Consider the following 57,302-nt stretch of genomic DNA (forward strand, 5'->3'; position numbering starts at 1 on the left):
TAGTCGTCGGGAGCGCCGGCGGCCTCGGCGGCGTCGGCCAGCCGGTCGGCGAACGCGCCCCGGTCGCTGGGCGCGCGGGCGGCCTCGTGCCAGGTGCGGCGCGGACCGGCGGGCAGGGCCTCGGCCAGGGCCGCGTGCGCGGCGTAGCGCAGGGCCAGCGGGATCTCGGTGCGCAGGGTCGAGCGGACCAGCGGCCCGCCGTCGAGCAGGGCGCGGGCCTGGTCGACGGCTGCCAGGTCGAGGTCGGGCATCCGGGCCAGGGTGTCCGCGTCGACCTCGTCGTCCACGACGAGCAGCGCGATCGCGTAGCGGGCCTGCGGGGACAGGTCGTGGAAGCGCGCGCCGAACCGGGCGCGCAGCGAGCTGTCCTCGGGCAGCGCGTCGGGCGGGGGCGCGGTGCCGCCCAACTGCTCCGAGGTGAGCGCGCGGGTCAGCTCGACCAGGGCGAGCGGGTTGCCCAGGGCGAGGTCGGCGACCGCGTCGGCGAGGCCGGGCGGCAGGCCGGGGCGCAGGTCGCGCAGGACGCGGAGGCTGTCGGCGTGGTCGAGCGGGTCGAGGCGGACCCGGGGCAGGCCGGGGATGTCCTCCTCGGTGGCGATGAGCAGGGCCACCGGTTCGTCGGCGATGTCCCGGGCCAGGCCGGTGAGCCACGCGGCGTCGTCGAGCAGGTGGGCGTCGTCCACGCACAGGAGGACTTCGCGCGGGGTGGACGTGCCGGGTGTCGGCTCGGCCTGGGCCGGACCGCCCGGGTCAGGACCGCCGAGCACCGGATCGCCGAGCGCCGGCCCATCGGGGAGCGGCCTGCCGCGGGTCGGGCCGCCGGGGTTCGGACCACCGGGGTTCGGACCGCCGGGGTTCGGACCGCCGGGCGCCGACGCCGCCGAGCGGCCGGCACGGGCGCCGGACCCCCGGGTACCGGACCCCCGGGCACCGGCCTCGCGAGCGGCGAACACCCGGGCCGCGGACTCGCGGGCCGCCGCCAGCAGCGCGCTCTTGCCCGACCCCGGACCGCCGCGCAGCACCAGCGCGCCACCGCGCCCGGCTCGGGCCCGGGTGAGCAGCGCGTCCACCTCGGCGCGCTGCCGATGACGTCCGCGCAGCATGAGGCCAGTTCTACGGGCCTGGGCCGTTTCGCGGAAGGGGTCGGGCCGAAGTTGTCTACCAGCGTTAGTTTTCGTGGCGGACCGGTGGTTGCACCGATGCGGCGTGGTGACGCGGCGGAGCAAGGTCGTCGCTGTCCGCAGTTCCCTGCCGAGCGAGGTGTACACCGACGTGCAACTCCGCAAACTGATCCCGGCGCTCGTCCCCGCCCTGGTCCTGGCGCTCGTCGCCCCCCAGGCGAACGCCGCCGAGACCGAGTACCGCCGCGGTCCGGCGCCCTCGAACTCCAGCATCGAGGCCGTGCGCGGTCCGTTCTCCACCTCCGAGACCTCCGTGTCCTCGCTCGTCGTGAGCGGCTTCGGCGGCGGCACCATCTACTACCCCACGAGCACCGCCGAGGGCACCTACGGCGCGATCGCCGTCTCCCCCGGCTACACCGGCACGCAGTCGAGCATCTCCTGGCTCGGCCCGCGCCTGGCGTCCCAGGGCTTCGTGGTGTTCACCATCGACACCAACACCACGCTCGACCAGCCCGACAGCCGGGCGAGCCAGCTGCTGGCCGCGCTGGACTACCTGACCCAGCGCAGCACGGTGCGCAGCCGGATCGACACCTCCCGGCTGGGCGTCATGGGCCACTCGATGGGCGGCGGCGGCACCCTGCGCGCGGCCGAGCAGCGGCCGGCCCTCCAGGCCGCGATCCCGCTGACCGGGTGGCACACGGACAAGTCCTGGAGCGGCGTGCGCGTGCCGACCCTCGTCGTCGGCGCCGAGAACGACTCGATCGCGCCGGTGTCGTCGCACTCCGAGCCGTTCTACTCGTCCCTGCCCTCGACGCTGGACAAGGCGTACCTGGAGCTGAACGGCGCGAGCCACTTCGCGCCGAACACGTCCAACACCACCATCGCCAAGTACAGCATCGCCTGGCTCAAGCGGTTCATCGACAACGACACCCGCTACGAGCAGTTCCTCTGCCCGGCGCCGGGCCGCAGCACCCTGATCGAGGAGTACCGGGACACCTGCCCGCACTCCACCTGACCGCACCACACCTCACCACCCGCACCACTCCGCACCACCCCGACACCGCACCACCCCGACACCGGAACCGCGCCACCCGAACTCCCGGGGTGGCGCGGTTTCGGCGTGCGCGCCGGTGGTACCCGCCCCCGCGAGGACCGGTCCGGCCGAGAACGAGCATTTCTCGCTTTTTCCGGTGGCCCACCAGGACGACATGCTCGCAAAAATCGGGTACACGACAACATGAAGCGGCCGCCGCACAAGGCTGACTTTTTGTCCGCACCTCGACAGAATCGCCACGCAAGCGTGACCCAGCCCCTCGTCAACGACACCTTCGCGTGAAAAACGCTGGTACGAACGTGGCAATGATTCCACCTTAGCGTGAATACTCTACTCCACCCCCGTTAGAATCACCCGTTGTTACCCGTGTCGTTCACCAGTTGCACTATCAGTGCGCACGGGCCGTCGAAATGACCCTCAAGGGGGTCGCCGCATCGGCCGCTTCCCGTGACGCATTCGGCCTCACTACCGTCAAGCCGGCCCAATGAACCAAATCCGATTGGCGGTGTGCCGGGTGTCTGTGACCGATTCGGACGTCGAGGTCGAGCGGCATCAGCTCAGCCTGAGCAGGGCTGCGGCGCGGAACCTCGCGACGACCACCAAGTCCGTCCCCCAGATGCAGAACATCACCTCGCGGTGGCTGCTCAAGGTGCTGCCCTGGGTGGAGGCGAAGGGTGGCGCGTTCCGGGTCAACCGCAGGCTCAGCTACGCCATCGGCGACGGCCGGCTGACGTTCACCAACATCGGCGCGGACGTCTCGGTCGTCCCCCAGGAGCTGACCGAGCTGCCGCTGCTGCGCGACTACGACGACGTCGAGGCGCTGACCGCGCTCGCCGCGCGCTTCGAGCAGCGGGAGTACCAGCCCGGTGACGTGATCGTCGAGCGCGGTCGCCCCCAGGACACCGTCCACCTCATCGCGCACGGCAGGGTCGACAAGATCGGGCAGGGCGAGTACGGCGCCCAGACCGCGCTCGGCGTGCTGGCGGACGGCGACTACTTCGGCGACCAGGTCCTGGCCGGGCCGCAGGGCGAGTGGGAGTTCACCGTCAAGGCCGTCACGCCGGTCATCGCGCTGGTCCTGCCGTGGGACGTGTTCGAGCGGCTCAACGGCGAGGCCGGCGGCCTGCGGGCGCACATCCAGCACGCGTTCGCGGGCGTCTCCGGCCGGTCCAACCAGCACGGCGAGGCCGAGATCGAGATCGCCTCGGGCCACGACGGCGAGCCGGACCTGCCCGGCACCTACGTCGACTACGAGCTGGCGCCGCGCGAGCTGGAGCTGAGCGTGGCGCAGACCGTGCTGCGGGTCCACAGCCGAGTCGCCGACCTCTACAACCACCCGATGGACCAGGTCGAGCAGCAGTTGCGGCTCACCATCGAGGCGCTGCGCGAGCGCCAGGAGTACGAGATGGTGAACAACCGCGACTTCGGCCTGCTGCACAGCGCCGACCTCAAGCAGCGCATCCACACCCGCAGCGGCCCGCCGACCCCGGACGACCTGGACGAGCTGCTGTCCACGGTGTGGAAGGAGCCGACCGCGTTCCTGGCCCACCCGAGGGTGATCGCGGCGTTCGGCCGGGAGTGCAACAAGCGCGGCGTCTACCCGGACACGATCGACTTCAACGGCCACCACGTCCCCGCGTGGCGCGGTGTCCCCGTCCTGCCGTGCAACAAGATCGCCGTCAGCGAGGCGCGCACCAGCTCGATCCTGCTGCTGCGCGCCGGGGAGCAGAACCAGGGCGTCATCGGCCTGCACCAGACCGGCCTGCCCGACGAGTACCAGCCGGGGCTGAACGTGCGCTTCATGGGCATCAGCGAGAAGGCGATCATCTCCTACCTCGTCAGCGCCTACTACTCCACCGCGATCCTCGTCCCGGACGCCGTCGGCGTGCTGGAGCACGTCCAGATCGGCCGCGAAGACTAGTTCCCCACGACCAGATCGGACACCTGACGTGACCGTGACCGACCCCGGCCTCACCCCTGAGGAGGCCGAGCACCGCCGGCAGAGCCTCGGCCCCGCGGCCGCGCGGAACCTGGCGAGCACGACCAAGTCCACGCCCCAGATGCAGGGCATCTCGCCCCGCTGGCTGCTGCGCAAGCTGCCGTGGGTGACCACCCAGGCGGGCACCTACCGGGTGAACCGCCGCCTCACCTACGCCGTCGGCGACGGCCGGGTGACCTTCATCAGCACCGGCGCCGACATCCGGGTCATCCCGCAGGAGCTGCGGGAGCTGCCCGTGCTGCGCGACCTCCCCGACGACGACGTGCTGGTCGCGCTGGCGGAGCGGTTCGAGCAGCGCCGGTACGAGCCCGGCGACGTGCTGGCCGAGTTCGGCGGCCGGGCCGACGAGGTCTTCCTCATCGCCCACGGCAAGGTCCAGCAGGTCGGCCGCGGCGAGTACGGCGACCAGACCGTGCTGGACACCATGGCCGACGGCGAGCACTTCGGCTCCGACGCGCTGACCGGCGGCGAGGCGACCTGGGAGCACACCTTCCGGGCGGTCACCCCGGTGATCGCGCTGGTGCTGCGCCAGGAGGCGGTCCAGCGGCTCAACGGCCGGGCCGACGTGCTGCGCGAGCACGTCGAGGCGCTGGTCCGCGCCGGCGGCAAGCCGCAGAACAAGCACGGCGAGGCGGACATCGAGATCGCCTCGGGCCACGAGGGCGAGCCCGACCTGCCCGCGACGTTCGTGGACTACGAACTCGCGCCGCGGGAGTACGAGCTGGAGGTGGCCCAGACCGTGCTGCGCGTGCACACCCGCGTGGCGGACCTCTACAACCACCCGATGAACCAGACCGAGCAGCAGTTGCGGTTGACCATCGAGGCGCTGCGCGAGCGCCAGGAGTACGAGATGATCAACAACCGGCGCATCGGCCTGCTCCACAACGCCGAGCTCAAGCAGCGCATCCACACCCGCACCGGGCCGCCGACCCCCGACGACCTGGACGAACTGCTCTCCCGCCGGCGCAAGACCGCGTTCATGCTGGCCCACCCCCGCGCCATCGCGGCGTTCGGGCGCGAGGTCAGCAAGCGGGGCCTCTACCCCGGCACGACCAACGTCGACGGCACGCAGGTGCTCACCTGGCGGGGCGTCCCGCTGTTCCCGTCGAACAAGATCCCGATCAGCGACCGCGGCGCCAGCTCCATCATCGCGATGCGCGTGGGCGAGCAGGACAGCGGCGTGGTCGGCCTGCACCAGCCGGGGCTGCCCGACGAGGTGCAGCCGGGGATCAACGCCCGGTTCATGGGCATCAGCGAGAAGGCGATCGTGTCGTACCTGGTCAGCGCATACTACTCGGTGGCCGTGCTGGTCCCGGACGCGCTGGGCGTGTTGGAGAACGTGGAGATCGGTCGGTCGTAGTCCCGCCGGTTCGACGGGAGCCGGGCCCGCCGCGCCCGGCTGCCGTACCCCCGCCCGCACCGCGGGCGCATCCCCCGAACAGGAGCTGTGGCGATGACCGACCTGGACGTGAGCCCCGCGCACCGGTCCGCGCGCGAGGTGCTGAGCTGGAGCCGTGCCGGGGTCGACCCGGCGTTGCGGGCCGCGGTGGACCGGCTGCCCGAGTCGATGCGGGGGATCGCGGGCTACCACTTCGGGTGGTGGGACGAGCACGGCAGGCCCGCCGGCGCGGACGCGGGCAAGGCCATCCGGCCGGCGCTGGCGCTGCTGGGCGCGCGGGCCGTCGGGGGCTCGGTGGAGCAGGCGCTGCCCGCGGCGGTGGCGGTGGAGCTGGTGCACAACTTCTCGCTGCTGCACGACGACGTGATGGACGGCGACACCACCCGGCGGCACCGGCCCACGGCGTGGAGCGTGTTCGGCGTCAACCCGGCCGTGCTGGCGGGGGACTCGCTGCTCACCCTCTCCCTGGACGTGCTCGCGGGCAGCGGGAACCCGGGCGCGCAGCAGGGCATCCGGGTGCTGTCGACCGCGGTGCAGCAGCTGCTCGACGGGCAGAGCGCGGACCTGGCGTTCGAGGAGCGCGGTGACGTGCGGCTGGCCGAGTGCGTGCGCATGGCCGAGTGCAAGACCGGGTCGCTGCTCGGCGCGGCCTGCGCGCTGGGCGCGCTGTTCGGCGGCGGGCGACCGGACCAGGTGGAGCACCTGCGGTCGTTCGGCGAGCGGATGGGGCTGGCGTTCCAGTTCGTGGACGACCTGCTCGGCATCTGGGGCGACCCCGAGGTGACCGGCAAGCCGGTGTTCTCCGACCTCCAGAACCGCAAGAAGTCGCTGCCGGTGGTGGCGGCGCTGACCTCGGACACGGCCGCCGCGCGGGAGCTGGACGAGCTCTACCACGCGGACCGGCAGCTGACCGGGGCCGACCTGGCGCGCGCGGCCGACCTGATCGAGGTGTCCGGCGCGCGGGCGTGGAGCCAGGGCCGGGCCGACGACCTGCTGGCGCGGGCCCGGGTCCACCTGCGGGCGGCCGAGCCGGTGGAGTCGGCGGCGCGGGAGCTGGACGCCGTGGCGCGCCTGGCCACGCGCCGCGACCGCTGACCCGCTGAACGCCGGGCCCCGTCCCCCGGAGCCCGGACCCCGTCCCCACCGCACCACCCCGCACCCGCACTGCCTCGCCTCGCACCACCCCGCACCGTCCCCACCGCACCGCACCGCCTCGCACCCGCACTGCCTCGCCCCGCACCGTCCCCACCGCACCGCCCCCGCCCCACTCGCGTTCCCTCGCCGAGGAGCCGTGCCCATGGTCCTTCCCGTTGTGCTGCTCGCGTCGCCCCGGTCGTTCTGCGCCGGGGTGGAACGGGCCATCGACATCGTCGACCGGCTGCTCGACCAGCGCGGCGGGCCGATCCACGTGCGCAAGCAGATCGTGCACAACACCCACGTGGTGGCCGACCTGGAGGCGCGTGGCGCGGTCTTCGTCGACGAGCTGGACGAGGTGCCAGACGGCGCGACCGTGGTGTTCTCGGCCCACGGCGTGTCCCCCGCGGTGCGCGAGGAGGCCGCCGGCCGGGGCCTGGAGGTCGTCGACGCGACCTGCCCGCTGGTCACCAAGGTGCACGCGGAGGCCAGGCGGTTCGTCGGTCGCGGCGACACCGTGGTGCTGATCGGGCACGAGGGCCACGAGGAGGTCGAGGGCACGCTCGGCGAGGCGCCCGAGCGGATCGTGCTGGTGGGGAGCGTCGCGGACGTCGAGGCCCTGGACGTGCCCGACCCGGGGCGGGTGTCCTACCTGACCCAGACCACGCTGGCGGTGGACGAGACGGCCGAGGTGCTGGCCGCGCTGCGGGCGAGGTTCCCCGCGCTCAAGGGACCCCCGTCGGCCGACATCTGCTACGCCACCACCAACCGGCAGGAAGCCGTGCGCGAGGTGGCCCACGAGGCCGACCTGGTGCTGGTCGTCGGGTCGGCGAACTCGTCCAACTCGGTGCGGCTGGTGGAGCTGGCCCGCCGGATGGGCACGCCCGCGCACCTCGTCGACGACGCCGCGGACATCCGGCTGGAGTGGCTGGAGGGCGTGCGGGTGGTCGGGCTGAGCGCCGGGGCGTCCGCGCCGCCGCGGCTCGTGGACGAGGTGATCGAGGCGCTGGGCGCGTGGGACGTACAGGTGCGCGAGACCGCCCGCGAGACCATCCAGTTCACGCTGCCGGCCGCGGTGAGGCCGCGGTGACGCTCCTGGAGGCCATCGCCGGGCCCGGTGACGTGCGGGCCTTAGCCCCCTCGCAACTGCCCGAGCTGGCGGCGGAGATCCGCCGGTTCCTGGTCGACCGGGTGGGCCGGTCAGGCGGCCATCTGGGGCCGAACCTGGGCGCGGTGGAGTTGACCATCGCGGTGCACCGGGTGTTCGACTCGCCGCACGACGTGCTGCTGTTCGACACCGGGCACCAGACCTACGTGCACAAGGTCCTCACCGGCCGCGCCGACGCCTTCGACGCGCTGCGCCGCGCCGGCGGGCTGTCCGGCTACCCGTCCGCCGCCGAGTCGCCGCACGACGTCATCGAGAACTCGCACGCCTCCACCGCCCTCTCCTACGCCGACGGGCTGGCCAGGGGGCTGCGGCTGCGCGGCTCGGACCGGCGCGTGGTGGCGGTCGTCGGCGACGGCGCGCTGACCGGCGGCATGGCGTGGGAGGCGCTGAACAACCTCGCGGGCGCCCGGCACCCGGTGGTGGTCGTGCTCAACGACAACGGCCGCTCGTACGCGCCGACCGCGGGCGGCCTGGCCGGGCACCTGGCGGAGCTGCGCGCCGGCCGCGGGCCCGCGCTGTTCGAGGCCCTGGGCCTGCCCTACCTCGGCCCGGTGGACGGGCACGACGCGGTCGCGGTGGAGCGGGCGCTGGTCGAGGCCGTCGCGCTGGGGCGGCCGGTGGTGGTGCACTGCGTGACGCGCAAGGGCGAGGGTCACCCGCCCGCCGAGCGGGACCTGGTCGACCACCAGCACGCGGTGTCGCCGAGCGGGTCGGGCGGCGGGGTCACGTGGACCGACGTGTTCGGCGAGGAGATCGCCCGCATCGGCGAGCAGCGGGACGACGTGGTGTGCGTGACCGCCGCCATGCGCGGCCCGACCGGGCTGGACGGGTTCGCCCGCCGGTTCCCGGAGCGCACCTTCGACGTGGGCATCGCGGAGCAGCACGCGGTCACCTCGGCGGCGGGCCTGGCCCTGGCCGGGATGCACCCGGTGGTCGCGGTCTACGCCACGTTCCTGTCCCGCGCGTTCGACCAGGTGCTGCTGGACGTGGCGCTGCACCGGCTGCCCGTGACGTTCGTGCTCGACCGCGCCGGGGTCACCGGACCGGACGGGCCCAGCCACCACGGCATGTGGGACGCCTCGGTGCTGCCGGTCGTGCCCGGCCTGCGGCTGGCCGCGCCGCGCGACCCGGCCCGGCTGCGGGAGACGCTGCGCGAGGCCGTCGCCGTGGAGGACGGCCCGACCGCCGTCCGCTACCCGAAGGCCGGGGCGTCGGCCGACATCCCGGCGCTGCGCCGGGAGGGCCGCTGCGACGTGCTGCGCCAGGAGCCCGGCGCGGAGTGCCTGATCGTCGCGGTCGGTCCGATGGCCGGGCCGTGCCTGGCCGCGGCCGAGGAGCTGGCCCGGCAGGGCGTGCCGGTCACCGTGGTCGACCCCCGCTGGACCGCGCCGCTGGACCCGGACCTGGTCCGGCTGGCCGCCGGGCACCGGCTCGTGCTGGCGGTGGAGGACACCACCACCCCCGGCGCCCTCGGCGGCCGGCTGGCGCAGGCGTTGGCCCTGGTGGGCGCGCCGACGCGGGTCGGCACCTACGCGTTGCCCGCGGGCTTCCTCCCGCACGGCACGCGCGAGGAGATCCTGCGCGCGCACGGCCTCGACGCGGCTGGCATCGCCACCACCGTCCTCAAACGACTCGGGGAGCACAGTTGACCGCCCTTCAGCTCGCCCCGCCCGCACGGCGGCGCAGGACGTCCCGCAGGCTCGACGTCGGCGGGGTGCCCGTCGGCGGCGACGCGCCGGTGAGCGTGCAGTCGATGACGACCACGCCGACCGCGGACGTGGAGGCCACGCTGCGGCAGATCGCGGAGCTGACCGCCGCCGGGTGCGAGATCGTCCGCGTCGCCGTGCCGTCGCAGGACGACGCGGACGCGCTGCCCGCCATCGCCCGCAAGTCGCCCATCCCGGTGGTCGCCGACATCCACTTCCAACCCCGCTACGTCTTCGCCGCGATCGACGCCGGGTGCGCGGCGGTGCGGGTCAACCCCGGCAACATCCGCAGGTTCGACGACCGGGTCGGGGAGATCGCGCGCGCCGCGGCCGGCGCGGGCGTGCCCATCCGCATCGGCGTGAACGCCGGCTCGCTGGACCAGCGGCTCTACGACAAGCACGGCGGGGCGACGCCCGAGGCGCTGGTGGAGTCGGCGCTGTGGGAGTGCTCCCTGTTCGAGGAGCACGGCTTCACCGACCTCAAGATCTCGGTCAAGCACCACGACCCGCTGGTCGTGATCTCCGCCTACCGGCAGCTGGCCCGCGCCTGCGACTACCCGCTGCACCTGGGCGTCACCGAGGCCGGGCCGCTGGTGCAGGGCACGGTCAAGTCCTCGGTGGCCTTCGGCGTGCTGCTGTCGGAGGGCATCGGCGACACCATCCGGGTCTCGCTGTCGGCGCCGCCGGTCGAGGAGGTCAAGGCGGGCGCGCAGATCCTGGCGTCGCTCGGGCTGCGGCCGCGCAAGCTGGAGATCGTGTCCTGCCCCTCCTGCGGGCGGGCCCAGGTCGACGTGTACCGGCTGGCCGAGCAGGTGACCGCCGCGTTCGAGGGCTTTCCGGAACCGCTGCGGGTCGCGGTGATGGGGTGCGTGGTCAACGGGCCCGGCGAGGCCAGGGAGGCGGACCTCGGCGTGTCGTCGGGCAACGGGAAGGGGCAGATCTTCGTGCGCGGGCGGGTGGTGCGGACCGTGCCCGAGTCCGGCATCGTCGAGGCCCTGCTGGAGGAGGCGCTCAAGCTGGGGGACGAGGGGTAGTGGTTCGGCGCCGGCCCGGCACACCCCCGGTCCGGCCCCGCCTTCCGGCCCCGCCTTCCGGCCGCACCCTCTGGCCGCACCCTTCGGCCCCGCCCTCCAGTCCAGCCCTCCGATCCAGCCCTCCGGCCCCACCCTCCAGTCCGGCCCTCCGATCCGGCCCTCTGATCCGGCCTTTCGGGACGGGTCGCCGGAGGACAGTCGGTGGACGAACCTCAAACCTTCGTCAACAACCGTTGTGGGAGCGCTCCACCGGTGCCTAGCGTCGGGCCCGTGATCGCGAACCCAACCCCCATCGGTTAGTCCTGGTTGTCCCCAACGGCGCCCGGGACCCCTCGTCCCGGGCGAACCAGGGGGAAACACAGGGCGACCGTTCGATGATGGGATGGCTTCCGAGGGGTTCAGACACCCCGCGAGAACGGTCGAACACACACCGTCGCAGCCCTGTCGAATTCTTCCCACATCCTGGGAAGTTAGAGACAGAATGCCTGATCAACCGTAGGGTCGGGTGCCGTCAGCGCCCCTGACCGCAGACGAGTGAAGATCGCTTCCGACCGCTTCGAGGAGCTGGTGTGTCTACCCTCCGGGTACGCCCGTACACCAGAACCGGCGGCCGCACGCATTCCGCGCGGACACTGGCCATCGAGACGATCGTGTCCACGAACGAGCGGATCGACCGGGACGCCCTGACCTCGACCGCCGAGCACCGCGCGATCAGCGACCTGTGCCGCAACCCGCACTCGGTGGCGGAGGTCGCGGCGCGGCTGCGGCTGCCGCTCGGCGTGGCGCGGGTGCTGCTCGCGGACATGTCCGAGCTGAGCCTGATCACCGTGCACCAGGGCGAACCGATCGACGCCGAGGGCAGGCCGTCGATGGACCTCATGGAGCGGGTCCTGGCCGGCCTGCGCGGCATCTGACCCCGCCCCCGCACCGTAGGCGCCCCGCCCCCGCACCGTAGGCGCCCCGCCCCCGCATCGTAGGCGCCCCGCCCCCGCGCTACACCGCGTCCGACCGCTCCCGGACCGCCCGCACCACGGCGGCCATGTCCTCCTTGCCGTACCCCAGCTCCTCGGTGCGGGTGAACAGCTCCAGGCACACGTCCAGCAGCGGCGAGGCGATGGCGGCGGCCCGAGCCGCGTCGGCGATCAGGCGGTTGTTCATCAGCACGTCGGCGATCGCCGCCTGCGCCCCGAAGTCACCGGCCAGCAGCTTGCCGGTCTTGGCCCGGGACACCTTGCTCGACATCGGCCCCGAGTCCAGCACCTCGACCAGCTTGCCGAGGTCCAACTCGTGCCGCTCGGCGAAGTGGAACGACTCGACCAGGCCGGTGGTCATGGTGATCAGGAACAGGTTCACCGCCAGCTTCATCAGCAGCGCCTTCGGCGCCTCGCCGCACTCGACCACGTTCGAGCACATCGGCCCGACGACCTCGCGCACCCGTGCGACGGCCTCGGGCTCACCGGCCAGCACGGCGACCAGCTCGCCCGCCTCGGCCGGACCGCGTGAGCCGGACACCGGCGCCTCGACGTAGTGGCCGCCCGCCGCCCGCACGTCGGCTTCGAGGCCGTGGGAGAAGCCGGGCGACGTGGTGCCCATGTGCACGAGCGTGCGACCGGCCACCTTGCCGGCGAAGCCAGGGCCGCCGCGCTCCAGCACGGCGTCGATCGCGGTCTCGTTCGCCAGCATCACGATGACCAGCTCGGCCCGCCGGAACACCTCCCCCACCTCGTCCACGACCAGCGCGCCGGCCTCGCGCAGCGGCTCGCACCGGTGCGGCGACCGGTTCCACACCACCAGCGGCCGCCCGGCACGCGCCAGGTTGAGGGCCATCGGCTGACCCATGATCCCGAGCCCGACGAAACCGACCTCCACCACGACCTCCCGGTCCACCCCGGCGACGCCCGAGCGCCGCTCCCACCCATCCCACTCCCCCACATCCCCGCCGTCTTGAACGCTGGTGCGCCACAACCGCCGACCTCAACCCTCCCCACCACACGCCTCACGCGCGAGTCGTACGTTCAGACCCCGCGAGTCGTACGTTCAGGACCCCCGAGTTCAGCGTTCAGGGTCCCCCGGTCGGGTCAGGAGGTGGCGGGGGGCGGACCGGGGTTGCGTCGGACTTGGTGTCGCGTTCGCTTGTCGTTGACTGCCAACGGGTTCACGTACCGGGCGGGCACTAAAAGTCACCGTACTGGTGCGTCACGAACGTTGAACTCGGGGGTCGCGAACGTACGACACGGTGGTCCTGAACGTACGACTCGCGCGCGTGTCGAACACTCGCGCCGCGCGAGTCGTACGTTCAGGTCCCGCGAGTCGTACGTTCAGGTCGGGCTGGTCGTACGTTCGGGGAGCCTGGGTTCTGGGTTGGCTGGTGGGGTTGCTAGGTGGTGGGTAGGCGGACGAGGGTGGTGCCGGTCTTGGTGTCGCGGATCGCGAACTCCGCGATCTCGTGCCAGCGCAGGCCCACCGCCGCCTGGAGGTGGGCCGGGTCTCGGTCGGGGGTCGGGGACGAGGCCAGCCAGGAGCCCAGGACCATCGTCTCGCCGGTCTTGGACCTGGCGATCAGCTCGCACCTGGTCGGGCCCTGGGCGCCCTTGACCTCCAGCTCCAGGGACATGCCCCAGCGCTGCGGGGTCGCGACGAGGTCGGCGGACACGCCGGTCGTCGTGTCGGTCCTGGTGAGCCTGCCGGAGGCGTCCGGCGCGTCCTTGGCCACGTTGGTCTGCGCCGGGACCGACGTGGTGGACCCGGCGACCTGGTCGGTCGGCGCGGCGACGTAGACCGACACGACCGCGGTCAGCACGACCAGCAGCACGGCGGCGGCGCCCGCCGCCAGCACCGCGTTCCGGCGCTTGCGCGCGCGGAGGTCCGAGACGTTGTCCAGCATGGCGCGCACCGAGCGGCCGTCGGGCCGCTCCCCCGTTCCGGCGCGCAGCAGGCCGTTGGCGTTCGCCTCGTCGAGCAGGTCGGGCAGCTGGGCGAAATCACGCAGGTCGAGCGCGCACCGCCGGCACTGGGCCAGGTGGTTCTCGAAGGCGTCGACCTCGTCCTCGTCCAACACCCCGAGGACGTACGCCGCCACGTCGATGTGCTCCGTAGGCGATGTCACGCGCGTCAGCCCCGATCCTGCAACGCCCGCCGCAAGGCGCGGAGCGCGTAGTACACCCTGGATTTCACCGTGCCCGGCGGCACCCCGAGCACCGCTGCGGCCTCTCCGACGGTCCGGTCCCTCAAGTACGTTTCGAGAATAGCCTCCCGGTGCTCCTCGGTCAGTCCGTTCATCGCTTCGGCCACAACTATCGCCGCCAGGGTGCGGTCGGCCTCGTCCCGCACCGGGGCTTCGTCCGACGGCGTCAACTCCGACTCCTGCGGTCTGACGCTCCGCTTCCGACGGTCGTCGATGACCAGTCGCCGGGCGACGGTGAACAGCCAGGAGCGCAGCAGGACGGGGTCCCGCTCCAGCTTCTCGGCGTTCCGCCACGCCCGCACGAGCGTCTCCTGGACGATGTCCTCTGCCCACTGCCGGTCGCTGCCGGTCAGTCTCATGGCATGTCCGAGCAGCGCGCTGCCGAACTCCTGGTAGAGCCTGCGGATCAGCTCGTCTTCCGGGCTCACGTCCGGCCAGGTGCGTTCTCTTTGGGGGGAAGTGCTGCGTCTGTGCCGCGCCACGCCGTGCATCCAAGCGCGCCGAGTGCTTCCGCGTCGAGGGTTTGGCCGCAAAAAAAGTGGTTGATTTGTTCGTGAACCGTCACCGCATCGTGTCCGTACTTCCCGGTATCCGCTTCAACGGCCAGGACCCGACCACCCGGTCCTTGCGCCTTGTGGCGGATCCCGCCAGCAGGAGAAAGGACCAATGATGCCCAGTCGACGTACCCGAAAGGCGTTGCCGCTGGTTCCGGCAGCCGCGGCGTTGCTGCTGGTCAGCGCCTGTGGCGCGACCGGCACCGGTACCGCGGGCGGCCAGGGTGGGGCGGCCGGCGCCAACTCCGGCACGACGACTCTCCAGCAGAACCCGGAATTCGGCAAGGAGCCCCACCAGCTGCTGCTGGCGACCGAGTCCAAGCAGGTCGGGTGGTTCGTGGCGGACGCGGGCGGGTTCGCCCTCTACCGCTTCGACAAGGACACCGCGAAACCGTCGAAGTCCACTTGCGACGCGGCGTGCCTGGAGCAGTGGCCGCCGGTGCTGGTCGGGGAGCACACCATGACCTCCGGGGTGGACCCGACGCTGGTCGGTTCGGTGGCCCGGACCGACGGCCGGCGGCAGGTCACGCTCGCCGGGTGGCCCCTCTACCGGTACGCGGGCGACAAGAAGGCCGGCGACCTGACCGGCCAGGGCCGGAACGGCACCTGGTTCGCGGTGACGCCGGAGGGCAAGAAGGCGCAGGCGAACGACGGCGCCACGGCCGGCGACGCGGAGGCAGACGCGGACGCGGGCTCCGGCTCCGGCACGGGGGCCGGTGAGGCCGACGCCGAGCCGGACGCCGACGCCGATACGGGCACGGGCGACGGCTACTGAAGACCACCACGACCACCACCACGGTGACCAGGACGAGAAGACCCATGTCAGCCAAGCGTTTCGCGGCGTTCGCGCTGGCCCTGCACCTGCTGCTCCTGTCCGGTTCGACCGGTGTCGCGCACGCGGACGACCCGGCCGACGCGGGCCCGGTCCAGCAGACCCCGCTCGGCCCGATCACCGCGCTGGACGAGGAGCTGCTGGTCAAGGTGCGGCTGGCGGGCCTGTGGGAGATGCCCATGGGCGAGGAGGCGCAGACCCGCGCCGCCAGCCAGCGGGTCAAGGACGTCGGGCAGCAGCTGGCGAGCGACCACGAGTTCCTCGACGAGCGGGTGGTGCGGCTGGCGTCCCAGATGGGGGTGGAGCTGCCCGCCGAGGCCAACGCCGACCAGCAGTCGTGGATGGCGGAGATGCGCTCGCGCACCGGCGCCGCGTTCGACGACTCGTTCGCCAACCGGCTGCGCGCCGCCCACGGCTCGATCTTCCCGGTCATCGGCACGGTCCGGGCGAACACCCGCAACGAGGCCATCCGGCAGTTCGCCCAGATCTGCAACCAGATCGTGCTCAAGCACATGACGCTGCTGGAGAGCACGAACATGGTCACCGACTCGGGCCTGTCCAAGCCGGTGGCCGCGGGCGCGGTGAACCAGGTGAACCAGGCGGCGTCCGCCGCGGACCCGGTGCGCGCCGCGCAGGTGGTCCCCACGAACAACCCCAGTCCCCTCGTCGTGCTCCTCATCTGCCTGGCAGGCGTGGTGGTGACGATCGGCGTCCTGCGCCTGCTGCGGCCCCGCGGCGACGTCAGGTGAAAGGAGGTGGTGGCCGGACGGACCGACACCACGGCTCGAACCGTTCCGGAGACCTACCGAACCCCTCGACCCGCCCGGCCGCCGTGACCACTCCTGCACGGCGGGCCGGGCGGGTCGCAGCCCCACCGCCTGAGAGTCCTCCCCCGCCATCTCGGAGGTAAGTCCCGTGCTCTCCCAGGTTCCGCTGCTGGTCGCCCAGGCGACCGGCGGCGACCACGACGCCGGTGTGCGCCACGTCGCCCAGATCTCGGCGCGCCTGGCCTACGTGTTCATGTGCGCCACCCTGTGCTGGGGCGTGCTGATCGCGACCGGCTGGGCCAACAAGATCACCGGTAGGCAGGGCCTGCGCAACAGCCACATGGTGCTGGCGACGCTGGCCCTGGCCTTCGCCTCGCTCCACGCGTTCGCGTTCACCCTGCTGCGGCTCGGCGCGTTCTCGTACCTCCGGCTCGTGGTGCCCTTCGCCGACGGCGGTCCGCTTCGGCACGCCCTGGGCATCGCGGCGCTGGAGCTGATGCTGGCCATCGCGTTCACCGCGGGCCTGCGCAAGAAGATCTACTACCGGAAGTGGCTGCGCGGGCACCAGCTGGCCTACGCCGCGGTCGCGCTCGGGGTGGTCCACTCCTGGTTCGGCGCGATCGCCAACGGCACGTTCTCCGTGCTGTGGCTGGCCGGCCTCACCGTCCTCGTCCCGACCGCGACCATCGCCATCGCCCGCTTCCTGCCGCCGGACGTGCTGGTGAAGCTGGGGATGCTGGAGCCGGAGCCCGGGTTCGAGCCCGAGCCCGACGGCGCGGGCGGCAGCGCGCTCGACATCAGCGTGGACAACGAGCGCTGCCACCGCTACGGCATCTGCCAGGCCGAGGCGCCGGGGCTGTTCCAGCTGGTCGACGACGAGCGCCTGCGCTACGAGCGCAGGCCGCCGCCCGAGCAGTTCGCCAAGGCGCGGGCCGCCGCGCGCGCGTGCCCGATGCGCGCGATCGAGCTGCGGGAGCGTGTGCGGTGAAGAACGAGGAACGGGTGGTCATCGCGGGCGGCGGGCTGGCCGGCCTGCGCGCGGGCGAGCGGTTGCGGGAGCTGGGCTTCCGCGGCGAGATCGTGATCGTGAGCGCGGAGCGGCACCTGCCCTACCACCGGCCCGCGCTGTCCAAGGAGGCCATCAACGGCGAGCTGACGGCGTCGGACCTGCGGCTGACCATCAGCCGCGAGCTGAACGCGATCTGGCGGCTGGGCACGTCCGCGACCCACCTGGAGCCCGACCGGCACGTGGTCGGGCTGCCCGGCGGCGAGGAGCTGAAGTACGACGGTCTGGTCATCGCGACCGGGGTCGAGCCGCGGCACCTCGCGGGCGCGCCGCGGCAGGACCCGCGCATCCACGTGCTGCGCACCGTGGACGACGCCGTCGCGATCAAGCGGGCGATCAACTCCACGCAGGGGCTGGTCGTGGTGATCGGCGGCGGCCTGATCGGGTGCGAGATGGCCGCGTCGGTGAAGGCGATGGGCCGTGACGTCGCCATCGTGAGCAGGTCGTCCACGCTGCTGGGCAGCGCGGTCGGCAAGAACATCGCCGAGACGGTCACCGAAGCGCACCGGGTGCGGGGCGTGCGGATGGCGATGGGCGTGAAGATCCGGCACTGGGTGCGCCAGGCGGGCGGGGTGGCGATCCACCTGTCCGACGGGCAGGTGTTCTTCGCCGCGGTCGTGGTGATCGCGGTGGGCGCCTCCCCGTCGATCCACTGGTTGCGCGGGTCGGGTCTGGTGCTGGAGGACGGGGTGCTGTGCGACCCCACGTGCCACGTGGTCGGCGCGACCGACGTCGTGGCCGCGGGTGACGTCGCGCGGTGGCCCAACCTCCGGTTCGGTGGACAACCGCGTCGGGTCGAGCACTGGCTCAACGCGGTGGAGATGGGGCGGGCGGCCGCGGAGAACCTGTTGGCGGGCAGGGAGAACTCGCGGCCGTTCACCCCTGTCCCCCGGTTCTGGACCGAGCAGTACGGGATGCGGATACAGGGGTCGGGCATCCCCGCGCTCGGCAAGGACACCACGACGCTGGCCGGGTCCCAGAAGGACCACCGGACCATCACCGGCTTCGTCCAGGACGGCCGCCTGGTGGGGATGGTCGGCCTGGACGCGCCCACCGCGATGATCAAGCTGTCCACGGAGCTGTGGCGGCAGAACCGGGTGGCCGAGGGCGGGTCGCCGCGCGGCGGTCCGCAGCACCTGGCCCCGCCCGAGCGCCTGGCGGACCGCGGCCGCGAGCCGGAGCGGGCCGCACCGGCGGCGTGGGGCCGACCCCACGAGCCGGGCCGGTCCCACGAGTCGATCCAGCCCTACGAGCCGGCGCGGTTCGACGCGCAGGTCCCCCGGCAGCAGCAGGAGTCGCAGCCGCTGCCGGTCCCCGCGCACGCGCCCGTGGTGCGCACGCGCGGGCACGGCGGCAGGCCGCTGGCCCGCACCGGACCGCGAGCCCGACCCCGCTGAGGGAGCGGGAAGCAGACGACCGGGCCGGACGCCAGCGGGCCGGGGACGACTTGCGCCAGGGACGACTTGGGCCGGGAGGGATCTGGGCCAGGGGCCCGGACCGGTCGACCAGGGCCCGGCCGAATCCCACCCCCGGTTCCCCGGGGTGACACCCGAAGAGGGGGTTTCGCACGCCGACGGCCGGTTCGGACCGGATCGCACCCCGGTGTCCGGACATCTGTTACCTCGATGCCGTGTCGCCGTAACGCCGGCCACCAAGCATTCCCTCCCATGGCGAACCGGAGTGGAGTCACCGTCGTCGGGATCCCGGCCCGCGACGAGGCGCGCACGGTCGGCGCGGTGGCCACGGCCGCCGACGCCGGCCTGCACCTCGCTTTTCCCGGGGGCGCGAACGTGGTGGTGCTGGCCGAGAACGGCAGCACCGACGACACGGTCCGGCGCTTCACCGAGACACCGCTGCGCAGCCGCAAGGTGGTGGCGCGCTCCGGCGGCGAGGGCACCGGCAAGGGCACGAACGTGTTCGCGATCGTGGAGCGGGCGCTCGACCTCGGCGCGGACCGGCTGCTCCTGCTCGACGCGGACGTGCGGTCCACCGAACCCCGGTGGATCTCGGCCCTGGCCGACGCGGTGGACCACGACGAGCCGACGCTCGCCGTGCCCTCCTACCGGCGCAACCGGTTCGAGGCCAACACGACCAACCACCTGGCCAGCCCGCTGCTGGCGGCCGTGTTCGGGGTGCACGTGCAGCAGCCCATCGGTGGCGAGTTCGCGTTCAACCGGGCGTTCCTGGAACGGGCGCGCGCCTGGCCCCGGCCGGACAGCGCGTACCTGTACGGCATCGATGTGTGGCTGACCGCGAACGCGCTGCGCGAGCACCTGCGCGTGGTGGAGGTGCCGCTGGGCCGCAAGCTGCACAACTCGCCGTTCCCGAAGATCCTGCGGTTGCCGCAGCAGGTGCTGGACTCGCTGTTCCACGTCGTGCTGCGGACCGACGCGGTGCGCTCCCCCGGTCCGGCCGCCCCGGCGGCGCGGGCCGCGGTGGACGGCGCGTCGGCGCCGCAGGACCCGGCGGTGGTGTCGCGGGTGGCGGAGTGCGTGGCGCGGTACCTGGAGGCGCACCGGGGCGACGTGCGGCGGCTGTTCCCGTCGGCCGCCGCGGCGGCTCCCGCGCCGTGGGGACTGCGGATGACCGGGGAGCACTGGCCGCACGTGCTGGCCGACGCGCTGGCGGCGGTGGCGGGCGGTCGGTTCGAGGCGGCCCGGGACCACCTGGTGGCGCTGTACGTGAACCGGGTGCTGACCTTCTGGGAGGAGATCGACGGGCTGGGTGACGACGAGATCGACGGGCTGCTGGACCGGCAGGCGGCGGGGACCGTGCGCGCGGTGCGGGACCGGGGGATCGCGCTGGGCGGGCGGACCGGGCCGGGCAGGTTCGACGTGCGCCACTGGGCGGGGTACAACGACGTCTCGCCGGCCTGGAGCGTGCCCGCGTGACGCCCGCCGGGAAGATCCTTCTGTTCACAAACTATTTCTCATGTGTGAAAACTTCGGACATCGAGGACAGATTGACTTAAGTTTTCAACATCCGCCAGGCTCCAGGTCCCCTGCACCTCAACGGTCTGGAGGTCCTCGTGCCCCGACTCCTGTCCTACCTCGCCTCGTTGGCGCTGGTCGCCGCCGTGCTCGTGCTCGGCGGCGGCACGGCGCAAGCCGACGGCTGCTACACGTGGAACCGAACCCTCTCCCAGGGCGCGTCCGGTGAGGACGTCCGGCAGTTGCAGATCCGCCTGGCCGGTTACCCCGGCTCCGGCGCGGTGCTCGGCATCGACGGCCAGTTCGGCCCCGCGACGAGGTCCGCGCTGGTCCGCTTCCAGCAGGCGTACGGCCTGGGGGCGGACGGCGTGGCGGGCAGCGCGACCTACTCGCGCATCTACGCACTCCAGGACGACGACTGCACCCCGGCCAACTTCTCCTACGCCGAGCTGAACAACTGCAACTCCGACTGGTCGGGCGGCCGGGTGTCGGCGGCCACGGCCCGGTTCAACGCGCTGGTGTCGATGTGGAAGCTCCAGGCCATGCGGCACGCGCTCGGCGACCAGTCGATCCGCGTCACCAGCGGCTTCCGCAGCGTGGCGTGCAACAACGCGGCGGGCGGAGCCTCGGACTCCCGGCACCTCTACGGTGACGCGGTGGACCTCGGGGTGAGCCCGCACTCGCTGTGCCGACTGGCGCAGCAGGCCCGCAACCACGGCTTCAACGGCATCCTCGGCCCCGGCTACCCGGGCCACAACGACCACACCCACGTCGACCACCGGGGCAGCCGCTTCTGGTCGGCCCCCTCCTGCGGCATCTGAACCGAGACGCCCGACCGGGGGCCCGTCGCGCACGCGCCGGGCCCCTTCCGGTCGTAAGGGGCCCGGCGGTGGGGTGACCGCCGTCGGCGTCGGGGCGGGAAGGGACCGGAAGTTCCCGGCGCGCCGCCTACCATGGGGGCGTGATCCTCGTAGCCGTCGTGCTCACCCTGCTGGGCGCGGGCACCCTGCTGTGGCGTGACGCCGACCTGCTCGGGCTACCCCCGGTGGTCGCCGGACTCGGCCTGCTCGCGCTGGGCGTGGGCGCCGGCGTGCTGTGGTCCGTCCGCCGCCGCCGCAGGTGGGAGCGCGACGGCGAACCCCGGCCGGTCGGCAACGTCCTCCAGCGCGCCCGCGCCCTGCCCCGCCTCATCCGGGAGCGCAAGGCGTACGGGCTGCCCGGCACCACCCTGGCCACCTGGGCGTTCGCGCTGGTCTACCTCGTCTCGCCGATCGACGTGCTGCCCGAGCTGCTGCCGCTGATCGGCGTCACCGACGACGCGGGCGTGGCGGTGTGGCTGCTCACCAGCGTGTCCACCGTCGCGGGCCAGTACCTCAACTGGGAGCGCTCGGGCCGGCGCGAACCCCGGCCCTGACCCCCGCTCACCGGGTCTCGGTGCCCGGCAGCTCACGGATACCGGTCAGCAGCCCGGTGATCGCGCCCATGATCCGCGCGGTGGCCTCGTCCAGCACGACCTTGGTCGGCTCCAGCCCGTACAGGTCGGACAGGTCGACCTCCGCGCCCGCCACCACCGACACCCGCCGCCACGGGCGGGGCAGGAACCGGCCGGGCGGCAGCAGTTCCCGCGTGCCCCACTGCGCCACCGGCACCACGGGCGTCCGGGTGGTCAGCGCGACCCGCGCCACACCGTTCTTGCCCCGCATCGGCCACCCGTCCGGGTCGGAGGTGAACGTCCCCTCGGGGTAGACGATCACGCACTCCCCCTCCTCCAGGGACGTCCGCGCGGCGTCCAGCGCGTGCCCGGCGCGGGCCGTGCCCCGGTCGACGGGGATGTGCCGCCCGGAGGACATCACCCACCCGAGGACCGGCGCCCGCCACAGGCTCGCCTTCGCGAAGTACCGCGGCACCCGACCGGACACCAGCGCGAACGCGGTCAGCGTCACCGGGTCGGCGAACGACAGGTGGTTGGAGGCGAGCAGCACGGGCCCCCGCCGGGGGATGTTGGTCCGGCCGCCCATCCGCATCCGCACGAACAGCACGACCAGCGGCCACAGCAGGTCGATGGCCACCGAGTACCAGAAACCCCGGCCTCGGCGGGGCAGCCGGGCGGTCATCGCCGCCATCCGGTAGAACGTCACCGGGGGATCTTCGGTCATGGTCGTCGTCCCCGTTCCGGCGACCCGCCGCACCGCGTCACCCGACTCTGATCCGGTTCGACTAATCTCCTCCCCCGTGGCAGGGCTCCCCGCACCGCGCACCGCGGTGGACCGCATCAGCGTGCTGCTCGTCGAGGACGACGAGGGCGATGCCGTGCTGGTCGAAGCCCTCCTGGACGAGGTGGACGCCGACGTCGAGCTGCACCGCGCGCGGACCCTGCGCGAGGCCGAGGTGCTGCTGGCGAAGGTCGACTGCGTGCTGCTCGACCTCGGCCTGCCCGACACCACCGGGCTGGACGGGCTGACCCGGCTGCTCGCGCACCCCGCCCCGGTCGCGATCATCGTCCTCACCGGCCTGAACGACGAGCACCACGGCGCCCGCGCGGTGGCCGCGGGCGCGGAGGACTACCTGGTCAAGGGCCAGGTCGACGGGCTGGGCCTGGCCCGCGGCATCCGCTACGCGGTCGGCCGCAAGCACGCCGAGGAGACCCAGCGGCAGCTGCGCGACGAACAGCTGCTCGCGGCGGAGAAGACGCGCCTGGAGCGCGGTCTGCTGCCCTCGTTCATCCTGCACCCCGACGCGCCCGACGTGAAGTTCCGCTACCGGCCCGGCGGCAGCCGGATGCTGCTGGGCGGCGACTTCTTCGACGCGGTCAGCAGGCCGGACGGCACGCTCCAGGTGATCATCGGCGACGTGTGCGGGCACGGCCCCGACGAGGCGGCGCTGGGCGTGTTCCTGCGCATCGCGTGGCGGGCGCTGGTGCTGGCCGACCAGGACCCGTCGCGGGTGCTGCGCACGCTGCACGAGATTCTGGAGCACGAGCGCCACCAGCCGGGCCTGTTCACCACCGCCTGCATGGTGACCATCTCCCCCGACCGCCGGTGGGCGCGGGTCTACCTGGCCGGCCACCCCGAGCCGATGCTGCTGGTCGGCGACCGCGTGGTGGAGCTGCCCCGGGACCGGGCGGGCCTGCCGCTGGGCGTGCTGCCGGACAGCACGTGGAGCGGCCTGGACGTCCCGCTGCCGCAGGGCTGGTCGATGCTGCTCTACACCGACGGCCTGGTCGAGGGCCGGGTGGTCGGCGACGTCGAGCGGCTCGGCTCGGAACGGCTGATCGAGCTGATCGGGCAGGTCACCGGCGGCGACATCCGCCAGGTGCAGGACCCGGACGTGCTGCTCGACACCCTCATCGCCAGGGTCAAGGAGCTCAACGGCGGGGAACTCGACGACGACATGGCCGTCATGCTGATCTCGGAACAGGACTGATGGACTACCGCACCCGCTGGCCCGCGGCCAGGCTGCTCGTCGCCGCCGTGGCCCTCCTCTTCGTCGTCAGCGCGGTGGCGATCGCCAGCCTGGCGATCGCCCTGTCGACCCTGTCCGACGCCCGCCACACGCTGCTCGACCGGATCGCGCCGGCCCGCGACGCGGTGCTGGGCATCGACACCGCGGTGATCAACCAGGAAACCGGCGTGCGCGGGTACCTGCTCAGCGCGAACCGGGCCTTCCTGGAGCCCTACGAGGCCGGCCTGGCGGACGAGTGGAACGCGGTCGAGGACACCAGGCGGCTGGTCGTGCCGATGCGCCCCGACCTGACCGACGAGATCGACGCCCTGACCCTGCTGTCGGAGCGGTGGCGGTCGGAGTACGCCCGGCCGCTGATCGCCTCGGTCGACTCGTCCGGCAGGCCGGAGGCGCAGCCCGCCGAGTCCCTGCTGGGCAAGGAGCTGTTCGACCAGCTGCGGACGGCCATCAACGGCCTGGTCGGGCAGCTCGACGGTGACGCCGCCGCGGCCCGCACGGACCTGGACGACGTCGCGCGGGACGTGCTGTGGCTGGTCGTCGGCCTGGGCGCGCTGCTGGTGGTGATCATCAGCGGGATCGCGGTGGTGCTGTACCGGATCCTGATCGCGCCGCTGTCCGGCCTCGCGGCCGACGTGCGGCAGGTGTCCACCGGCGACTTCGCCCACGAGGTGCGGGCGGGCGGGCCGCGCGAGGTCGTGATGCTCGGCCAGGACGTGGAGGCCATGCGCTCGCGCATCCTCTCCGACGTCAAGGACCTCCAGCGGTCGAACTCGGAGCTGGAGCAGTTCGCCTACGTCGCCTCGCACGACCTCCAGGAGCCGCTGCGCAAGGTGGCGAGCTTCTGCCAGCTGCTGGAGCGCCGCTACTCCGGTCAGCTCGACGAACGCGGCGAGCAGTACCTGCGGTTCGCGGTGGACGGCGCGAAGCGGATGCAGGTGCTGATCAACGACCTGCTGGCGTTCTCCCGGGTCGGGCGGATCACCCGCGAGCAGACCCTGGTGGACTGCGACCTGCTGGTGGAGCAGGTGGTGGACAGCTACTCCGAGGTCATCGAGCGCACCGGCGCGACGGTGGAGGCGGGCGAGCTGCCGACGGTGCGCGGCGAGGAGTCCCTGCTGGGCGGCGTGTTCGGCAACCTGGTCAGCAACGCGCTCAAGTTCCGCGGCGAGGAGCCGCCGCACGTGTCGATCACCGCCGAGCGGACCGGTGACCTCTGGACGTTCACCGTGAAGGACAACGGCATCGGCATCGACACCGAGTACGCTGAACGCATCTTCGTGATCTTCCAGCGCCTGCACCACAAGGACGACTACCCGGGCACCGGCATCGGCCTGGCGATGTGCCGGAAGATCATCGAGTACCACGGCGGCTCGATCTGGCTGGACACCACCGCGGACACCGGCACCACCTTCAGGTTCACCCTCCCGGCAGTAGAGGACGACGAGCAATGAGCAGCCCGCTGAACGTGATCGACGTACTGCTGGTCGAGGACGACCCGGGTGACGCCCTCATGACGCAGGAGGCGTTCGAGCACCACAAGATCCGCAACCAGCTGCACGTGGTCCGCGACGGCATCGAGGCGCTGGAGTTCCTGCGGCGCGAGGGCCGGTACGCCGACGCGCCCCGGCCGGGCCTGATCCTGCTGGACCTGAACCTGCCGAAGCGGGACGGGCGCGAGGTGCTGGCGGACATCAAGGCCGACGCGTCGCTGCGCACGATCCCGGTGGTGGTGCTGACCACCTCGGAGGCGGAGGAGGACATCCTGCGCAGCTACAACCTGCACGCCAACGCCTACGTCACCAAGCCGGTCGACTTCGACCGGTTCATCGAGGTCGTGCGGCAGATCGACGACTTCTTCGTGACCGTGGTGAAGCTGCCCCGCTAGGGCGCCGGACGGGGGATGGTCATGGGTTCGGCGGTCTCGGCGGACGGCACGCGGATCGGGTTCACCCGGGTGGGCTCGGGTCCGGCGGTGGTGCTGGTGGACGGGGCGTGCGGGTTCCGGGGGTCCGGGCCGATGGCCGGGGTGGCGGGAGCGCTGAGCGGGTCGTTCACCGTGTTCACCTACGACCGGCGCGGGCGCGGCGAGAGCGGCGACACCATGCCCCACGCGATCGGGCGCGAGGTGGAGGACCTGGCGGCGGTGGTGGGCGCGGCCGGCGGGTGGGCCTTCGCCCACGGCTTCTCCTCGGGCGCGGTGCTGGCGCTGCACGCCGCAGCGGCCGGGGTGCCGCTGCGGGCGCTGTCGCTGCTGGAGCCGCCGCTGTCGTTCGAGCCCACCCCGGGGCCGGACGTGCGGCCGGAGATCGAGGCCCTGGTGGCGGCCGGTCGGCGCGGGGACGCGGTGACCCGGTTCCAGGTGGCGTGCGGCGTGCCGGAGGAGTTCGTGGCGTCCGCGCGGCGGTCGCCGGGGTGGCCCGCGCTGGAGGCCCTGGCCCACACCACCGCCTACGACCTGACGATCACCGCCACTCCCCCGGACCTGGCCGCGGTCACCGCGCCGGTGCTGGTGCTGGACAGCGCGAGCAGCGACGACCGGATGCGCTCGTGGGCCGACGGGGTCGCCGGGCGCCTGCCGGCCGCGGTGCGCCGCACGCTGCCCGGCGAGTGGCACGGGGTCGCGCCGGAGGTGCTCGCCCCCGTGCTCGCCGAGCACTTCGCGCGTCAGCCGGCCTCGTAGCCGACCACGCCGTCCCGCTCGGTCGCGCGCACCAGGCCGCGCCTGACCAGCAGGTCCAGGTGGGCCGCGGTCTCCCCGACCGCCAGCACCTGGTTGAACGGGTCCAGCTCGGCGAACGACCGGCCGCGGCGGGTCCAGCCGAGCCGGCCCGCGGTCGCGAAGGCCGTGCCGGTGCCCGCGCGGGCGGCCTCCAGGGTGGCCGCCAGCCGGTCCTCGTGGTGGGCCAGCAGCTCGTCGACCCTGGCGTGGCTGGACCCGGTGACGGGGCCGTGGGCGGGCAGCAGCCGCAGGTCGGGGCAGGACCGGACCAGGCGCAGCGAGTCCAGGTAGTCGCCGAGGGGCAGCGCGGACCGGGCCGCTTCGAAGCCGATGGACGGCGTGATGTGCGGCAGCACGTGGTCGCCCGCGAACAGCAGCTGGGCCTCGGCGTCGACGAACACCACGTGCCCGCGGGTGTGGCCGGGGGTGGGCAGGACGCGCAGCACGCGCTCGTCCAGCTCCAGGTCGCCCTCCTCCAGCCACTCGTCGGGGTCCTCGTAGTCGCGCGCCGCGTCGTCCCCGAGGGCGGACAGCACGGTCCGCCAGTGCTCGGCCAGGTGCGGCGCGCCCCACTCGCGCAGGCTGCGCACCTGGCTGGTCGAGCGGGCGGTGATCCGGGCCAGCGACGGCTGCTCGCCGAGGCCGAGCGCGACCTTCGTGCCGAAGCGCCGGCGCAGGGCGACGGCCATCGTGTAGTGGTCGCGGTGGGCGTGGGTGACCAGGAACCGGCGGACGTCCTCGAAGCCGTGCCCGAGGGCGCCCAGCGCCCGTTCCAGGGCGGCGGAGCCGGCGTCGAGCGACCAGCCGGGGTCGATCAGGACCAGCCCGTCGCCGTCCCGGACCGCGTAGGCGTTGACGGTGTGCAGGCCGTCGCCGGGCAGCGGCAGCGGGATGCGGTGCACGCCGGGCGCGACCTCGAAGGCACCGGGTTGGGTCCAGTCCACCCCGTGATCCTACTTCCCGGTAACTTACTGCCGTCCAGGTGGTGCGGCCGACCCCCGCGCCTGCCGTGCAAGATTGTCCACATGGACGTCTACCTGCTGATCCTCGGCGACCACCTGCCCAACCCGGACTCCGGGCACGCGGTGACCGAGGCTGACCGGCTGCGCGCGATCGTGGAGCAGGCCGTGGTCGCCGAGGAGGCGGGCTTCACCGGGGTGGCGATCGGCGAGCACCACTTCACCCGCTACATCGTCTCGGCGCCGGAACTGCTGCTGGCCACGATCGCGGCGCGCACGTCCACGCTCCGGCTGTCCACCGGGGTGACCCTGCTGGCCCACCACGACCCGGTGCGGGTGGCCGAGGAGCTGGCCACGCTGGACGTGCTGTCGCGGGGCCGGGCGGAGCTGATCGTGGCACGGGGCGTGTCGCAGCGCACCGACGCCGCGTTCGGCGTGCAGGACGACCTGCGGGAGCGGTTCGACGAGAACCTGCGGTTGCTGCTGCGGCTGCTGGAGGAGCCGCACGTGACCTGGGAGGGCAGGTACCGCAGCCCGCTGGTGGACGTGACCACGACCCCGCGGCCGGTGCAGCGGCCCCGGCCGCTGGTGTGGATCGGCAGCGGCTCGGCGGTGTCCGCGGACCTCGCGGTCGAGCTGGACCTGCCGCTGATGCTGCCGAGCACCCTGCGCGACCCGAGCACGCACCGGTCGGTGGTCGAGCGCTACCGGGGTGCCATGTCCGGCGGCGGCCGGGTGGCGCTGCCCAGCCACGTGTTCGTGGCGCCCACCGCCGCCGGGGCGCGGGCGCGGTGGCGGCCGCACCTGACCGCCTACGCGCACTTCGCCGACCGGTGGCGGGGCGACGGCGGCGTGGACGTGGACGCGTTGATGGACGGCGCGGCGGTGTGCGGCGACCCGGCCGAGGTGACCGAGCGGCTCAACGCGCTGACCGGGCTGCTCGGGCTGGACGCCCAGCTGGTGATGATCGACATCGGCGGTTTGCCCCACGGGGCCGTGCTCGACGCGATCCGGCTGTTCGGCGCGGAGGTGCTGCCGAACCTGAAGCGTTGACAGGTTTGGTTCCCGCGCCCGCTGGATAAGGAGGGGTCATCTCGTCGCGGATCCCTGGGTGGAGCGGTGGACATGCTGAGTTCGTACCTGGAGCCCGCGCGCACCGGGTTCCTCACCTTCGTCGGCGTCGGCGCGCTGCTGCTGCTGCCCCTGATCGCGCTGCACTACTGGCGGTTCGGGCGGGTGGAGCCGCGGCGGGCGCTGGTGCTCTACGGCCTGCTGGCCTACGGGCTCGTGGCGCTGGCGCTGATCTTCCTGCCGTTCCCGGACCGGGACTCGGTGTGCCGCGGCGAGACCATGCTGTCCACGACGCCGTTCCAGTGGGTCACCGACATGCGCCACAACATGGCGGCCACCGGCCGGTCGGGCATCCAGGCGATGGTGACCTCGCAGGCGTTCCTCCAGCAGGCGTTCAACGTCGCGCTGTTCGTGCCGCTGGGCGTGGTGCTGCGCAAGGCTTACCGGCGGGGGCCGCTCGCGGTGGTGTGCATCGGCCTGGGCGTCTCGCTGATGGTGGAGGTCGTGCAGTACACCGGGAACCTCGGGTTCTACCCGTGCCCGTACCGGATCGCGGACCTGGACGACCTGATCTCCAACACCGGCGGCGCGCTGCTGGGGTGGATGGTCGCGCCCGCGGCGCTGGTGGTGCCGACCGTGCGGGCCCAGGAGGAGGTCACCGCCCCGCCGGGCACGGTGGGCGTGCCGCGCCGCCTGGGCGGGTTGGTGGCGGACCTGCTGGTGGTGGTGCTGGTGTCCCGGCTGCTGCTGCCCGAGCTGGAGTGGGCGCTGGCGCTGCTGGTGCTGCTGCGGGTGGTGGTGCCCGCGGTGAGCGGCGGCTGGACGTTCGGCGGGTGGCTGATGCGCTACCGCACGCGCCGGCCGGACGGCGAGCGGGCCGGGGCGTGGCGGATCGCGCTGCGCGAGCTGCTGGGCGTGACCGGGCTGTTCGCCTACGCGGTGGTGGTCTCGCCGCGGTCGGACCAGTGGTGGGAGTTCGGGCTCGACCTCGTGGTGATCGCGGTGGTGCTGGTGGGGATCTTCGTGGTGCCGGTGTTCCGGCGCGACCAGCTGGGCTGGCACGAACGGGTGGCGGGGACCCGCACGGTGGTGGTGCGCCCGGAGCACGCGCCGGAGCGGGTCGAGGCCGGGCACCGGTGATCACCGGGCGCGGTCCCGCTCGCTAGGCTCTGCGCCTCGGTGGTCGACCGGAGCGACGAGGAGCCTTGATGCCCGAGCGCGGGGACGCGGTGGAATCGGTGGAGCAGCTCACCGCGGCCTGGCGGGGACTGGTCCTCGACCGGGACCCCGGCGCCGACGTGCGGGACCTCCCGGGGATCGCCGTGCGCTGGGCCGACTGCCGGTTCGCGTTCTGGAACTGCGTCACGCTGACCGAGGTCGGCGCGGGCGCGGAACTCGTCGGCCGGCGCCTGGGCCAGGTGGCGGAGGTCATGCGGGCCAAGCGGCACCCCGGTTTCCTGTGGCTGTTCGAGGACCTGCTGGACGACGGGGCGCGCGCCGCGCTGGACGAGGCGGCCGAGCGGGCGGGTCTCCGGCGCGCCTTCTCCGGCGCCGGGATGGCCGGGGACCTGCTGCCGGTGCCCGACCCGGAGCACCCCGACCTGACCTTCGTCCGCGTGACCACCGACGAGCAGCTGCTGGCCTACGCGGACCTCAACTCGCGCGCCTACGGGTTCGCGCCGGAGGACGGCCGCGACGGGATCGCCGGCTCCGCGCTGTGGAAGACCGGGGTGCACGCCTACCTGGGCCTGCGGGAGGGCGTTCCGGTGACGTGCGCGGCGAGCGTCGAGGTCGCGGGCCGCCTCTTCGTCGCGCTCGTCGCCACCGACCCGGACCACCAGCGCAAGGGCTACGGCGAGGCGGCGACGCGCAAGGCGCTGCACGAGGGCGGCCGGGCCACCGGGCTGACCCGCGCCACCCTGCACGCGACCGCCGCCGGGGCGCCCGTGTACCTGCGGATCGGCTTCACCCCGAACTCGCCGGTGCGCTTCTACGCGCTCGGGGACTGACGCCCGGGGACACCCCGCCGAGGGCGTGGAGGTCCGCGAGGGCGGTGGGGTCGTCCGCGAGCAGGCGCTGGAACTCCTCGCGGCTGACCCGGCCGTCCACGTCGGTGTCGGCCCGCTCGGCGAGCCGGTGCCACAGGGCGCGGTAGTCGTGGCGGATCGCCCTGGCCCGGGGTGAGCCCGGCGGTTCGCCCGCGCCCTGGGCCAGGCGCAGGGCGAAGACGTCGAAGTCGTCCCGGGTGAGGCAGCCGTCGCCGTCGGCGTCGAGCGGGTCGAAGTCCGGCGGGTCGACCTCGCCCGCCACCAGCTCGTCCGCCCAGCCGATGAGCCGGTCGTGGCCCGCCGCCAGGACGTCCGCGTGGGTGGCGCCCTCGTGGCGGTCGAAGCGGACGGGTGTGCCGGTGCCCGCCAGGTCGGCCACGAACCGCTCCACCACGGCCAGGGGCACGATCTCGTCCGCGCCGCCGGCCGACACCAGGACCGGGCGGTCCATCCGCGTGACGGGCACGCGGCAGGCGCGCAGGACCGGGGCGACGCCGGGGCGGGTGGGCAGGTCGGTGACGCCGGCCTCGTCGTTGGTGAGGCGGCCGACGGCGCGGAACATGTCGACCAGGGTCGCGGTCTCGGCCACGTCGAGCAGCCTGCCGCCCGCGTCGGTGAGCAGGGCGCGGGCGTCGAAGCCGGGGTGGGAGGTGCGCAGGCCCGCGAGCAGGAAGGGCAGCAGCACGGACAGCCGCCCCGCGCCGTCGGCGGTGACCAGGTCGACCAGCAGCGGCAGGTGGACCGGCGGGGCGAGGGCGAGGGTGCCGCGGAAGTCGAGCTCCGGGGCGTGGGTCGCGGCGATCAGACCGGTGAACAGGGCCGCGTGGCCGCCCTGGGAGAAGCCGGTGACGAGCCAGGTGCGGCCGACGTCGGGGTGGAGCAGGCGGGCCGCGCGCACGATGTCCACCACGTCGTCGGCCACGGCCTCGCCGTTGAAGTACGGGTGCGGGCCCGGGGTGGCCAGGCCCTCGTAGTCGGTGGCGGCGACCGCGTAGCCGGCGGCGAGCCAGCGGGCCACGTGCTCCCGTTCGAGCCTGGTCAGGCCGGTGGTGGAGGGCGCGCAGTGGTCGGCGAGCCCGGTGGTGCCGTGGGCGTAGCTGACGACCGGCAGGCCGCCGGGCGGTGCGGGGCGGTCCGGCAGGAAGAGCGAGCCGCTGACCGCGCGCCCGGAGCCGTCGTAGCCCAGGCCCTGGTAGACGAGGTGGAACGCCTCGGCGGCGGAGTCGGGCCACAGGGACCGGGGCAGGGTGCGGTGGTCGAGGACCGTGCCCGGTCCCGGTTTCGCGCTGCTCCGCATGTCCCCTCCCCCGACGACGGTAGTGGGCCGTTCCCGTCCGGGGGACGGGGGTCACCCGGACGGTGGCGGGTTCTTCACCCCGATGTCGCGTCGCGGTGGACGTCTGAGTGGTCGTCCGGGTGGGTAGTCCCGCGACGAAGGAGGTTGTCATGGTCCATCCGGAACCACCCGGGCCGCCGCCGATGCCGGTGCCCGAGCCGATCCCCGACCACCCCCGACCGGAGCCCGGTCCGGGCACCGAACCGCCGTTGCCGCCCACGCCCGAACCGCCGACGCCCCGGTGAGAGGGGTCTGGTGGGCCGGACCCGGGTCCGGCCCACCAGACCCCTCCCGGCGATAGGCTGCCGGTGCCGCGCCAGGACGAAGGGGGACCACGTGCCGCAGCACCGCGAACTGCCCGTCAACGGCATCACGATGCACGTCGCCGAGGAGGGCGAGGGACCGCTGGTCCTGCTGCTGCACGGGTTCCCGGAGAGCTGGTACTCCTGGCGCCACCAGTTCGGGCCGCTGGCCGCGGCCGGGTACCGGGTGGTCGCGCCGGACCAGCGCGGCTACGGCGGCACCGACCGGCCCGACGACGTGGACGCCTACACGATCCTGCACCTCGTCGGCGACGTGGTGGGGCTCATCGCGGCGCTGGGCGAGCGCGAAGCCGTGGTCGTCGGGCACGACTGGGGCGCGCCGGTCGCCTGGCACACCGCGCAGATGCGGCCCGACCTCGTGCGCGGCGTGGCCGGCCTGAGCGTCCCGCCGATGCCGCGCGGGTCCGTGCCGCCGCTGGTGGCGGCCCGGCGGCGCTTCGGCGACGACTTCTACCAGCTGTACTTCCAGCAGCCGGGCGTGGCGGACGCCGAGCTGGGCCGCGACCCGCGCGCGGCGTTCCGCCGGACGCTGGTCGGCCTGTCCGGCGACGCCGTGCCGCCGTCCTCGCGCGGCGAGGGCTTCCTCGGCGCCTTCCCCGACCCGGAGGAGCTGCCCGCCTGGCTCACCGAGGCGGACGTCGACGCGTTCGTGGAGCAGTTCGACCGCACCGGCTTCACCGGCGGCCTGAACTGGTACCGCAACATCGACCGCAACTGGGAGCTCACCGCCCCCTGGCAGGACGCCGTGATCACCCCGCCCGCGCTGTTCGTGACCGGTGACCGGGACCTGGTGCGCGGCTTCTCCCCGCCGAACCTCTTCGAGCTGCTGCCCGGGGCGCTGCCGAACCTGCGCGGCGTCCACGACCTGGCCGGGTGCGGGCACTGGACGCAGCAGGAGCGCGCCGACGACGTGAACCGGGCGCTGCTGGAGTTCCTCGACGGCCTGTGAGCGCGACCGCAGGTCACTCCTCCCGTTGGCTACGGCCCAGTAGGTTATAGCCAGTAGGTTATAGGCTGTAGCCTGAAGGGGGTCGGCGTGTTCCAGACCAAGGCCGAGTTCGCCTACCACGAGGTGCGGCGCCGGGTGCTGACCGGCGTGCTGGCGCCGGGGGCGGTGATCAACCAGGGGGCGCTGGCCGAGGAGCTGGGCCTGAGCACCACCCCGCTGCGCGAGGCGCTCAAGCGGCTCGGGGCGGAAGGGCTGGTCGAGCTGGGGGCGCACCGGGACGCCCGGGTCACCGAGCTGCGCGCCGAGGAGGCGCGGGACCTGCTGGAGGTGCGGCGCGCGCTCGACCCGCTGGCGGTGCGGCTGGCGGCGCGGCGACGCACCGACGAGGACGTGCGGGCGATGCGGGAGGCGGCCGTCGACCTGCACGCGCTGCCGTCGAACCCCGCGTACGACGAGCTGCTGGCGCACCGGCGGTTCCACGCCGCGCTGTACCGGGCCTCGCACAACACCCCGCTGGTCGAGGCGCTGGACGGGCTGTGGGACAAGACCGACCGCTACCGCCGCCTGGCGCTGGAGACCGGTCGGGACGACGCCGAGCGCGCGCGGAAGGACCACGAGCACGCGACGCTGCTCGACCTCGTCGTCACCGGCGACGGGAACGCGGCGGCGGCGCTGATGCTCGCGCACGTGGAGACGAGCCTCGGCGCGCTGGCCGCGCGGCGGCTGTCGCGGTGAGGCGCCCGGCGCTGGTCGCGCTGTTCGTGCACTCGGTGCTCACCCAGGTGGTGACGTTCGTGCTGCGGCCCGCGGCGTCCTACCGGGCGCTGGAGCTGGAGGTGCCCGCCTCGTGGCTGGGCGCGCTGTCGGCGTCCTTCGCGCTGGTGCCGCTGGTGCTGGCGCTGCCCGCCGGGCACGTGGTCGACCGGGTCGGGGAACGCCGGGTGCTGCTGGTCGGCAGCGTGCTGATGACCGGCGCGGGCGCGGTGTTCGTGCTGCTCGGCGACTCCCTGGCCGGGCTGCTGGCGGGCAGCGTGCTGCTGGGCACCGCCCACCTGTGCGCCGTGGTCGGCCAGCAGGCGCTGGTGGCGAACGCGGCCGCGCCCGGCGGGCGGCTGGACTCCGCGTTCGGCTACTACACGTTCGCGGCCTCGCTCGGGCAGCTGCTGGGGCCGCTGCTGATCCCGCTGCTGGGCGGCGGCGGGTCGATCCCCGACACCGGGCCGGTCTTCCTCGGCGCGTGCGCGGTGAGCGTGCTGCTGGTCGGCTGCGTGCTGCCGCTGCCCGGCCGGGGCGCGGGGCGCGAGCGGGCCGCCGCGGAGGCGGGCGGGCTGGGGGCGCTGCTGCGCCTGCCCGGCCTGGTGCGGGCGCTGACGACGAGCTGCGTGGTGATCGCCGGGGTGGACATCACCCTGGTCTACCTGCCGGCGCTGGGCGCGGACCGGGACCTGTCCGCCGGGTTGGTGAGCGCGCTGCTGGCGTTGCGCGCGGCGGCGTCAATGGTGTCGCGGCTGCTGCTGGGGCGGTTGAGCGCGGCCCTGGGGCGCAGGCGGCTGCTGGTGGGCAGCATCGCGCTCGCGGCCCTGGGGCTGGCCGCGTGCGCCGCGCCCGTGCCGCCGTGGGCGCTGGTGGTCGCGGTCGTGGTCGCCGGGCTCGGGCTGGGGGTGGGCCAGCCGCTGACCATGTCGTGGCTGGCCGGGTCCGCCCCGCCCGGCGCGCGGGGCCGCGCGATGTCGCTGCGGCTCACCGGGAACCGCGCGGGCCAGGTCGTCATCCCGGCGGCGGTCGGCGCGGTCGCGGCCGGGCTCGGCGCGGCGGGCGTGCTGGGGATGACCGCGGCGGCCCTGGCGTGGACCGGGTTCCTGGCGCGCAAGCTGGCCGTGGACGGGCCCTGAGCGGGGCGAACCCCGACAGGCCGGCCGTCACCGGAGGCGTTCGGCCGCCAGCCGGCCCGAGATCAGCACCGGCGGGATCCCGACACCCGGCGTGGTGCCGCTGCCGGCCAGCACCACGTTGCCGTCGCGGGAGGGCAGGTTCCGGGGCCGGAACGGGCCGGTCTGGGCGAAGATGTGCGCGGCCGAGAACGGGGTCCCCGCCGCCTGCCCCGCGCGGGCCCAGTCGTCCGGCGTGCTCAGCGACAGCCGCGTCACCTCGTCCGGCGAGGAGATCAGCTTGCGGTGCGCCAGCTCGTCCACGAGCCGGTCGGCGTAGTCCCCGCCCAGGTCCGCCCAGTCCAGCGGCCCCGCGTCCAGGTTCGGGCACGGCGCCAGCAGGTAGTGCAGGTGCCGGTCCGCCGGGGCCAGTCCCGGGTCGGTCACCGTGGGCGTGGTGAGCAGCAGGGACGGGTCGGTCATCAGCTCGCCCCGGTCCACGATCTCGTCGAACGTGCGGTCCCAGGCGTCGCCGAAGGAGATCGTGTGGTGCGCGTGCCCCTCGACGCGCGGCCCGCTCAGGTGCACCACCACGGCCGACGGCGACCAGCGCACCGGCACCGGGCGGCGCGGTACCCGGCGCAGCAGCCGGTTCGTCTGCGCGGGGCCGGCGGCCAGCACGACCGCGTCGCAGGGGAACCGCTCGCCGGAGGCGATCACCGCCCGCGCCCGGTCGCCGCGCAGCTCCAGCGACTCCACCTCGCACCCGTAGGCGAACCGGACCCCGGCGTCGGCGGCGGCGTCGGCCATCGCCTGCGGCACCGCCCGCATCCCGCCGCGCGGGAACCACACGCCGGCCACCGTGTCCATGTAGGCGATCACCGCGTACGCCGCCAGGGCGTGCTTCGGCGCGACGCCCGCGTAGAGGGCCTGGAAGGTGAACACCCGCCGCAGGCGCGGGTCGCGCAGGAACCGGCCCACCGCCCGGTCCAGCGACCCGAACCCGCCCAGGCGCGCCAGCGCCACCAGGTCGCGCCCCACCAGGTCCAGCGGGCTGTCGAAGTTCGCGCCGACGAACCGGTCCCGCTCCACCTCGTACAGCCGGGTCAGCCACGCCCGCAGCTCCCGGTACCCGGCGGCCTCCCGCCCGCCCGCGAACTCCCGGACCGCCTGCTCCATCTCCTCGGCCGAGGTGTGCACGTCCAGCGCGCTGCCGTCGGCGAAGCACGCCCGGTAGGCCGGGTGCAGCGGGAGCAGCTCGACCCGGTCGGCCAGCCGCTCCCCCACCGCGCCCAGCGCCTCGTCCACCAGCTCGGGCATGGTCAGCACGGTCGGCCCGGTGTCGACGAGGTGCCCGCCCACGTCCAGCCGCCCCGCCAGCCCACCGGGGTGCGGCAGCCGCTCCAGCACGGTCACCTCGTGCCCCGCGCCCCGCAGGTGCAGCGCGGCGGACAGCCCCGCCAGCCCCGCGCCGACCACCACGACGGAGTCCGTCCTGCCCCGCACGACGCGCACCGTCACCACCGCCGCTCGGTCGCCTTGGCGGCCAGCGCGCCCAGCGCCAGGCGCACCGGCTCGGCCGGCTCCACCAGGTCGACGGTCCGCAGCGCCTGCTCGACCAGCGAGCCGATCCGCTCCTCCACCGCGTCGACGGCGCCCAGGTCGCGCAGCAGTTCACCCACCTCGGTCACGGTCCGGTCGCTGACGCCGTGGCCCTCCAGGCAGTCCCGCAGCAGCCGCGCCGCGTGCGGGCGGTGGGCGGTGCGGGCCAGGCCGAGCGCGAGCGCCATCAGCGCCGTGCGCTTGCCCTCGCGCAGGTCGTCCCCGACGGGTTTGCCGGTGACCTCGGTGTCGCCGAACACGCCCAGCAGGTCGTCGCGCAGCTGGAACGCCACCCCGACGTCGCGGCCGTAGGACCGCAGGGCGTCCACGAGCTCCGGCCGCGCGTCCGCCAGCGCCGCGCCGAGGTGCAGCGGCCGCTCCACGGTGTAGGCGGCGGTCTTGAGCCGGGCCACCCGCAGCGCCTTCTCCAGCGACTCCTCGCGGCGGGCGCCCGCCAGCAGGTCCAGGTGCTGCCCGGCGATCATCTCGGTGCGCATGGCCCGCCACGGCTCCCGGGCGCGGGCCAGCGCGGCGGGGTCGAGGCCGGCGCCGGCCAGCGCGTCGTCGGCCCAGGCCAGGGCCAGGTCGCCGACCAGGACGGCCACGCTGTCGCCGTAGTGGCGGGAGTCGCCCGCCCAGCGGCCCCGGTGGTGGCGGGCGGCGAACGCGGTGTGCACGGTCGGCCTGCCCCGCCGGGTGGCCGAGCGGTCCATCACGTCGTCGTGCACCAGCGCGCAACCCTGGAGCAGCTCCAGGGCGACCAGCGCCCGCACGGTGGCGTCGGCCGCCGGGCCCTCCACCGGGCCGCCCGCCGCGCGCCAGCCCCACCAGGCGAACGTCGGCCGCACCCGCTTGCCGCCGGCCAGCACCAGGTCGGCCAGCGCGCCGCCCACCTCGGGCGCGGTGTCGGGCGCGTGCGCGAGGAACTCCTCCAGCTCCTGGTGCAGCCGGGGCACGAGCCCGTCGTCGAGCACCGACGCCTCGACTCGGGGCGCTCTGGAAATCAGCGTCATCGTGCCTCCCGCTGCTCGTGGTGGCACGAGCTAAACAGCGCCGGCCTGGGTCCGCACGACAGATCAACCCGTCGTGCGGAGCGACACGCCGGGTTCTAGCGTGGTGCAGCGAAACCTGCGGAAGGACTCCCTGCCCCCATGTCGGTCGACCGCGAACTCGACGCCGCCGCCATCACCGACCCGGTGCTGCGGTCGGCCTACCAGCGCTGCCGTGAGCTGAACGCCGAGCACGGCCGCACCTACTACCTGGCCACGCGCCTCCTGCCGCGCGCCCGGCGCCCCGCGATCCACGCCCTCTACGGGTTCGCCCGGTGGGCCGACGACGTGGTGGACGAGGTGCACGACGGCCGGACGCCCGCCGAGCGCGCCGCCCAGTTGTCTACTGTGGACGACAGGTTGGCCGAGGGGCTGGCCGCGGGCCGCAGCGACCACCCGGTGATCGCCGCCGTGGTGGACACCGCGCACCGCTACGGGATCGACCGGTCGCTGTTCGCGGACTTCATGGCGTCGATGCGGATGGACCTGACGGTCACCTCGTACCCGACCTACGCCGACCTCGCCCGCTACGTGCACGGGTCGGCGGCGGTGATCGGGCTCCAGGTGCTGCCGGTGCTGGGCACGGCCGTGCCCCGCGAGGAGGCCGAGCCCGCCGCGGCGGCCCTGGGCGTGGCGTTCCAGCTGACCAACTTCCTGCGCGACGTCGGCGAGGACCTGGACCGGGGCCGGGTGTACCTGCCGACCGAGGAGCTGGCCGCGTTCGACGTCGACCGGGAGCGGCTGCTGTGGGCCCGCCGCACCGGGCGCGCCGACGACCGCGTCAAGCGCGCCCTGGCGTTCCAGGTCGAGCGGGTCCGGTCGGTCTACCGCGAGGCCGCGCCGGGCATCCCGATGCTCGCGCCCGAGTCGCGCCCGTGCGTGGCCACCGCCTATCGCCTGTACGGGCGGATCCTCGACCTCGTCGAGCGCGCCGACTACGACGTGCTGTCCCGGCGGGTCACCGTGTCCAACGGGCGGCGGCTGGTGATCGCGCTGCCCGCCCTCGCCCGCGCCGCACTGCACTAGGAGTAGCGAAGATGCCCACCCCGTTGCGCCGGTTCACCGCCAAGCCGTGGCCCGAGCAGGAACCCACCTGGCGGGACGCCAAGCCCGCGCTGATCGGGGCCGCGCTGAAGCGCGCCTCGGCCCGGCCGTCGGGCAACTGGTTCGTGCTGGCCGCCAGCCGGGAGATCACCGGCGCCGCGCCGTTCGGCCGCACGATCGCCGGGGTCGAGGTGGTGGCGTGGCGCTCGGGGTCCACCGTGGTGGCCGGTCCGGGCTCGTGCCCGCACCTGGGCGCGCCGCTGTGCGACGGGGCGGTGCACCGGGGCGAGCTGGTCTGCCGGTGGCACGGCCTGGCGCTGGGCCCGCGGCGCCCCGGCGCGTGGAGCCCCTACCCCTCGCACGACGACGGCGTGCTGGTGTGGGTGCGGCTGGACGAGGTGGGCGGCGAGGAGCCGCTGGACGCGCCCGTGCTGCCGGAGCGCCCGCCGGTGGCGTCGCTGGACGCGGTGGCCACCGTGATCGGGCGGTGCGAGCCGGAGGACGTGGTGGCCAACCGCCTCGACCCGTGGCACGGGGCCTGGTTCCACCCCTACTCGTTCGCCAACCTGAAGGTGCTGGAGACCCCGACCGAGGAGCGGGACCGGTTCCTGGTCGAGGTGACGTTCAAGCTGGTCGGGCGGGTCGGCGTGCCGGTGGTCGCCGCCTTCACCTGCCCGGAGCCGCGCACGGTCGTGATGCACGTCGTGGAGGGCGAGGGCGTGGGCAGCGTGGTGGAGACCCACGCCACCCCGCTGGCCCCCGGGCCGGACGGGTCCGCCCGGACCGCCGTGGTCGAGGCGACCATCGCCTACTCGGACCGGCCGGGGTTCGCGAAGTCCCTGCCCGTCGCACCCGCCATCCGGCCGCTGATGAGGTGGGCGGCGGCCCGGTTGTGGAAGGACGACCTGGCCTACGCCGAGCGCCGCTACGCGCTGCGCACCACGGGCCGCTTCCCGGGCTGACCGGGTCGGGGCGCGCCCGCCGGTCCGGCGGGCGCGCTCACGCCTCGCCCACGAACGTGTGCACGACGCCCCGCTGCCAGCCCGCCGCGGGCAGCGTCCGGACCAGCACGAAACCGTTGCGGCGCAACCGGTCCCGCAGCGCGCCCGCGCCGTCGAAGTCCAGCACGCTGCGCCACAGGTAGGTGTAGAGCTTCGCCGACCGGGTGACGGCGGCGCCGCTGGGGATGATCACCGACCAGCACACCGCCGTCCACAGCGCGGTGGCCGCCCACGAGTCGCGCACCGAGTACTCGTGCGCCACGAACCGCGCCCCCGGCTTGAGCAGCCCGCGCACGGCGGTCAGCACCGGGTCCGGGTCCGGCAGGTTGCGCACCAGGTAGGCGGCGAACACCCCGTCGAACGGGCCGTGCACGGCCAAATCCTCGGCGCGGGCGTGCACGAACGACACGTTGGCCGGCCAGGACTTGCGCCGGGCCCGCTCCAGCATCCCGCGCGAGGCGTCGACCGCGACGATCTCCGCGCGCGGCGCGACCGCCAGCAGCGCCGCGGTCGAGGCGCCCGTGCCGCAGCCCAGGTCCAGCAGCCGCAGGCCCTCGCCGTCACCGGGGACGCGCAGCGCGGTCGCCGAGCGGCGCAGCTCCCGGTGGTAGTCGGGGTTCGCGCCGACCAGCAGGTCGTAGCCCGCCGCCGCCTCGTCGAACGCGTCCGGCACCGCCGCGGCCGCCAACTTCGCCATCAGCCCGTCACCTTCCGTTCGCGGCCATCGCGGCCGCCGTCGTCACCGTAGGGCCGGCTTCAGCCGTTCGCATGACGGATCGGCCCGTGGTTTTCGGCCGGGACCGGGTACTCGGCGGCGGTGACGACTGCGACGAACCTCTACTCGACCACCGCCGTGTCCAACGCGGGCTCGGTCCGCGTGGACGACTCGGCCGACCTGCCCGTGGCCGCGCCGACCGAGCTGGGCGGCCCCGGCGGCGGCTGGAACTCCGAGCAGCTCTACGCGGCGGCGCTGGCCACCTGCCTGCACCAGAGCATCGTGCTCATGGCGTCCTCCGCCGGCGACGACACCTCAGGCTGCGTGGTCAGCGCCGGGGTGTCGCTGCGGCACGAGGGCGCGGAGAAGTACGACGTGGACGCGCGGCTGAAGGTGGAGCTGCCCAACGTGCCGGAGCAGCGGCGGCAGGAGCTGGTGGACCTGGCGATCTCGCACGCGCCGCTGATCGGCGGTTGGCCGGTCACCGTGGCGTGACCGGCCAACCGCACCTGTCGGCAAGCTTCTGTCGGCCGGCCTTCCCGCCGGACAACGCACCGGCCGGCCGGGCCGGCACTCCCTCATCCGCCCCGTCCTCGTCCGCCCCTCCCGCCGGTCAGCCCCCCGCCGGCAGCCCGGCCCGCGCCTCGGCCGGGGTCAGCGGCCGCAGCGTGAGCGTGTGCTCATAGGTCGTGTCGGGCCGCACCCGGCTGCGCTCCCGCACCGGGTTCGGGGTGTCACCCACCCCGGTGACGGCGTGGCTCGCGTGCAGCGTGTGCCACCCGTCGTTGGGGCGCAGCTGGAACGGGTAGGCCGCCCGGTCCAGGTCGTCGTACCGGGTGACGCCCACCTCCGGCGCGCCGGCGACCAGCAACCCGCCCGTGCGGCCGTCCGTGAGCAGGGCCCAGCGGGTGTCGGTGTGGTTGCCGTGGTCCTGGGGTCGGTGGTACTCGACGTACTGCCCGGCCACGGTGGAGCGGTGCACGCCGACGGGGGTGCCGTCCTCCCGGTCGACGTAGCTCTCGGCCTCCCGCCCGTACCAGGTGAACCGGTCGTAGCGCTCGGGCACGGCCAGCGACACCCCGATGCGCGGCAGGTAGGGCAGGTCCCGGACCGCGCCCCGCGGCGTCACCCGGTGGCCCAGGCGCAGGGTCCCGGTCCGGTCGACCGAGTAGGTCATGACCTGGTCGAACCAGGCCCCGGTCACGTCCGGCGCGGCCACCCGGCTGTCCACCACGACCCGCACCCCGTCGCCGTCGGGCTCGACCCGGACGCCGGTGGTGGTCGTCTCCAGCCGGTCCAGGCCGACGCGTCGCCAGTCCTCACCCTCGGCCCGGCCCCAGGCGAACGTCTCGTTGCTGATCGGCGCCCGCCACGCGTCCAGCCGCGGCCCACCGTGCAGCAGCTCGCGCCCGCGCACCCGGATCGACGACAGCGCGCCGCTCCCCTTGTCCACCTCGTAGGTGACGCCGCGGACGGAGGCGGTGACCGAGTCGGCCCCGTCGGAGACGTGCACCCGCCCCGCCCCGGGCGCCCGGTCCAGGCCGGGGACCCGCGTGCCGCCGAGGGCGAACCGGTCGTGGGCGAGCACGTGCCCGGCGGGCAGCACCGGCTGCTCCGCCCCCACCACGGCCTCCACGGTCAGGAACCGCTCGCGGTCGCCCGGGTTGGCCGGGACGCGCGGCCGGACGGTCCCGGTCTCCCCCGCCGCCACGCGCAGCGGCTGCTCGCCGCGGGCCACCACGCGCGAGCCCTCCTGGACCCGCCACCGCAGCGCCAGGCCGTCGGTGCCGGTGAACGCCCGCTCGTTGTGCACCGACAGCACGCCGTCGGCCCAGCCGAACCGCAGCGGCTGGTGCGCCCAGGCCATCTGGGTCGTCTCGGGCTGCGGGTCACGGTCGGCGGACACCAGGCCGTCGACGCCGGACAGGCTGGAACCGTAGGACAGGTGCGTGCCGCGCTCCTCGACGCGGTCGAAGTCCAGGGCCAGGACCGCGCCGCCGACCGGGGTCGGGGCGGTGAGCTCCTCGGCGCTCAGCGCCCGGTCGTAGATCCGCGCGTCGTCGAACGCGCCCTGCGCCATTCGGCCGACGTTCGACGGGTCGTTCCACGAGGTCTCGAAGTCGCGCCCGATGTTGACCTCGGCCGACGAGGGGTCGATGGCGCCGGTGAACGGGGTCGAGGCGAGTTCGCGGCCGTCGAGGTACAGGCGCAGCGCGGTGCCGTCGTAGGTGCCGCTGACCCGGTGCCAGTTGCCGTAGAAGTCGGCGGGCACCGGGGCCTGCACCGCGCGCCAGGTGCCGCTGTGGATGAAGAACTCAAGGGTGTGCTCGGTCTTCATCTTGAGGGCGTACTGGTGGTCGCCCTTGCCCAGGATGCGGAAGTCACCGGTCCACCGCTCCGGCTTGACCCACACGTCGAGGGTCAGCGCGGTGCCGGTGATGTCGAGCCGCCGGTCCCGGTAGACCTCCACGAAGTCGTCCAGGCCCGACAGGCGCAGCGCCTTGCCGCGCCGGCCGTCGACCAGCTCGGGCGCGCCGGACAGGTGGGCGGGGATGTCGTGGCCGGAGGCGTCGGGCACGACCCGGACCGGCTGCCGGATGTTCTGCTCGGCCCAGTCCCAGATGAAGCCGCCCTGGGCGGCGGGGTTGGCGCGGACGACGTCCCAGAACTCGCGGAAGTTGCCCAGGCTGTTGCCCATGGCGTGCGCGTACTCGCCGAGGATCAGCGGCTTGGTGGTGGTGCGGGCCTGCTCGGCGAACCTCTCCGGTGACGGGTAGCGCGGGCCCCGGACGTCGGCGAACGGCGCGTCGCCGTCCGGGTTGTTCGACTGGTGGTACTTCGGCCGGGTCGGCTCGTTGGCGTCCAGCCACTCGGCCATCGCGTGGTGGTGCGCGCCCAGGCCGGCCTCGTTGCCGGTGTCCCACAGGAACACGCTGGGGTGGTTCTTGTCCCGCTGCACCATGGCGGTGAAGCGGTCGAGGAACGCGTCGCGCCACTCCGGCTGGTCCGCCTGGCACCAGACCCGGCAGTCCTCGTGGTTGTGGGTCTCGATGTCGACCTCGTCGGCGATCCACAGGCCGTGCCGGTCGGCCAGCTCGTAGAAGTACGGGTCGGACGGGTAGTGCGAGGTGCGCACCGCGTTGACGTTGAGCTGCTTCATCAGCGCCACGTCGCGCTCCTGCGCGGGACGCGGGACGTGCCTGCCGTGGTCGGGGTCGGTCTCGGCCCGGTTCACACCTTTGAACAGGACGCGCTTGCCGTTGACCAGCAGTTGCTCGTCGCGGACCTCGATCTCGCGGAACCCGGTGGTCTCGGAGGTGATGTGCGTCGTGCCGTCGGGCGCGGTCAGGGTGAGCACGACGGTGTGCAGGTTCGGCGTCTCGTCGGTCCACTTCGCCGGGTCGCGCACCGGCAGGGTGAGCCGGACCCGCGCGCCCGGCCCGGTCACGTCCACCGGCCGCGAGGTCCGGCCGACCTCCCGGCCGCGGGCGTCGCGCAGGCTCGCGGTGACGCGGTGCGCGCCGGTCGTGCCGCCCGGCTCGTGGCCGATCTCCACGTCGGCGGTCAGGGTGGCGTCGGTGTGGGTCTCGTCCAGGTCGGTCCGCAGGGTCACGTCCCGCACGTGGGTGGCGGGCGTGGCGTAGAGGCCGACCGAGCGGAAGATGCCGGAGTACCGCCACTGGTCGACATCCTCCAGGTAGGAGCCCGCGCTCCAGCGGTGCACCTGCACGGCGACCCGGTTGCGGCCCGGTCGCAGTGCGTCGGTCACGTCGAACTCGGCGGGCGTGTAGCCGCCCTGGTCGTAGCCGACGTACCGGCCGTTGACCCAGACGAAGTAGGCCGAGGTCACGCCCTCGAACCGGAGGAAGGCGCGGCGGTCGCGCCAGCCGGCGGGCACGTCGAAGTCGCGGGCGTAGGCGCCGGTGGGGTTGACGTCGCGCGGCACCCGTGGCGGGTCGTCCGGCTGCACCTCGGTGGCGATGTTGCGGAAGATCGGGTGGTCCAGGCCGTCGGTCTGCCAGGTGTGCGGCACGGTGACCCGCCGCCAGCGCGACGTGTCGTAGCCCTCGGCGTGGAAGCCCGCCGGCACCTCCTCCGGCCGGTCGGCCATGGCGATCCGCCACTCCCCGTCCAGGGCGAGGCTGTACGGGCCGCGCTCGTCGCCGCGGACCGCCGCGGCGGTGTCGGCCTGCGGGCGCAGGAACGCGTGCGGCGCTTCCTGGCCCTCGGCGACCTTGCGCGGGTCCTCCAGGTACGCGTAGAGGTCACCGCCCGGCGGCGAGGCGCTCGGGAGCGAGGTGCCGGGCGGTGCGCCGCCTACCGGTGCTGATGCGCCGCCCGCCGGTGCGCCGCCCGCCGCGCTCGTCGGCGCCACCGTCCCGGCCAAACCCACCACGACCGCCACAACCGCCACGAGAACGCCCAGGCGAGGCATCCACGAACCTCCATGTTCGAACGGAATCCCACATGATTCAGCAGCAAAGCCCGTTTGCCGTCAATCCGGCAAGGAGGTGTCGATTTCGCCGCGACCCGTTCGCCCGCCGTAGTGGCGAGGGGGTGTCGACCTGTCGTGGCCGCGCTGCGCGGCGGTCGCCCGGGTCGCTTCGCCCTCCAGGCCGCGATCGCGGCGCTGCACGCCACCGCGCCGACGTACGCCGAGACGGACTGGCCGCAGGTCCTGGTGCTCTACGACGAGCCGGCCCGGGTGTGGCCGTCACCCGTGGTGGCGCTCAACCGGGCCGTGGCGGTGGCGGAGCTGGAGCGGGACCGGTGGCTGGCCGGCTACTACTACCTGCCCGCGGTCAAGTACGAGCGGGCCATCGCCCTGGCCGACAACGACGCCGAACGCGCGTTCCTGCGCGAACGCGCCCGGTCGTGCGGGGACGGGTCGTGCAGTGACGGGTCATGCGGGGGTGGGGCCTGCGGGCACCGGTCGTGCGGGGATCAGCGGGCCAGGTAGGCGCAGGGCACGTGGAAGAACCACCGGTCAGGTTCGTGCTCGAACCGGCCGACCGACCCGCCCGCGGCGCACTGCTCGCGGGCCCGCGCGACGCTGTCGCCCCACGGGAGGCCCTCCAGCACGCCGCCGCGAGCGTGGACGTGCTGCACCACGCTCCAGAACACGACGAGCGCGAACACGACCTGCCCCGTCTTGAGCGCCAGGCGTGCCCACGTCTCCCGGGGCACCGCGTCGAGGCCGACGGCCACCGCGGCGAACAGGAACAGGCACGGCGCGATGCTGTAGCGCTGCGCGGCGAGCACCACGCCCGGCTGCTGCACCTGGAGCTGCTGGCCCCAGTTGGTGGTCAGCGTCACCACGATCACCAGCACGCTGTAGCCGAGCCCGAGCGCCACCAGCAGCCGACCGGGCCGGCCGCCCCAGCGGAGCCCGGCGAGCACCGGCAGGCAGACCAGCACGAGGGTCACGAGCACCGGCGCGTTGCCCAGCGCCGGGTAGTACCGCTCGACCTGCTCGGAGCCGGTGAACGCGGCCACCGGCACCCGCAGCAGCGCGGCGAGCACCACCTGCACCGGGTCGACGGGGTCGTGGGAGTACGGGTTCCGCTCGGCGAAGACCATGACCACGGCCTGCACCGCCGCGGCGCCCAGGAAGGCGACGGGAAGGGCGAGGTCCCGGCGCAGCGCCAACCGCAGGAGCGCGACCGGGATGAGCAGGACCACCAGCGGGCTGGACAGGGTGGCCAGCACGACGAAGACGACCACGGCCACCGGCACGCGGGGCTCGCGCCGCCACAGCAGCGCCCAGAACACCCCGTAGAGCAGGAACCAGTGCAGGTTGGTGACGTTGTCCAGCGGCTCGGAGTTGCCCACGGGCAGCACCACGACGAGCGCGGCGTGCGCGAACCGGACCGGCAGCGAGCGCAGGTGGCCCGCCGAGGCGGCGAAGACGACCAGCGCGACCAGCGCCCGCGGCACCGCGGCCAGCACCGCGAACCCGGTGGCGGCCCACTCCAGCGGCAGCACCGACACCAGTTCGGCGGCCAGGCGCGGGATCGTGTGCAGGTAGCCGCCGTAGGGCGACACCAGGTTGGTGGCGAACGGCTGCGTGATGCCGTCGAGCAGGAAGCGCGCGCCGTCCTCGGCCCACACCCGCTGGAGCCGCGACCACCCGGCCGGCATGAGCAGCTGGAACCCCACCGCGCCCAGGAACGCCACGACGAACCCGAACGCGAGCCGCCCGCGCGGCAGGTCGCTGCGCGGCGCCTCCGGCAGCAACCGCTCAACCGCCACCCGCCACCGGTCCCAGACCGCCGCGGCCCCCTCCCCCACCACCACCACTTGATTCCCCCCGACCGCCACCACGCAGCCGCGCACCCTACACGCCACCCCGCGCGAGTCGTACGTCCAGGACCACCGTGTCGTACGTTCGCGACCCCCGAGTTCTACGTTCGCGTACCCCCGATCGGGTCGGCCAGGGGTCCTGAACGTTGAACTCGGGGGTCCTGAACGTACGACACGGTGGGTCTGGACGTACGACTCGCGCGGATTCAGGTGGGTTTGTGCAGGATCACCAGGCGTTGGGTGGCCCGGGTCAGGGCCACGTAGCGCTCGGGCGGGGTCATGCGGTCCGGGTCGACCACCACCGCCACGTCGAACTCCAGGCCCTTCGACGCGCGCGGGGTGAGCGGGCCGTCCACGCTGATCACGGCGAACGTGCCGGTTGCCGGGCGGAAGGACTCCGGGTCGCCGCCGGTGACCTCGGTGGGCGGCTCGCCGGTGCGGACCGAGGTCGGCGGGACCGCGTCGGGGTCGACCTCGGCCAGCGCCCGCGCCGCACACGCCATGATCTCCGCGGGCGTCCGGTAGTTGACCGTCAGCCGGTGGTGCCGCCACCGGTCCGGGACGTAGCGGTCGAAGACGTCGTGCCACGTGCGGACGCCGGCTTCCGCCTGCCGCTGCGCCAGGTCGCCGACGACGGTCATGGCGCGGTTGGGGCTCCGGCGCAGCAGCAGCCGCCAGTCCATCGCGGACAGCTCCTGCGCCTCGTCCACGACCACGTGCCCGTAGGTCCACTCGCGATCGGCGGCGGCGCGTTCGGCGAGCACGCGGTGGTCGGCCGGGGTGTGGCGGTCGGCCAGCCACTCGGCGTGCACCAGGTCCACGGCGCGCAGCTCCTCCTCGTGCATCTCGGCGTCGGTGTCGACGACGTGCAGGACGCCCCGCGCGTACTCGACGGCCTCGCGGCGCTCCCGGGCCGCCCGGCGCTCCTCCGCCCCGTCGGTGCCCAGCAGCTCGGCGGCCTCGTCCAGCAGCGGCACGTCGGAGACCGTCCACGCCCCGGAGTCGTCCCGGTGCAGCTCCGGGTAGCCCAAGGCGGAGCAGCGGCCCGCGTACAGGTCGGCCAGCAGACCCTCCGGCGTCAGCACGGGCCACAGCTCGGCGGCCGCCCGCGCCAGGTCGGGGTGACGGGCCAGCTCCCGGCGCACGTCGTCGGCCAGCTCGGGCCAGTCCAGCCCGATGAGCTCCAGCGCGGGCGGCACGAGCACGTCGACCAGCGCGCGGCGGAACACCGGCCCGGCCTCGTTGTGCTTCAGGCCCGAGGCGCGCGCGATCTCGCGGGCCACCTCGACCAGCGGCGCGGTCAGCGGCACCGTGACGTCCTCCAGCTCGACCGGGATCGGCTCGTCCGGCAGCTCCTCACGGTCCGCGATCGCCTCGCGCACCAGGTCCACGGCCGCCAGTCCGCCCTTCAGCGCCTGGAGCTCGGGGGTGTCCTCGCGGTCGGTGCGCACGCCCGGGAACAGCTCACCCGGCGTCGCGAACACCACGTCGGTCTCGCCCAGGGACGGCAGCACCTCGCCGATGTGGCGCAGGAACCCCGGGTTCGGGCCGATCACCAGCACACCCTGCCGGGACAGCCGCTCGCGCTGCGCGTAGAGCAGGTAGGCGACGCGGTGCAGGGCCACCGCGGTCTTGCCGGTGCCCGGACCGCCCTCGATCACCAGGACGCCGCGGTGCGGCAGGCGGATCACCTCGTCCTGCTCGGCCTGGATGGTGGCCACGATGTCGCGCATGGTGCCCGCGCGGGGCGCGTTCAACGCCGCCAGCAGGGTCTCCGAGGTGACGTGCAGGTCGTCGTCGTGGAAGCTCTCCAGCACGCGCCCGCGGACGTGGAAGTGGCGCCGCCGCGTCACCCCCTCGGGATTCGCCGCGGTCGCCGTGTAGAACGGGCGGGAGACGGGTGCGCGCCAATCCAGGAGCAGCGGTTCGCAGTCGTTCCCGGGGTCGAACAAACCGATCCGCCCGATGTAGGCGCGCTCGCCGGTGGCGGTGTCGAGGCGGCCGAAGCACAGGCCGTCCTCGGCCACCTCCAGGCGGCTGAGCTGCTCGGACCTGGTGCGCACGGTGACCTCGCGGTGCCAGCGCTGCTCGTCGGCGTCGCGCAGGGCGGCGTCCAGGGCGGCCTGCGCCTCGGCTCGCTCCCGGTCGAGCCTGGCGTGCACGGATGCGATCTTCTCTTGTTCCTCGGACAATTCCCCGGTGGCCATGGTTGCCCCTCGTGCTATACTGGTTGTATCTGCCCGGCAATTTCTCGGGTAATGCCAACCTTCATTTTTAGCACATTCGTTGTTTTTGCGCGTGGGAACAGCGGGAGTGCCGGGTGGGTGGTGCGTGGGGTGGGTGCGGCGCAGGCAGGCCGGCGGGATGTGGTGGACGCCAGGGTGGCGGGGACGGCGTCGGAGCCGAGGCCGCGGGGCACGTCGGGGCCGAGGTGGCGGGCACGGGCAGGCGGTGCCGGAGGCCCGGGACCAGCGAGCCGTGCCGGAAGCCGCGGGCGCCGGGCACGCGGGCGTTGTCGGAGCCGGGGTGGCCGGTCCTCCACCGGTCCTCCACCCGTCCCCCGACCGGGACGCGCCCGGCACCGGCGATACCGTCGGCAGCCTCGCCGTCCCGGCCGCACCGGCGGCCGCGGCGCCACGGAGGGACGTCACGATGAAGGCGGTAGTGCTGGAGCGGTTCGGTGGGCCGGAGGAGCTGCGGCCGGCCGACGTGGAGGTTCCGGAGCCCGGGGCCGGTCAGGTGCGGGTGCGGGTGCGCGCGGTGGGGGTCAACCCGTTCGACGCCAAGGTGCGGTCCGGGGCCATGGAGTCCGCGTTCACCACGGTGCTGCCCACCGTGCTCGGCTCGGAGGTCGCGGGCGAGGTGGACGCGGTCGGTCCCGACGTCACCGGTGCGGCGGTGGGCGACGAGGTGTTCGGGTTCGCCGACACCGGCGCGTACGCCGAGCAGGCCCTGCTGACCACGTTCGCCCGCAAGCCGGCCGCGCTGGACTGGGAGCGGGCGGTCGCGCTGCCGGTCGCGGGTGAGACGGCCGACCGGGTGCTGCGCCTGCTGGGCGTCACCGCCGGGGAGACCCTGCTCGTCCACGGCGCGGCGGGCGCGGTGGGCACGATCGCCGTGCAGCTGGCCGTCGCGGCGGGCGCCCGGGTCATCGGCACCGCCGGGCCGGGCAACCAGGAGCACGTGGCCGCGCTCGGGGCCACGCCGACCACCTACGGTCCCGGCCTCGTCGACCGGGTGCGCGAGCTGGCGCCCTCGGGTGTGGACGCGGTGTTCGACGTCGCGGGCCGGGGCGCGCTGCCGGACTCGATCGAGCTGCGCGGCGGCACGGACCGGATCGTCACCATCGCCGACCCGGCGGCCGGGGACCTCGGCGTCACGTTCAGCGCGAACTCCCGGCGCGACGCGGGGCGGCTGGCCGAGCTGGCGGACCTCGCCGCGCGGGGCGAGCTGGTCACCGCGGTGGCCGGCACCCTCCCGCTGGCCGAGGCCGCCGAGGCGCACCGGGTGATCGACGCCGGCCACGCGCGCGGGAAGCTCGTGCTGGTCGTGTGAAGCGCCGCCGTCAGCGGCGGACCCGGGCGACCTGCGCCAGGGCGATCCCGAGCAACGCCACCGCGCACCCGGTGACCAGGGCGTTGCCCAGGGCGGCGGTGTCGGTCGGGCGGACGCCGGTCAGCCACGGCACGGCGGCGATCCACCAGCCCGCCAGGACCAGCACGGGTCCCGGCCACCGGCCGTCGAGGGGCGCCATCATGCCGACCAGGGCGACGACCACGACCACCGCGCCCGCCACCACGGCGTCGCGGACCGCGGCGGACGGCTCGGTGAAGCCGTAGCCGAGGGCGACCGGCGACATCAGCTGCCAGAGGCCGAGCAGGAACGCGGCGACGCTCAAGCCCGCGCAGAGGCGCCGGGCGCTGCCGGGTGGCTGGTCGACGCGCACAACCGCGGATACGGCCGGCGGCGGGGCGCGGTTCACCCCCGGTCGCCGGCACCGGGCAGATCCGCCTGCCCGGCGCCGGCGCCGCGGCCCGCGTTCGGCCGCGAGGGGGAACAACCGGGCCTCACACGTTCCCCTCATCCCGTATTCGCACCACCCACCGCCGGCGGTTCGCCCCGGACGGAATTCTTTCTCCGAGCGCAGGTCATACCCGGTGAGGTGCGGTCAAACGTGCTTTTCGGAGCAATGTGGCGCGGCAATGGCCGAGTTCGTTCACACGAAGAGTCACGTTCGGCTCATCGAGTGCCACCTTGGGTGAACAGGCATCATGTGCACGTGAACGAATCCAACTCCTCTTCGGCGGCGATCAGCACCGACGTCCGCGGCACCGTCACCGTGCTGCGACAGGTCGGTGACATCGATCTCGCGAACAGCGACGCCCTGCGGGTGCGTTGCGTCGAACTGCTCGACAGCGGTGCGGACGCGCTCGTGCTCGACTTCTCCGAGGTGACCTTCTTCGCCTCGTCGGGGATCGCGGCGCTCGCGCACGTCCGCGAGTACAGCGCCGGCCGCGGTGGACTGCCGGTGCACGTGGTGGCCGGCCGCAGCGTCCGCCGGTCGCTGGAGCTGACCGCCATGGACCGGCTGCTGCCGCTGCACGACACCGTGGAGGACGCGGTCCGCGCGGCCGAGGCCGCCACGCGCTGACCGGGCACGACCCGGGCGGGGCGGCGACGGGGCGGTGCCGGACCGGCCGCGTCCCGCCCGGCGGCCCGGGAGCGCCGCGGCCGGCGCGGCGTCAGCGGCCGACCGCGGCCCCGCCGGGGTTCACGACCACGGCTCGGCGGTCGTGGTGACCGTCGTGTCCCGGTCCGCCGCCTCCTCGATCGCCAGCGCGACGCGGTGGTCGTGCACGCCGTCCGCCAGCGGGTACGGCTCGGGGCCCGTGCCGGCCACCCAGGCGGCCGTGTCCTGGAGCAGGGTCGCGATGGCGATCTCCTCGTCGTTCCACCTGCGCCCCCGGTGCGGGTTGCGGTAGAGGACCTCCGAGTTGAACGTGATGTGGTCGGTGTCGAAGCCGTCCAGGTCGAGGTCGTAGCCGGTCTGCCGGCGCACGACCGGGTTGCGCGTGATGGTGCGGTCGGCGGCCAGGTGGACGACCTCGTGGTCCCGCAGCTCCCCCCTCGTGCCGCGGACCAGCAGGCGGCGCAGGAGCAGCTGGTTGTGCCACTGGTTCTCGGTGAAGTCGTAGACGCCCAGCGTGCCGTGCTCCTCGAAGGAGATCGTGGCGATCGTCGTGGTGGCCGGCTTCACCTCGACGGGGTCGGCCCAGCCCGCGCGGGTGATCGGGTCGGCCAGCGGCGCGGTGTGGCGGGTGGCGCGGACCCGCACCGGACCGCGCCCGGCGCCCAGCAGGGTCCGGATGAGCGACACGGCGTGGTACTGGTGGGTCGAGGAGACGTCGGCGCGGGTCGGGTCGCCGAGCACGCCGCTCCGGACGAGGGCGATGCGCGCGGCGTGGGCGGGCATCCGGGTGTACTGCTCCGCGACCTGCACCAGACCGCTGCCGCCGACCCTGGCCCACAGGGCGCGCAGGCCGTCGAGGTCGGGGGCGGGCGGGGTCTCGGCCAGCACCGGGACGCCCCGGTCGACGAGTTCGACGACCAGGCCCGGGGTGACCGACCACGGAACGGCGGTGACCACGAAGTCCGGTCCGGCCCGCAGGCAGTCGTCCAGGGACAGGTGGACGGGCACCGGCAGGTCCTTGGGCGCCCGCGACACCACGCCGACGCAGGTCAGGTCGTCCAGGGCGGCGGCGAGGCGCCAGAAGAACTCGGCCCGCCAGCCGGAGCCGACGATCGCGAAGGTGGTCACCCCCCGATCCAACCCGATCCGCTCCGCCGGGGGCGGGTGCGCCACTCCCCGTTCGGGGTTCGCCGGCCCTCCGGGTCCCGCAGCTCGACGGCGAGCGCCTCCAACCGACCCGGCAACGCCGTGGCCGACCGCTCGGTGAGCCGCCGGGCCCGGAACGCGCTCTGCCGGCAGTTCAACTCGCACCACTTCCGCTCCGTGCCACCTCTCGTTCCGCGTTGCGAAAACACGCGCGCGTTCGCCGACAAGAACAAATCCGGGTGAATGCGGAGTAGACATGTCGGGGGGTGTCGGACTTCTCGACACCGCATCCCCTCCGGGGTGTACTGATTTCGGCGGGAAAACCGATTGACAAAGCCGGAGAAGAACCAAGGACTCCGGTCCCCGGCGACCTGAGCTCGAACCAGGTCCTGTTCGACCACGCCGACGGCGCCCACCGGTTCAAAGGCGGCCGGGCCAACAGCAACCCGCAGCTCGGCAGCCCCTACATCCGCGAGCTGCCGCCGGTGCCCGGCGGCGGCGCCTCGGTCGGCATCGGCATGTCGAACTCCGGCGTGTTCGCGGTGCGGGCGCAGCCGAACGCAGCGACCCGAGCCGCCCGCTCGACCGCGGGTGACACCCCGCACCCGTCCGCCGTCCCGGGGCGCGGGGTGCGGCTCCTCCGCACCCCGCGCCCCCTCCCCTTCAATCCCCAAGGGGTTCGACCATGCCCGACAACACCATCAACCCCGTGGTCCTCATCGACGCGCTCGCGGAATGGATCGAAGCGGAGCGGGACGCGATCAGGGACGTGTCGCTGTTCAGCGGCGGCTGGGAGGTGTGGGCCACCACGCGGTTCCCGCTCTGGCTGAAGAGCCAGTTCCAGGATCAGGAGGAACTTGACGCCTCGACCCACGTCGACATCGTCCCCGGCGCCAACGTCCCGATCTACGAGAACCCCGCCGAGAATGCGGACCTGGTGTTCACCGCGCTCAGCCCGATCGGGGCGGCGGTACCGTCCGTCATGGTCGTGGAGTTGAAATGCCGGACACCCCGGCAGCGGTGGGCTGATTTCCGCTACCGGTTGACCGAAAACCCCTCCAAGTCGCACAGCACCAATCCCGACCTCCGGGAGCGCTTCTCGGCATCCACTGGTGGGCCGACACGGAGATGTGAGCTGATCGCGGGCGCCACGACCGTCCACAATGGACCAGAATGGACCGGTTCCTCGACCGTTGTGCGCCACCCCCGCGAATCCGGATACTGGAGCTGTCATGGACGTGCGGTGGTGGGAGGCGGTTGCCGTGGACGTGGACGACCTGCGGCAGTTGCTGGACCCCTCGGAGGTGCGGCGCAGGCTGGGCGCCGCGGTCTTCGACCGGGTGGCCGGTCCCGGGGGCCCCGCGACGCGGGACCGCATCCACCTCAGCCCCGGCCCCCGCTGGTTCGCCGCGGACCGCCCGGTCCGCCGCGTGCACGGCGACGCGGCGATGTTCATCGGCGGTCTGCGCGCGCTGCTGCTCCAGTCGCTGCACCCGGTGGCGATGGCGGCGGTGGCCGGGCACTCCGACTACCGCGCCGACCCCTGGGGGCGGCTCCAGCGGACCAGCACGTTCCTGGCGGTGACCACCTTCGGCACGGCGTCCGACGCGGCCGGCGCGGTCGACCGCGTGCGGGGGATCCACACCCGCATCAGCGGCACCACGCGCGACGGCACGCCCTACCGCGCCGACGACCCGCACCTGCTGGAGTGGGTGCACCTGGCCGAGGTGGACAGCTTCCTGCACTGCCACCAGCGCTACGGCACGACCAGGCTGTCACCGGCCGAGCAGGACGGCTACGTCGCCGACACCGCGCGGGTGGCCGCCGAGCTGGGGGTGCCCGACCCGCCCACGACGGTGGCCGGGCTGGCGGCGCGGCTGGCCGCGTTCCGGCCCGAGCTGCGGGGCACGCCGGAGGCCCGCGAGGCCGCCCGGTTCCTGCTGCTCACCCCGCCGCTGCCGGCCCCGGCCCGGGTCCCCTACGCGGCGATCGCGGCGGCGGCCGTGGCGTCGCTGCCCGCGTGGACCAGGCTGCCGCTGCGCCTGCCGCTGCTGCCGGTGACCGAGCGGACCGCCGTGCGCCTGGCGGGTCACGGCATCACCGGCGCGATCCGGTGGCTGCTGCCGCCGGCCCGGCAGTCCGCCTGACGGCGGCCGAACCCGCGGGCGGCCGAAACCGCCGGCGACCGAACCCGGCTGGGCGGGCCCCGTCCCGGGCGGCATCCTTTGGCGGGATCTTGGACGGCATCCTCCCGGGCGGGTCCCTCCCGGATGGCATCCTCCCGGGGTGGAGATCAGCGAAGCCCTCGACGCGTTGGCCGCCGGGCACGTCGACCTGGCCCGGGAAATCGCCCGCCGCGGCGACTCGCCGCTGGCTCGTGCGCTGGCCGAGCACCTCTCGACCGACCGGGGTCCCGGCGGGGTCTACGACCAGCCGGCGGCCTTCGAGGCGTTCGTCAACGGCGGCGGCAACACCGCGCTGTACGCGGCGGTCGTCGCGGCGCTGAGCGAGGTCTACGCCCGGACCCGCCCGACCACCCTGCTCGACATCGGGTGCGGCGACGGCCGGGCGCTGCGCCCCGCCCTCGCCGGCCCGCACGCCCCGGGCGCCGTCACGGTGGTCGAGCCCTCGGCCGCGCTGCTCGACGCGCTGGTGCGCGACCTGCCCGGCGTCACCGCGCACCGCACCCGGGTCGAGCCGTTCGCGGCGGGCCTGCCCGCCGACGCCGCGTTCGACGTCGTCCAGTCGACGTTCGCCCTGCACACCCTGTCGCACGAGGAGCGCGACGCGGTGCTGGCCGACCTCGCGCCGCACGTGGGCGTGCTCGCGGTGGTCGAGTTCGACGTGCCGGACGTGCCGCACGCGGGCCCGGCGCACCGCCGGTTCCTGGCCGAGACCTACGAGCGCGGCCTGGCCGAGTACGACGCCGACCGCGGACTGGTGGCGCAGGGTTTCCTGATGCCGGTGCTGACCGGGCAACTGGTGCCGGGCGCGGTGCGCGCCACCTGGGAGCAGCCGGCGGCGCGGTGGGTCGAGCAGGTCCGGCGCGCCGGCTTCACCGACGCGGTGGTCGAGCCGCTGCACGACTACTGGTCCTCGCCCGCCTTCCTGCTCACCGCGCGCGGGTCCGCCCGGGGGTGAGGTCGGGCCCGGCGCGGCTGCGGGGTGGGTTCAGGCCCGGCGCGCGATCACCAGGAGCTCACCGTCGGGCGCGCCGACGGGTTCGCGGTGCCGGCCGCCGTAGACCCGCTCAACGGAAAAACCGGTCGCGCGCAGCGATTCCCGCAACTCCTCCTCGCCGCGGAAGCGCATGGTGGCGGTGCCGGTCCGCTTCCCGTCCGGGAACTCGTAGTGGTGGGTGAACGACACCAGGCCGTCCGCCGCGGAGGTGACCTCGGTCCACTGGGGGACCTCCACGCCGTCCAGCACGACCACCCGGCGGCTGTCGACCGGGTTCCACGTTCCCCAGCGGCGGGCGCGCGGGTCGAAGGAGTCGAACGCCAGCCGCCCGCCCGGCACGAGCGCCCGGTGCAGGTCGGTCAGCACGGCCGCCCACTCCGCGTCGGTGACCAGGAACTGGGCGACGTGGGAGGTCATCACGGCCACGTCGAAGGCCGCGGCGGGCAGGTCGGCGGAGGTGCCCTCGACCCACGTCACCCGCTCGGCGCCCGGCTTGGCGCGGGCCAGGTCCAGCGAGGCCCGCGCCGGGTCCACCCCGGTGACGGCGTGCCCGGCGGCGGCCAGCCCGAGGGTGAGCCGGCCCGTGCCGCACCCGAGGTCGAGCACGCGGGCGTTCGGGGTTTCCCCGACCACGGAGCGGAAGAAGTCGTCGGGGGTGCTCCAGCCGTACTGGGCGTCGTAGAGCGGGATGATCCTGGGGTCGCGGAACTCGCCGTGGTGCACGGGCGAACCGTAGGGGGGCGCGTGGAACGGGGCCACCGGATTTGCCGGTGGCCCCGAACCCGACGGCTCCGCACCAGGCGGCCCCGAACCCGGTCAGCCGCGCAGGCTCAGCGGCCGCAGGTCGGTCCAGTGCTCCTCCACGTAGGCCAGGCACGCCTCCCGGGTGCCGGGGCCGAAGCGGGACGTCCAGCCGGTCGGGACCTCGGCGAACGCGGGCCACAGCGAGTGCTGCTCCTCGTCGTTGACCAGGACGTGGAAGCTGCCCTCGGCGTCGTCGAAGGGGTTGGTCACGGTTCTCTCCTCCGGTTGAACTCGGTTGTCCGCCGCGGAGCCGGTGCTCAGCTCGCGGGGGAGGCGCTGATCGCGAACTCCGGTGGCGCGGGAACGGTCGCGGCGCGGTGGTCGAGCACCGACCGGAGCACCTCACCCACCCGCACCGCGGTGTTGGACAGCAGGGACGACGAGATGCCGTGCGTGTGCTCGGTGCCGCCCTGGAGGTAGAGGCCGGCGGCCAGGTCGTCGCCGGCGTGCAGGCGGTAGTCGCGGCCCACGCGCAGCCGGCCCAGCTCGTCGCGGGCGCAGCGGCCGGCCAGCTCGCCGAGCAGGTCGGTCGGGTCGGCCTCGCGGTACCCGGTGGCGTAGACGACCGCGTCGGCGTCGAGCACCTCGCGCCGCCCGGTGGCCAGCGACTCCACCACGACCCGCAGGACCGGCCCGTCGTCGCGCAGCTCGGCCACGCGGGACAGGTTGAGCAGCCGCAGGCGCTGCGCGCCGAGCACCTTCTCGCGGTAGGCGCGCCGGTACAGCTCCTCGATCAGGTCGTGGTCGACCACCGCGTAGTTGGTGTTGGCGTGGTAGTCCATGAGCATCCGCTTGACGTGGTCGGGCGCGGCGAAGTAGTCGTCCACCGCGGCCGGGTCGAAGATCCGGTTGGCGAACGGGCTGTCGTCGGCCGGGCTGTAGCCGTAGCGGGCGAACACCGCGCACACCTCGGCGCGGGGGAACCGCTCGTGCAGGTGCGCGGTGACCTCCGCGCCGCTCTGCCCGGCGCCCACGACCACCAGGCGCCGCGGGTCGGTCAGCGACTCGACGCGGTGCAGGAAGTCCCGGTTGTGCCACACCCGCGCCGAGGGGCGCACGCCCTCGGGCAGCGCGGGCCGCAGGCC

General features: G+C 74.1%; 52 protein-coding genes (1 of these 52 running past the window's edge). 33 read left to right on the top strand and 19 right to left on the bottom strand.

Features of this window, described 5'->3' with window-relative positions:
* A partial coding sequence (locus tag ACFP3R_RS28100) for an AAA family ATPase (RefSeq protein ID WP_380640055.1) occupies positions 1-1,103 on the bottom strand: 1,103 nt, incomplete at its 3' end.
* 169 nt (positions 1,104-1,272) lie between these two features.
* Here ACFP3R_RS28100 and bdeA point away from each other — a divergent pair.
* The 8 genes from bdeA (at position 1,273) to ACFP3R_RS28140 (ending at position 11,529) form a co-directional block, all read left to right on the top strand.
* Positions 1,273-2,136, top strand: a complete 864-nt coding sequence (gene bdeA / locus ACFP3R_RS28105; protein WP_380640057.1) for a bis(hydroxyethyl) terephthalate hydrolase — start codon at positions 1,273-1,275, stop codon at positions 2,134-2,136.
* Positions 2,137-2,689: 553 nt separating this feature from the next.
* The gene (locus ACFP3R_RS28110) at positions 2,690-4,096 is read left to right on the top strand and encodes a family 2B encapsulin nanocompartment shell protein (protein ID WP_380640059.1); all 1,407 of its coding nucleotides are present in this window, start codon (positions 2,690-2,692) and stop codon (positions 4,094-4,096) included.
* Between the two features lie 28 nt (positions 4,097-4,124).
* The gene (locus tag ACFP3R_RS28115) at positions 4,125-5,534 is read left to right on the top strand and encodes a family 2B encapsulin nanocompartment shell protein (protein ID WP_380640061.1); all 1,410 of its coding nucleotides are present in this window, start codon (positions 4,125-4,127) and stop codon (positions 5,532-5,534) included.
* Between the two features lie 93 nt (positions 5,535-5,627).
* A complete protein-coding gene (locus ACFP3R_RS28120) occupies positions 5,628-6,668 on the top strand; it encodes a family 2 encapsulin nanocompartment cargo protein polyprenyl transferase (protein ID WP_380640063.1) in 1,041 nt (346 codons plus the stop codon).
* A gap of 202 nt (positions 6,669-6,870) precedes the next feature.
* The gene (gene ispH, locus ACFP3R_RS28125; protein WP_380640065.1) at positions 6,871-7,797 is read left to right on the top strand and encodes a 4-hydroxy-3-methylbut-2-enyl diphosphate reductase; all 927 of its coding nucleotides are present in this window, start codon (positions 6,871-6,873) and stop codon (positions 7,795-7,797) included.
* Positions 7,794-9,524 carry a 1-deoxy-D-xylulose-5-phosphate synthase gene (locus tag ACFP3R_RS28130; protein ID WP_380640067.1) on the top strand — a complete coding sequence of 577 codons (1,731 nt, stop codon included), beginning with the start codon at positions 7,794-7,796 and terminating at the stop codon, positions 9,522-9,524. The genes ispH and ACFP3R_RS28130 overlap by 4 nt, the downstream gene beginning before the upstream one ends.
* Positions 9,521-10,615 carry a flavodoxin-dependent (E)-4-hydroxy-3-methylbut-2-enyl-diphosphate synthase gene (ispG, locus tag ACFP3R_RS28135; protein WP_380640069.1) on the top strand — a complete coding sequence of 365 codons (1,095 nt, stop codon included), beginning with the start codon at positions 9,521-9,523 and terminating at the stop codon, positions 10,613-10,615. Before ACFP3R_RS28130 ends, ispG begins: the two co-directional genes overlap by 4 nt.
* A gap of 569 nt (positions 10,616-11,184) precedes the next feature.
* Positions 11,185-11,529: a DUF742 domain-containing protein gene (locus ACFP3R_RS28140; RefSeq protein WP_380640071.1), complete on the top strand. Its 345-nt coding sequence runs from the start codon at positions 11,185-11,187 to the stop codon at positions 11,527-11,529.
* A 79-nt stretch (positions 11,530-11,608) separates the two neighbouring features.
* On the opposite strand, the gene ACFP3R_RS28145 is transcribed toward ACFP3R_RS28140, so the two are convergent.
* The 3 genes from ACFP3R_RS28145 to ACFP3R_RS28155 form a co-directional block, all read right to left on the bottom strand.
* The gene (locus ACFP3R_RS28145) at positions 11,609-12,487 is read right to left on the bottom strand and encodes an NAD(P)-dependent oxidoreductase (protein WP_465270001.1); all 879 of its coding nucleotides are present in this window, start codon (positions 12,485-12,487) and stop codon (positions 11,609-11,611) included.
* 505 nt (positions 12,488-12,992) lie between these two features.
* A complete protein-coding gene (locus ACFP3R_RS28150; protein WP_380640075.1) occupies positions 12,993-13,721 on the bottom strand; it encodes an anti-sigma factor family protein in 729 nt (242 codons plus the stop codon).
* Positions 13,722-13,726: 5 nt separating this feature from the next.
* The gene (locus tag ACFP3R_RS28155) at positions 13,727-14,290 is read right to left on the bottom strand and encodes a sigma-70 family RNA polymerase sigma factor (protein WP_084717009.1); all 564 of its coding nucleotides are present in this window, start codon (positions 14,288-14,290) and stop codon (positions 13,727-13,729) included.
* Positions 14,291-14,495: 205 nt separating this feature from the next.
* Here ACFP3R_RS28155 and ACFP3R_RS28160 point away from each other — a divergent pair, with 205 nt between their 5' ends.
* The 7 genes from ACFP3R_RS28160 (at position 14,496) to ACFP3R_RS28190 (ending at position 21,362) form a co-directional block, all read left to right on the top strand.
* A complete protein-coding gene (locus ACFP3R_RS28160) occupies positions 14,496-15,128 on the top strand; it encodes a hypothetical protein (protein WP_380640078.1) in 633 nt (210 codons plus the stop codon).
* A gap of 44 nt (positions 15,129-15,172) precedes the next feature.
* On the top strand, positions 15,173-15,934 hold the full coding sequence (locus ACFP3R_RS28165; protein WP_380640080.1) for a DUF4142 domain-containing protein: 762 nt from the start codon (positions 15,173-15,175) through the stop codon (positions 15,932-15,934).
* Between the two features lie 166 nt (positions 15,935-16,100).
* Positions 16,101-16,940, top strand: a complete 840-nt coding sequence (locus ACFP3R_RS28170; protein ID WP_380640082.1) for a ferredoxin — start codon at positions 16,101-16,103, stop codon at positions 16,938-16,940.
* Positions 16,937-18,415 (top strand): NAD(P)/FAD-dependent oxidoreductase, encoded by a 1,479-nt coding sequence (locus tag ACFP3R_RS28175; protein WP_380640084.1) that lies wholly within the window; start codon positions 16,937-16,939, stop codon positions 18,413-18,415. Before ACFP3R_RS28170 ends, ACFP3R_RS28175 begins: the two co-directional genes overlap by 4 nt.
* 270 nt (positions 18,416-18,685) lie before the next feature.
* Positions 18,686-19,909, top strand: a complete 1,224-nt coding sequence (locus tag ACFP3R_RS28180; protein WP_380640086.1) for a glycosyltransferase family 2 protein — start codon at positions 18,686-18,688, stop codon at positions 19,907-19,909.
* Between the two features lie 167 nt (positions 19,910-20,076).
* Positions 20,077-20,769, top strand: coding sequence for a D-Ala-D-Ala carboxypeptidase family metallohydrolase (locus ACFP3R_RS28185; protein ID WP_380640178.1), 693 nt, complete (start codon positions 20,077-20,079; stop codon positions 20,767-20,769).
* 140 nt (positions 20,770-20,909) lie between these two features.
* Positions 20,910-21,362, top strand: coding sequence for a YkvA family protein (locus ACFP3R_RS28190; RefSeq protein WP_380640088.1), 453 nt, complete (start codon positions 20,910-20,912; stop codon positions 21,360-21,362).
* A gap of 7 nt (positions 21,363-21,369) precedes the next feature.
* Here the strand turns inward: ACFP3R_RS28190 and ACFP3R_RS28195 are convergent, their stop codons facing one another.
* Positions 21,370-22,104 carry a lysophospholipid acyltransferase family protein gene (locus tag ACFP3R_RS28195; RefSeq protein ID WP_380640090.1) on the bottom strand — a complete coding sequence of 245 codons (735 nt, stop codon included), beginning with the start codon at positions 22,102-22,104 and terminating at the stop codon, positions 21,370-21,372.
* Between the two features lie 76 nt (positions 22,105-22,180).
* Between ACFP3R_RS28195 and ACFP3R_RS28200 the strand changes: the two genes are divergently transcribed.
* Genes ACFP3R_RS28200 through ACFP3R_RS28215 form a run of 4 tightly spaced genes read left to right on the top strand, consistent with a single transcriptional unit; the run spans position 22,181 to position 26,090 of the window.
* A complete protein-coding gene (locus ACFP3R_RS28200; protein WP_380640091.1) occupies positions 22,181-23,371 on the top strand; it encodes a PP2C family protein-serine/threonine phosphatase in 1,191 nt (396 codons plus the stop codon).
* A complete protein-coding gene (locus ACFP3R_RS28205; protein ID WP_380640092.1) occupies positions 23,371-24,861 on the top strand; it encodes a sensor histidine kinase in 1,491 nt (496 codons plus the stop codon). Before ACFP3R_RS28200 ends, ACFP3R_RS28205 begins: the two co-directional genes overlap by 1 nt.
* Positions 24,858-25,295, top strand: a complete 438-nt coding sequence (locus ACFP3R_RS28210; RefSeq protein WP_380640094.1) for a response regulator — start codon at positions 24,858-24,860, stop codon at positions 25,293-25,295. The genes ACFP3R_RS28205 and ACFP3R_RS28210 overlap by 4 nt, the downstream gene beginning before the upstream one ends.
* Positions 25,296-25,316: 21 nt before the next feature.
* On the top strand, positions 25,317-26,090 hold the full coding sequence (locus tag ACFP3R_RS28215) for an alpha/beta fold hydrolase (RefSeq protein ID WP_380640096.1): 774 nt from the start codon (positions 25,317-25,319) through the stop codon (positions 26,088-26,090).
* Here ACFP3R_RS28215 and ACFP3R_RS28220 read toward each other — a convergent pair.
* A complete protein-coding gene (locus ACFP3R_RS28220; RefSeq protein WP_380640098.1) occupies positions 26,075-27,073 on the bottom strand; it encodes an MBL fold metallo-hydrolase in 999 nt (332 codons plus the stop codon). The genes ACFP3R_RS28215 and ACFP3R_RS28220 overlap by 16 nt on opposite strands.
* Before the next feature lie 81 nt (positions 27,074-27,154).
* On the opposite strand from ACFP3R_RS28220, the gene ACFP3R_RS28225 reads away from it, so the two are divergent.
* From ACFP3R_RS28225 to ACFP3R_RS28235, 3 genes are all read left to right on the top strand, one after another.
* Positions 27,155-28,141, top strand: a complete 987-nt coding sequence (locus tag ACFP3R_RS28225; protein WP_380640100.1) for an LLM class flavin-dependent oxidoreductase — start codon at positions 27,155-27,157, stop codon at positions 28,139-28,141.
* A 72-nt stretch (positions 28,142-28,213) separates the two neighbouring features.
* Complete coding sequence (locus tag ACFP3R_RS28230) at positions 28,214-29,299, top strand: VanZ family protein (RefSeq protein WP_380640102.1); 1,086 nt, start codon at positions 28,214-28,216, stop codon at positions 29,297-29,299.
* Positions 29,300-29,367: 68 nt separating this feature from the next.
* Positions 29,368-30,168, top strand: coding sequence for a GNAT family N-acetyltransferase (locus ACFP3R_RS28235; RefSeq protein ID WP_380640104.1), 801 nt, complete (start codon positions 29,368-29,370; stop codon positions 30,166-30,168).
* On the opposite strand, the gene ACFP3R_RS28240 is transcribed toward ACFP3R_RS28235, so the two are convergent.
* The gene (locus ACFP3R_RS28240; RefSeq protein WP_380640106.1) at positions 30,125-31,504 is read right to left on the bottom strand and encodes a lipase family protein; all 1,380 of its coding nucleotides are present in this window, start codon (positions 31,502-31,504) and stop codon (positions 30,125-30,127) included. The genes ACFP3R_RS28235 and ACFP3R_RS28240 overlap by 44 nt on opposite strands.
* Positions 31,505-31,879: 375 nt before the next feature.
* On the opposite strand from ACFP3R_RS28240, the gene ACFP3R_RS28245 reads away from it, so the two are divergent.
* The 3 genes from ACFP3R_RS28245 to ACFP3R_RS28255 all read left to right on the top strand — a co-directional run bounded on the left by ACFP3R_RS28245 (position 31,880) and on the right by ACFP3R_RS28255 (position 34,707).
* Positions 31,880-32,815, top strand: a complete 936-nt coding sequence (locus tag ACFP3R_RS28245; RefSeq protein ID WP_380640108.1) for an alpha/beta fold hydrolase — start codon at positions 31,880-31,882, stop codon at positions 32,813-32,815.
* Between the two features lie 87 nt (positions 32,816-32,902).
* Entirely contained in the window at positions 32,903-33,550 is a 648-nt protein-coding gene (locus tag ACFP3R_RS28250) for a GntR family transcriptional regulator (protein ID WP_380640110.1), read from the top strand.
* Positions 33,547-34,707 carry an MFS transporter gene (locus ACFP3R_RS28255; RefSeq protein ID WP_380640112.1) on the top strand — a complete coding sequence of 387 codons (1,161 nt, stop codon included), beginning with the start codon at positions 33,547-33,549 and terminating at the stop codon, positions 34,705-34,707. Before ACFP3R_RS28250 ends, ACFP3R_RS28255 begins: the two co-directional genes overlap by 4 nt.
* Before the next feature lie 27 nt (positions 34,708-34,734).
* Here the strand turns inward: ACFP3R_RS28255 and crtI are convergent, their stop codons facing one another.
* Complete coding sequence (crtI, locus tag ACFP3R_RS28260) at positions 34,735-36,198, bottom strand: phytoene desaturase family protein (RefSeq protein WP_380640114.1); 1,464 nt, start codon at positions 36,196-36,198, stop codon at positions 34,735-34,737.
* Positions 36,199-36,200: 2 nt separating this feature from the next.
* On the bottom strand, positions 36,201-37,298 hold the full coding sequence (locus tag ACFP3R_RS28265; protein WP_380640116.1) for a polyprenyl synthetase family protein: 1,098 nt from the start codon (positions 37,296-37,298) through the stop codon (positions 36,201-36,203).
* A 138-nt stretch (positions 37,299-37,436) separates the two neighbouring features.
* Here ACFP3R_RS28265 and ACFP3R_RS28270 point away from each other — a divergent pair, with 138 nt between their 5' ends.
* On the top strand, positions 37,437-38,360 hold the full coding sequence (locus tag ACFP3R_RS28270) for a phytoene/squalene synthase family protein (RefSeq protein ID WP_380640118.1): 924 nt from the start codon (positions 37,437-37,439) through the stop codon (positions 38,358-38,360).
* A gap of 11 nt (positions 38,361-38,371) precedes the next feature.
* Positions 38,372-39,340 carry a DUF5914 domain-containing protein gene (locus tag ACFP3R_RS28275; protein ID WP_380640120.1) on the top strand — a complete coding sequence of 323 codons (969 nt, stop codon included), beginning with the start codon at positions 38,372-38,374 and terminating at the stop codon, positions 39,338-39,340.
* 37 nt (positions 39,341-39,377) lie between these two features.
* Here the strand turns inward: ACFP3R_RS28275 and ACFP3R_RS28280 are convergent, their stop codons facing one another.
* On the bottom strand, positions 39,378-40,076 hold the full coding sequence (locus ACFP3R_RS28280; RefSeq protein WP_380640122.1) for a class I SAM-dependent methyltransferase: 699 nt from the start codon (positions 40,074-40,076) through the stop codon (positions 39,378-39,380).
* Positions 40,077-40,196: 120 nt separating this feature from the next.
* On the opposite strand from ACFP3R_RS28280, the gene ACFP3R_RS28285 reads away from it, so the two are divergent.
* On the top strand, positions 40,197-40,589 hold the full coding sequence (locus ACFP3R_RS28285) for an OsmC family protein (RefSeq protein WP_380640124.1): 393 nt from the start codon (positions 40,197-40,199) through the stop codon (positions 40,587-40,589).
* A gap of 118 nt (positions 40,590-40,707) precedes the next feature.
* Here the strand turns inward: ACFP3R_RS28285 and ACFP3R_RS28290 are convergent, their stop codons facing one another.
* Positions 40,708-44,529, bottom strand: coding sequence for a glycoside hydrolase family 2 TIM barrel-domain containing protein (locus ACFP3R_RS28290; protein ID WP_380640126.1), 3,822 nt, complete (start codon positions 44,527-44,529; stop codon positions 40,708-40,710).
* A 135-nt stretch (positions 44,530-44,664) separates the two neighbouring features.
* Here ACFP3R_RS28290 and ACFP3R_RS28295 point away from each other — a divergent pair, with 135 nt between their 5' ends.
* Entirely contained in the window at positions 44,665-45,054 is a 390-nt protein-coding gene (locus ACFP3R_RS28295; RefSeq protein ID WP_380640128.1) for an RNA polymerase sigma factor, read from the top strand.
* Here the strand turns inward: ACFP3R_RS28295 and ACFP3R_RS28300 are convergent.
* Both ACFP3R_RS28300 and ACFP3R_RS28305 read right to left on the bottom strand, forming a co-directional pair.
* Complete coding sequence (locus tag ACFP3R_RS28300; RefSeq protein WP_380640130.1) at positions 45,039-46,391, bottom strand: hypothetical protein; 1,353 nt, start codon at positions 46,389-46,391, stop codon at positions 45,039-45,041. The two genes, ACFP3R_RS28295 and ACFP3R_RS28300, sit on opposite strands and share 16 nt — an antisense overlap.
* A 212-nt stretch (positions 46,392-46,603) precedes the next feature.
* Entirely contained in the window at positions 46,604-48,604 is a 2,001-nt protein-coding gene (locus ACFP3R_RS28305; RefSeq protein ID WP_380640132.1) for a UvrD-helicase domain-containing protein, read from the bottom strand.
* Between the two features lie 445 nt (positions 48,605-49,049).
* Between ACFP3R_RS28305 and ACFP3R_RS28310 the strand changes: the two genes are divergently transcribed.
* Positions 49,050-49,952, top strand: coding sequence for an NADP-dependent oxidoreductase (locus tag ACFP3R_RS28310; RefSeq protein ID WP_380640134.1), 903 nt, complete (start codon positions 49,050-49,052; stop codon positions 49,950-49,952).
* 10 nt (positions 49,953-49,962) lie between these two features.
* Here ACFP3R_RS28310 and ACFP3R_RS28315 read toward each other — a convergent pair whose 3' ends face one another.
* On the bottom strand, positions 49,963-50,343 hold the full coding sequence (locus tag ACFP3R_RS28315; protein ID WP_380640136.1) for an SPW repeat domain-containing protein: 381 nt from the start codon (positions 50,341-50,343) through the stop codon (positions 49,963-49,965).
* 333 nt (positions 50,344-50,676) lie between these two features.
* Between ACFP3R_RS28315 and ACFP3R_RS28320 the strand changes: the two genes are divergently transcribed.
* Complete coding sequence (locus tag ACFP3R_RS28320) at positions 50,677-51,048, top strand: STAS domain-containing protein (RefSeq protein WP_380640138.1); 372 nt, start codon at positions 50,677-50,679, stop codon at positions 51,046-51,048.
* Between the two features lie 120 nt (positions 51,049-51,168).
* On the opposite strand, the gene ACFP3R_RS28325 is transcribed toward ACFP3R_RS28320, so the two are convergent.
* Together ACFP3R_RS28325 and ACFP3R_RS28330 are read right to left on the bottom strand one after the other, a co-directional pair.
* A complete protein-coding gene (locus tag ACFP3R_RS28325) occupies positions 51,169-52,215 on the bottom strand; it encodes a Gfo/Idh/MocA family protein (protein WP_380640140.1) in 1,047 nt (348 codons plus the stop codon).
* A 481-nt stretch (positions 52,216-52,696) separates the two neighbouring features.
* Positions 52,697-52,831: a hypothetical protein gene (locus tag ACFP3R_RS28330; RefSeq protein WP_380640142.1), complete on the bottom strand. Its 135-nt coding sequence runs from the start codon at positions 52,829-52,831 to the stop codon at positions 52,697-52,699.
* Between the two features lie 634 nt (positions 52,832-53,465).
* Between ACFP3R_RS28330 and ACFP3R_RS28335 the strand changes: the two genes are divergently transcribed.
* Both ACFP3R_RS28335 and ACFP3R_RS28340 read left to right on the top strand, forming a co-directional pair.
* Positions 53,466-54,380: an oxygenase MpaB family protein gene (locus ACFP3R_RS28335; protein ID WP_380640144.1), complete on the top strand. Its 915-nt coding sequence runs from the start codon at positions 53,466-53,468 to the stop codon at positions 54,378-54,380.
* A gap of 139 nt (positions 54,381-54,519) precedes the next feature.
* A complete protein-coding gene (locus tag ACFP3R_RS28340) occupies positions 54,520-55,374 on the top strand; it encodes a class I SAM-dependent methyltransferase (RefSeq protein ID WP_380640146.1) in 855 nt (284 codons plus the stop codon).
* Positions 55,375-55,404: 30 nt separating this feature from the next.
* Here the strand turns inward: ACFP3R_RS28340 and ACFP3R_RS28345 are convergent, their stop codons facing one another.
* The 3 genes from ACFP3R_RS28345 to ACFP3R_RS28355 all read right to left on the bottom strand — a co-directional run.
* Positions 55,405-56,136, bottom strand: a complete 732-nt coding sequence (locus tag ACFP3R_RS28345; RefSeq protein WP_380640148.1) for a class I SAM-dependent methyltransferase — start codon at positions 56,134-56,136, stop codon at positions 55,405-55,407.
* Between the two features lie 93 nt (positions 56,137-56,229).
* On the bottom strand, positions 56,230-56,427 hold the full coding sequence (locus ACFP3R_RS28350; protein ID WP_380640150.1) for an MbtH family protein: 198 nt from the start codon (positions 56,425-56,427) through the stop codon (positions 56,230-56,232).
* 47 nt (positions 56,428-56,474) lie between these two features.
* Positions 56,475-57,302, bottom strand: the 3' portion of a protein-coding gene (locus ACFP3R_RS28355; RefSeq protein ID WP_380640152.1) for a lysine N(6)-hydroxylase/L-ornithine N(5)-oxygenase family protein. The gene runs 501 nt beyond the window's last position; the window shows 828 of its 1,329 coding nt (coding positions 502-1,329); its start codon lies off the right edge, out of view; it ends in the stop codon at positions 56,475-56,477.

It is taken from the genome of Saccharothrix lopnurensis (assembly GCF_042658445.1).
In the GTDB taxonomy this organism is placed as follows: Bacteria; Actinomycetota; Actinomycetes; order Mycobacteriales; family Pseudonocardiaceae; genus Actinosynnema; species Actinosynnema lopnurensis.

Excerpts from the sequence above, each read along its gene's own strand:
- ACFP3R_RS28335 (WP_380640144.1), top strand. The coding sequence starts at position 53,466 with ATGGACGTGCGGTGGTGGGAGGCGGTTGCCGTGGACGTGGACGACCTG.
- ACFP3R_RS28215 (WP_380640096.1), top strand. The coding sequence starts at position 25,317 with ATGGGTTCGGCGGTCTCGGCGGACGGCACGCGGATCGGGTTCACCCGG.
- ACFP3R_RS28165 (WP_380640080.1), top strand. The coding sequence starts at position 15,173 with ATGTCAGCCAAGCGTTTCGCGGCGTTCGCGCTGGCCCTGCACCTGCTG.
- ACFP3R_RS28180 (WP_380640086.1), top strand. The coding sequence starts at position 18,686 with ATGGCGAACCGGAGTGGAGTCACCGTCGTCGGGATCCCGGCCCGCGAC.
- ACFP3R_RS28305 (WP_380640132.1), bottom strand. The coding sequence starts at position 48,604 with ATGGCCACCGGGGAATTGTCCGAGGAACAAGAGAAGATCGCATCCGTG.
- ACFP3R_RS28270 (WP_380640118.1), top strand. The coding sequence starts at position 37,437 with ATGTCGGTCGACCGCGAACTCGACGCCGCCGCCATCACCGACCCGGTG.
- ACFP3R_RS28210 (WP_380640094.1), top strand. The coding sequence starts at position 24,858 with ATGAGCAGCCCGCTGAACGTGATCGACGTACTGCTGGTCGAGGACGAC.
- ACFP3R_RS28290 (WP_380640126.1), bottom strand. The coding sequence starts at position 44,529 with ATGCCTCGCCTGGGCGTTCTCGTGGCGGTTGTGGCGGTCGTGGTGGGT.
- ACFP3R_RS28280 (WP_380640122.1), bottom strand. The coding sequence starts at position 40,076 with ATGGCGAAGTTGGCGGCCGCGGCGGTGCCGGACGCGTTCGACGAGGCG.
- ispH (WP_380640065.1), top strand. The coding sequence starts at position 6,871 with ATGGTCCTTCCCGTTGTGCTGCTCGCGTCGCCCCGGTCGTTCTGCGCC.
- ACFP3R_RS28205 (WP_380640092.1), top strand. The coding sequence starts at position 23,371 with ATGGACTACCGCACCCGCTGGCCCGCGGCCAGGCTGCTCGTCGCCGCC.
- ACFP3R_RS28275 (WP_380640120.1), top strand. The coding sequence starts at position 38,372 with ATGCCCACCCCGTTGCGCCGGTTCACCGCCAAGCCGTGGCCCGAGCAG.
- ACFP3R_RS28310 (WP_380640134.1), top strand. The coding sequence starts at position 49,050 with ATGAAGGCGGTAGTGCTGGAGCGGTTCGGTGGGCCGGAGGAGCTGCGG.
- ACFP3R_RS28235 (WP_380640104.1), top strand. The coding sequence starts at position 29,368 with ATGCCCGAGCGCGGGGACGCGGTGGAATCGGTGGAGCAGCTCACCGCG.
- ACFP3R_RS28155 (WP_084717009.1), bottom strand. The coding sequence starts at position 14,290 with ATGCACGGCGTGGCGCGGCACAGACGCAGCACTTCCCCCCAAAGAGAA.
- ACFP3R_RS28195 (WP_380640090.1), bottom strand. The coding sequence starts at position 22,104 with ATGACCGAAGATCCCCCGGTGACGTTCTACCGGATGGCGGCGATGACC.
- ACFP3R_RS28240 (WP_380640106.1), bottom strand. The coding sequence starts at position 31,504 with ATGCGGAGCAGCGCGAAACCGGGACCGGGCACGGTCCTCGACCACCGC.
- ACFP3R_RS28225 (WP_380640100.1), top strand. The coding sequence starts at position 27,155 with ATGGACGTCTACCTGCTGATCCTCGGCGACCACCTGCCCAACCCGGAC.
- ACFP3R_RS28230 (WP_380640102.1), top strand. The coding sequence starts at position 28,214 with ATGCTGAGTTCGTACCTGGAGCCCGCGCGCACCGGGTTCCTCACCTTC.
- ACFP3R_RS28120 (WP_380640063.1), top strand. The coding sequence starts at position 5,628 with ATGACCGACCTGGACGTGAGCCCCGCGCACCGGTCCGCGCGCGAGGTG.
- ACFP3R_RS28265 (WP_380640116.1), bottom strand. The coding sequence starts at position 37,298 with ATGACGCTGATTTCCAGAGCGCCCCGAGTCGAGGCGTCGGTGCTCGAC.